The sequence below is a fragment of the Pseudalkalibacillus decolorationis genome, assembly GCF_024609785.1.
GTDB lineage: Bacteria > Bacillota > Bacilli > Bacillales > Fictibacillaceae > Pseudalkalibacillus > Pseudalkalibacillus decolorationis.
Genome location: NZ_JANHJQ010000006.1, coordinates 57,672 through 115,342 on the forward strand (window position 1 = coordinate 57,672; position 57,671 = coordinate 115,342).

Sequence of the window (57,671 nt, forward strand, 5' to 3'; positions counted from 1 at the left end):
GGTCGTTCACTTGGAAGGACGCCAATCGATTCAGCCCGAAGATTTGAAAGGATACGAGCTGGCAGGTATTGAACGCTTACTTATTAAAACAAGCTCATGGAAGGACCGCACTGTTTTTCCGGATCAGATTACGTATTTGTCACCAGAGCTTGCCCCATTTTTAAAAGAAAAAGGGGTTCGGTTAATTGGGGTGGATGTACCGTCTGTTGATCAGGTTGATTCAAAGGACTTGCCCGCACACCACAGTTTACTTGAAAATGACATACATATATTAGAGAGTGTCTTATTGGATGAAGTGGACGAGGGAGTTTACGAGTTAATCGCCTTGCCATTGCCCCTTGCTGAAGCGGATGCCAGCCCGGTTCGTGCGATTTTGAGAAAAAGAATGTAAAGCGAGTATTGAGTAAGTGTATAGGTTTTATTATAAAACTGTAAAATGACCCCATTTCTGTTTCCACCGCGTTATAGTAAGGGTAGCCGGGGATCAAAACGGCAAACCTGACAAACGAGGGGTGGATGAAAACATGAATAAAGGTTTTTTCCTCAAGCTCGGCACGTCACTTTTCACCATTGCACTATATTTTGCATGAACTCGGTACACTAGAAGTTTATTAGTTTTTTAAACACACACGTAACTGAACGATTTAGATAAATGAAAAGAAACATCGACTGAGTGAGAGTTGCTAACGCAGCTCTTTTTTCTTTGTTAAGGAAACTAAGAAATTCTTAAGCTGTGGATCACTTTTGATTCAAAATGGTCTTTAGCTTGGTGATTGTACATATTAGAGATCTGTCAGACGCCAATTTAGCGTTAAAAGGAGCAATAAATCTTCTTCAAGAGTACAAGAAGATTATATTTAATGAAAAACATTCAGAATTACCAGCTGTATTCAGAATAATTCATCCGTATCAAGAATAATTCAGCTGGAAAAACTGGAATTCATCCGTACTGAAAATAATTCATCCGGAAAATCTGGAAATCATCCGAACAGGGAATAATTCATCCGGAAAATCTGGAAATCATCCGAACAGAGAATAATCCATCCGGAAAACCTGGAACTCGTGTTTTGTACAGAATTTGAGGCATAGTTCTTTAAGAATTTTACGATTGTAAGAGTTGTTTGTAGGTTCTGTAAATTCGGCCTTTTTTTGGCTTGTTTGCAGTATAGTTATGTGTAGCCGGACTGACCGGTAAATTTCATCATACAAGGAGTGTAGTATCCATGAAAAAGAAATTGTTTGCAAAACTAGGAACATCCCTTTTGGCAGTAATGTTGATCACTGCATGTAACGCAAACGAAGAAGAACCTGCTAATGATGAATCAACTGAAGAAGAAACAACAACAGAGGAAGACACAAAAACTGAAGAAGAAACAACAACAGAAGAAGGAACTGAAGAAGAGGCAAACACTGAAGAAGGCGGAACTGAGGAAGAAACAACAACTGATGAGGAAAAGCCTGAATAATACATTGTTACATCGTTATAGCTGAAACAATTCGGGTCTAAATGAGCCGAATCCTACCACGACGAATCAACAATTTCAATTCACTACCTCCCCTCACTTTTTAAGAGCTGTACCATCCACAGCTCTTTTTTTCACGTTAAGAAAGTATAAAAATACTTTCTATAGTATAAGCGCAACTAAAGCTCAGCCGGCGCCAAAGGCTTGGCTTTGCCAAGTTTTCTTTATGAGTAAAGAAAGTATAAAAGTTTGCGGCATGGATGTAATGTCCAGCTTCAGCGCCCAACCACTTGGATCACTTCAGGCCTCCTGCGGCGGCAACAGCCTCCTCGTCGGTCTTCCAGTGACCTTCGTGGCTAAGCAGGGCGCTTGCGCTTTTCTTATATGCAATGATCGCTCTGGACCCATATGCATGATCTATTTTTTCCTAAAGATTTAAAGAGCCGTTCCGAAAAGGGAACGGCTCTTTCTTAGGATATTGGACTAGTTAAGCTTTATGATTTTGTTCAATTTTAGCCTCGATTTTTTCTAAAGCCTGCTGGTCCTTTGAAATTTCTAATCTATTTTTATTAACAAGTTCTTTTAAAGAAACTTTTTTCCTCATAATCACATTCCACCTTTCTTAATTACTATTATACAATACATTGGTCCTATTTTATTATAAAAGTGTGAAAATTCAATGAACATAATACTCAAAAGTGATGTACTCAAAAAAGTTATTTGTGGGTAAGCAATATAATTTTCGTAGTTTCTTCATCGACTAAGTCCGGTTCATAGAACGATAAGTAAAAAATTGTTTGATTATAGGTACGTATTTAGTGGTTTTTTGTCTATATCTAAGAACCTTTGTCGATGTTACAGGACTGTGGAAGAGTACTGTTGAATTATTGTTGTATTAAAAGCATGCAATAAAATAATAATTTATTGCGCGAAAACTTTGAAGGGAGTAGGTAGGATGAAGTTTAATTTTAAAAGGGGTCTCAAGAGAGCTGGAATGGTCACCCTAACCATGGGTTTACTTATGGGTATGTCAAACCACCCAGCTGATGCAACAACAGATGAGTATACAAAAGTGACCGTTCCGGAAAGTGATGGGAAAATTGCGCCTGATTTGGTTCCACGCGGAGCAAACATGGATGAGGTTGTCGAAGTAATTGTCCAGTTTGAAGGTGAGCCAGTGCTTAAAGAATATGTTGATGCTAAAGAGAATGGACAAAAGCTTGATAAACAGTCGCAAAAGGAACATGCGCAAAAACTAAAAAATGCTAAGAAACCGGCGAAAAACAAAATTTCTAAAAATGACGGAGAAGTAATTGCTAGTTTTGAAAAGATATATAACGGTATGTATGTTCAAGTAAAAAGAGGAACGCTGGGCGAATTGGCAAACCTTAGTGAAGTAAAAGATATTTATGCTGTAAATCCAGTTGAGTTGCACAATGACAGTAGTGTCGATTTTATTGGGGCACCAAAGGTATGGGAGAAAGTAGTGGATGGTGTTAATGTTACTGGTGAAGGCGTTACTGTAGCTGTCATTGATACCGGTATTGATTATACACATGCTTCCTTCGGTGGGAAAGGTACAGCTGAAGCTTATTCGTCAAACAACCCAAATGTGATCGAAGCTGGGACATTTCCTACAGCAAAGGTTGTTGGTGGGTATGATTTCGTAGGGACGAATTATGATGCTGGTTCGGAAAATCCTGATTTACGTGTTCCTCACCCAGATGCCGATCCATTAGACGAGCAAGGACATGGTTCTCACGTGGCAGCAACCGTTGCAGGTGAAGAGGTAGAAGGGAAGGTTGGACAAGGTGTCGCACCAGATGCCCTTCTTTATGCCTACAAAGTGTTCGGTAAGACTGGTTCAACCGGTGTTACCACCCAAGCATTGGAAATGGCAGCAGATCCAAATGGTGATGGAGATGTATCTGATCATGTGGATGTTATAAACATGTCACTAGGTTCACCATATGGTCATCCGAATGATCCTACTGCTGTAGCCTCAAATTTAGCTGTTGATGCAGGAATTGTTGTCGTTGCATCGGCAGGTAACTCCGGTGATATTCCATACATTACAGGGTCACCAGGCGTGGCAGACAAAGCAATTAGTGTTGCAGCCTCTGTTGATGACGGTATTGTCGTAGGTGGAATTGTCATTAATTCACCGGAAAACATTGCAGGTCAATATGAGGCAGTTGAGGGAGCGATTACAACACCACTCTCTGAATCTGGTGAAATTACAGATGAAGTCGTGTATGTCGGACAAGCATGTAATGGTGAAGCATTCCAAGGTGACCCGGCAGGACAAATTGCTCTAATTGACCGTGGTACATGTTCTTTTACAGAAAAATTGGCAAATGCTCTAGACGCTGGTGCAGTAGCTGCCGTTGTAGCAAATAATGTAGCAGGAGCTCCAATTACAATGGGCGGGGATGCTGTTGACATTCCTGGTGTCATGATTAGTCAAGCGAATGGTGATCTTATCAAACAAGAACTAAATGGCGGAGAATCGGTCAATATTACGCTCTCTGATTCTATCAAAATACCAAAACCTCATTTAGCTGACACGATTGCTTCCTTTAGTTCAAAAGGACCTGGCCGAGCGATCAGTGGTTTTAAACCAGAAATATCAGCCCCTGGATTTGATATAAATTCAGCAGATTTCGGTACAGGAGATGAAGGTACATTAAAGAGTGGTACGTCAATGGCAGCACCACATATTGCTGGAGTCGCTGCATTATTAAGACAGCTTCATCCTAACTGGAACTCAGAAGAGATCAAGTCTCTAATCATGAATACCTCAACACCAATTCAAGACTTGAATGATAAAGTTTACCCACTTTCTCGTCAAGGAGCTGGGCGTGTACAGGCAGACGTTGCAGCTGATACGACAAGTGTAGCTTACCCCCAAGCCATCTCTTTAGGGTATGTTGCTGTAAGTGATGACATCGAAATACAACGAAATAAAACGGTAACGGTTACAAATAAAGGTACGGAAACTAAAGAATATAGTATAACCTGGGAAAATCGACATGGAAATACGACCGGACCAGTTCATTTATCGGTACCGAAAAAAGGAATAAAAGTAAAGGCTGGTAAAAGTAAAAAGCTTAAAGTTGACTTTGAAATCGATTCATCTGCTCTAAGTGGGGATCCTGGTTTTCATGAATTTGACGGGTATGTTGTATTAACGGATAACAGTGGTACTGGCGAAATGCTAAGAATTCCTTATCAAGCCGTTATTGAAAAAGTAAGTGAAATAAAATCCAAAGCTTTAAAGGATTCAATCAAGCTGACGAACAAAGGGGCGACAGAGTCGGAAACAGACTTATTTGTATTAGGCGATCAAGATAAAGATGAGACAAACATTGCGGATCATCAAGACCTTAAAGCGGTTGGGGCACGAGTAGATGATGAAGTGGCCGAGTTTGTTATAGCGACAGAAGAAGCATGGGATACGCCAAACCTAATAGAGTTTAATATTTTCATTGATAATAACATGGATGGACAACCAGAATACATTGTTTATAATCAAGACTACTATACGTTCTTTGGATTAGAGCCGATTGGCCAACAGATTAGTGTCCTTTATGATGTAGCTACACAAGAATCGACTCCATTGTATTTAGTAAATGTAGGGGGTTCTTGGAATAATGGCTTTATGGGATTACCTGTTCCAAAAAGTCTTGCTGGAGAAAATGGCGAGCTTCAATACCAAGTGCTATCATGGGGGGCCGATTCGGAACAACCTGATATGAATGATGGTGGTTGGATTCCATTCAATGTAGAACAACCTTCTATGAGCTTTGAAATGAATAGCTTGAAAGTACCTGCAGATGAATCACTGAAAGTAGAAGTGACATTAAATGCAAAGAGGGAAGAAGTTATGGTAGTGAACAATTCGGATGCAACTGAAACTCCTTATTCTATTATTGAATTTAACACTCTGAAAAATGGTAAAGTAATAGGTAATAACGGTAAAGGGAAGTAGATAGTAGAACATAATAGGTAGAAATGAAAGAACCAGAACGATGCTTTCAAAATCGTTCTGGTTCATTTTTTTATTCTCTTAAAACTATTCTTTCGTGTAAACCTGATAGATTCCGATTTCTTCAAACCCGAGCTTCCGTAAGATCGGTTCTGATGTACCTTCCCGGGCTTGGGTTGCCAACCATTCACATCCATACTCTTTAGCGAGTTGGGTTCTTGCCGTTAACAATGCTCGATAAATTCCTTGGCCACGATATTCCTCCAACACCCCGGTCCCAGCAAGATACATCGCCTGGCCATCCGAGCTAAACCGGTAACCGGCATAACCGACGGGGCTTCCGCTATCTAGTACAATCAAAAGCCCACTCCGCCGCTCCTCGTGATTTAAATAGGCGAGCCTCTGTTGGATTAATGCTTCTTGGGTTGATTTGTCATAACCCCAGATGTTAGAGCTTACATTGATATAGGCTCTCACATCTTGTTCATTTACCACTTCACGCATCTCATAACGTAAATCGTTGGCTTCAGTCGAAGTAACGAGCTTTATAAGTCCAAAGTACGAATCATGGTGCTTAAACCCATAACCCTTTACCCTTTGGTGTAAATCTTCAGGTAAGGAGTCCGGCCCAATCCACCATGAGAACGGCTGCGATCCGAAAAAATCATAAATTTTAGCCACAGCGTCCTCTATTTTCCAATCCGGATTGACAGCAACTCTCGCTATTTTGTTGGAAAGGATGCTCGTCGTTCCTTTCGTTTTATACATTAATACGTTAGGTTGTTCGACTGCAGTTACGCTCGCCGGAATGGATTCATAGTCCCACATCACACCGTGTACATACTTCCATCTAAAGTCTTTCATTGTAAAAAAACACCGCCTAGCTCCGAAAAGTATTTAATCCCTCAATCATTTTGTTGCTTCCTGTTCTTTTTTATTCATTTATTCTATCAATTGTCCACAAATGTCGAAACTTTTCCCTCGATCAATCGTCTTTATAGTAGATAAATATTATTACGAAAATTGATATTACAAGAAATAAGAGTAATATTATGGTAAAATAATAGCAGAAGTAGCCTATTTGAGAGTAAGAAACTATTTCTACAACTTCTTGAAAACAAACACCGAAGAAACCTATTTAGAGCTCAAAAGAATAACACATTACCACATACATAATGACATAGAAGGAGGTCACCAACCGAATGGTGCTAAAAAAGTTACTCGCAGCGATCACGGTGCTGATGGTTTTCATGATAGCCGGATGTTCGGAGCAGCCAAAGCCCGAAACATCCTTCAAAAAATATATGGAAGCCTGGGAAAAGCAAGACTTTGATCAAATGTACAGCTTGTTGTCTGAGAAATCGCAAAAACAAATCGACAAAAAGAAGTTCGTTAAGCGCTATAAAGACATTTATAAGGGCATACAGATGAGCAATTTCAAAGTTTCCTACAAGCTGCCGAAAGAAGAAGAAGATTATGAAGAGAAGGATACACCTGCGTTTAAATTCAATGTAACCATGGACACACTTGCGGGTCCGCTCGAATTCAGCCATGACGCAAAGCTTGTTTTTGAGAAATCTGAGGATAGCGAACAGTGGGCAATGACTTGGAATCCATCAATGATTTTCCCTGGAATGAAGGAAGGGGATACGATCTGGGCAGACACGATCCCACCTGAACGTGGTGAAGTTTTTGACGTAAATGGGAATGGATTAGCGATTAACGGTGAAATCATCGAAGTCGGTCTCGTTCCTGGTTGGATGAAGGGCGATCGTGAACAAATGAAAAAGGATCTCTCCAAGCTGATCGGTCTTCCGATTGAAGAAATTAATGCCGTGCTTGATCAGGATTGGGTGAAGGACGATTCATACATTCCATTAAAAAGTATGTCAGCTACCGATACAGCAAAAGTTGAAGCTGTAAAAGCGCTCAATGGGACGAAACTCGTTCGAAAGCAGGGCCGCGTCTATCCAATGGGACCGGCTGCCGCTCATCTAACCGGTTATCTTGGGCCAATTACTGAAAAGCAGCTTGAAAACTGGAAGGATAAAGGCTATACGAAGAATTCAACCGTCGGGAGAGCAGGTCTCGAACTAGTATATGAAGAAAAGCTCAGAGGAAAAGCGGGCGGTGAAATTTTTATAGATGATCCTGAAGGAAACCACCGCGACATCCTTGCTGAAAATAAACCGGTTCCAGGTGAGGAACTGACACTAACAATTGACTCAACCTTGCAAGCATCACTATACAATCAGCTTCGGAAAGATGCCGGTACAGCCGCGGCAATCAATCCGACAACTGGGGAAGTGAAAGCACTTGTTAGCACCCCATCCTATGATCCGAACCAATTTATTTATGGGGTTTCGGGTACACAGTATAACAAGTGGGTGAATGATCCGTTGAAGCCGCTCACGAACCGGTTCAGCAAGACGTATGCACCAGGCTCGACCTTCAAGCCTATAACAGCTGCGATTGGACTGGAAACAGGAGCAATTGATCCAGCTGCAGAAAAGTCAATCAAGGGAAGCACTTGGAAAAAGGACTCCTCCTGGGGGGATTACGCAGTAAAACGTGTAAGTACGGCCGACTCTTCGGTGAATTTGCAGGACGCTTTGGTACGATCGGATAACATTTATTTTGCACAAGCGATTTTGGATATCGGTAAGGAAACGTTTTTGAAAGAGTCCAAGGATTACGGATTCTCTGAGGATATTCCGTTCGGTTATCCAATCACACCTTCACAAATCACTGGTAAAAAAGGATTCGAAAGCGAAATCCAGTTAGCAAATACCGGATACGGTCAAGGACAGGTTGAAATGAGTGCCTTGCATCTCGGCTTAACCTATACCCCTTTTATCACAAAAGGGACTATGTTAAAACCAGTATTGTTCAAGGAAGAGGAGAAGAGTAAGCCTTGGAAGGAAAACGTCATTAGCGAAGAAATTGCCTCAATGATCACAAAAGATCTTATTCAAGTCGTCGAAAGCCCTGTAGGAACTGCGAATAAGCCAAAGGTGAAAGGCTTAAAATTAGCGGGCAAAACTGGAACAGCTGAACTGAAGCTTAAGCAAGGTGAGAAAGGGAAGGAAAACGGCTGGTTCGTCGCATGGAACACCGATGACCCGAGGCTCCTGATCTCGATGATGGTACAAAACGTTCAAGATAAAGGCGGCAGCCACTACATCGTACCAAAAGTAAAAAATGTAATTAAAGAAAACTTGGCAAGTACCAAGCCATAGGCGCAGGTGATTGCCTTAGTTGCGCTTATACTTGGGCCCTAAACTTTTCAACTACGTCGAATGATCACCCGGTTGAAAAGTTATAATCCAATGTGTAAAGAAAACTTGGCAAGTACCAAGCCGTAGGCGCAGGTGATTGCCTTAGCTGCCCTTATACTTGGGCCTTAAACTTTTCGACCACGCCGAAGTTTCATCCGGTTGAAAAGTTAAATTGAAACCGCAAAAATAAACAAAAAGATTACCACGACCTGTGAAAAGAACCAGGGTGGTAATCTTTTTTAAAAGTAAGAGAATCTAAAAATTTACTGCATAGATACAACGTCTATCTTTAAGCAGTAGGTAAGGCTTGCTTTTTCAGCTCATTGACAAGCATTTCTGCCCCTTCCGGACTCAGAACAAGCTTTCCGTCGAACAAATTCAAGTTATGATCAGAAACCTCACCAGTAACTGCGCACGTCATACGAGATTCATACTTCTTAATAATAATCTTTTCTCCATCAACGAAAATTTCCATTGGATCTCTTTCGTTAATGTTCATCGTTCTCCGTAACTCTTTCGGGATAACAATTCTTCCAAGTTCATCAACTTTTCGAACCACACCGGTAGACTTCATAATAACCTCCAATATTGGAAAATATTTTAATAGTTTAATAGTACCTTCATTTCCAACAAACAACAAGTACTATTACCCTTAAAATGTGAATATTTTGAGAGTTTTGACAGTTTATGCACGTAACTCTTTTAAAAGAGAAAAGCTAAAGCTTGTTGTGATACTCTCGTATATAACATTCGTAGCATATAGGTGAAACATGTCGCCCTCGCTGAAAATTAACCTTATTTTTAAATAAAAAGAAAAAATGAGGCGGTTTCGGTGACACGTATGAAATTTCAGGGGGGTACATTGAAGTGATTTACAAAATTAACATAGATTCATAATTTATTAAAAACAATTTAATCTGAAATTAACAACCTTCTGATAGAGTGATAGATGAATTAATTACTTTATCAGGAGGTTTTTCTTTTGAGGCCCAAATTCAAGAAAATCGGAGCCGTTGCACTAGCAGGGGCTTTGACCACAACTGCACTTCTGTCATCAGGAATTACCAAGGCGGAAGAAGACATAAAAGCTTCATATAAGACTAATAACCGGACACCGGAAAATGTAATTCTTTTAATAGGTGATGGAATGGGATCCAATCAGGTTTCAGCGGCCTCCTATATAAAAGGAGAAGGTTACGGGTCAGGGCAACTGACAATGAACCAATTTGAGAACGTTGGACTTGCTAAAACATTTTCCCACGATAATACTGTAACTGATTCCGCTGCAGCTGCAACAGCTTTTTCCGCGGGACACAAAACAGACAATGGTGTATTGGGTCAAGCTCCTAAGCAAAAAGAACATACGGAGCATGAACAACATTTTGATGTAAAAACCGTTTTAGAATCTGCTGAAGATAAAGATAAATCAACTGGGCTTGTAACAACAGCTCGAATTACACACGCAACACCAGCAGCATTCGCATCTCATATTGACGATCGTAATAAAGAAAATGAAATTGCTGTACAGATGTTAAATCACGGTGTGGAAGTACTACTTGGCGGTGGGAAGCGTCAATTCATCTCGAAAGCAGAAGGTGGGAAACGTACCGATAGTAAAGACCTTTTACAAGTGGCTAAAGAAAAAGGATACACATATGTTGATGACAAAAGCTCCCTCGAAAAAACAAAAGGTGACAAGCTTTTAGGACTCTTTAATAACAGCCATATGACATGGGAACTGGATAGAGAGCTAACGGATGAACCTGCTCTTTCTAAAATGACCTCAAAGGCAATTGATACCTTAGAAGATGATAAAGATGGATTTTTCTTAATGGTAGAAGGAGGGCGAATTGATCACGCCGGTCATGCCAATCTTCCTGCTGCTAATATTCATGAAACTCTTGCATTCGATGCTGCGGTAAAAGAAGCGTTGGAATTTGCGAAGAAAGACAAAAATACATTAGTCATTGTAACAGCGGATCATGAAACGGGTGGAATGTCCATCGGTGCTAACGGAACGTACGGATTTAACAAAGATGTTATCCGTAACGTAACACGTTCTGCAGAATTCATCGGTGCTAAAATTAACGTAGAAAAGAGCAATATTCAAGAAGTAATGTCCCAGTTTACAGGGATCAAAGACCTTACTGAAAAGGAAATTCAAGCGATTAAAAATGCTGAAAATTCAGCCTCAGGTGTGGCAAAAGTGATTAGTGATCGCGCACTAATTGGATGGACAACAACTGGTCACACTGCTGTTGATGTTCCAGTGTATTCGTACGGACCACAATCTGAAAAGTTTACCGGAACAATCAATAACACACTCATTGCTGAGGTGATCCACGATACAATTGTTAAGGGCAATGACGAAGAAAATGAAGATAATAATGAACGTGATTAAATAGTAAGGTTGAAGAGAGGGGTTCAGACCAATGAGGCCGCCCCTCTCTTTTTCCGTTAAGCGGTTATAGATACACCTTAGCCAAGTTTTCTTTTTGTTGACGTCAATTATAATCCTTAAGGATGTGCTTCAATTTATCCTGCCATTTATTGTCGTCAAGGATGATCTGGAAACTAATGCGTCGGTTTTTTTGCAACGCTTCATCCGATGACCCTTTGGCGATCGGCTTGTATTCCGAGTAACCAGTAGCGGCAATATACTGTGCGTACTTAGGATTCTGGAACTTCGGATTCACCTTAGCCATATATTTGACAACGGATACAGCCCGTTCGGTTGAAAGCGTCCAGTTGTCGTACGGAACCGAATCGGTATGCCCCTCAACAAGAATAATATAGAGATATTGGCTCAGGTCTTGTTCATCAATAATTTGCACTAGTGCATCGGCAAGATGTTCCAGCACAACCTTCCCTTTGTCGCTAATCTCTGAACTGCCGGTATCAAAAAGGATGCTTCCTTCGACAGAAATCGTATTGTTCGGTCCGCGAATGATTTTATCCTTCCCAACGTTTTCCTCAAGCCTTTTTTCAATGAGGTCAGAAATGTGCTTTTTCACATTCGCAACCTTAGCAAGTTCATTCCGCACCTCTGTCTGCTCGTAGGCGTTGTAGATGCTTTGGATATAAGCAATGATCGCAATAAACAGCATCACGAGTACCATCATTGCCATCATATCGGTAAAAGAAGGCCAAAAGAAATTTTGCATGTCATCTTCTGAGTTGTTCCATCTACGTCTCCTCATAGCATCACCGCTGCTGGGAGTCGTGAATGGTAATCCGACGTGGTTCATATTGATCGCGCTCGTGCCTCACGTTCGCTGATTGGACCGTCGCATCAAGCAATCTCTGCAGCACATGATAGACATCACCAAAATATTGATGCGTCTGTTTAAATTCGCGAGAAAGGTTTTGATAGACGGCATCAAGTGCACGAATCAACTCCCGCGTCTCCTGTTCACGACCGCCGTTATCATATTTCGATTGTCGTTCGCGTTCAAACATATGGCCGAGTTGGTCGATAAAATCCCGCTTAAATGTCTCGATTGTGCCGTACCATGCTTTTTCAAGATGTTGCACCGAGCTGGCAAAGGATTCCGAAGCACGGCCATACTGCTCGTTTTTATCCTGATACCGGTAAAACCATTCATCATTCTGCTGAGCCATCCGCCGTTCGAAATCCTCGTTTTTCGTTTCATAGCGGGAGAGGACCGAATCGACGCCAGAGATGAGGCCACGGCCAAGTTCTTCGGTTTTCTTTTGGGCTTCCTCTAGCGTCCGGTCCGAACGTTGATGAACCTGTTCTACCCCAGTAATAAGAGATCGGGCAATCTCCTCGGTTTTTTTGTGTGCTTCTTCCATTGTTCGGTCTGAGCGCTGTAAAACCTGTTCCATTCGCTTTTGACCTTGATCAAGCTGTTCACTCGTACGCTTGTATTGTTTTTCAAAGCCTGATACGTGTTCACCGAGCTTGGCAAGACTTTTATCGACCGAATGCTGAACAGATTCCAGCTTGGTAATTGTATCTGAAAAGCGATCACCGAAAGCGACTAGGGTGTCGGTGCTGTGCTTGAATTGCTCTGTGTGTTCCCGTTGTGCGTGAAGAATTCCCTTCACATCGGTCATCGCTTCCTCTAACCCTGCGGTAAAACCAACCATCTTTTCGCTAAAATCACCGATACTAGCCTGAAAGCTTTCCTGGACCTTCGTAATCAGTCTGTCGAGAAGTCGCTCTAATGAATCCTTTGGCTTTTCGTTTTGGAGCTGTTCCTGAAGAACATGGTCGAGAAAGCTCTCTGCCTCGGTGATAAGCCGATCCTGTAGATAACTGAGTGACGTTCCTCCTGTTAAAAAGCCGGTTTGGACAACTACGAGACAAAGTGAGCTTCCGATCCCTGCGATACTTGTGACGAAAGCAATACTCATCCCTTTAAAAGGCTCGGAAATCGCAGTGACAATCGATGAAACGGATAAGGTCGATTCCCCCGGCTGATTACCGATTCCGACAAGCGTTTCCTGCATTGCCATAATTGCGAGGGTGAGGCCGATAAATGTTCCGAGTACACCAACGACGATTGAGAGTGAAGGCAGTCCGTGCAAAAGCCGGATTACATTTCCGGTCGGGACGCGAAAAATACCGAGTACCCGGATCGGCTGCTTCATTAAATGCTTTTCAATGAGTACAGGGCTATTGACGTTGGTAACCCCTGCGAGATGATAGGAGCGGTAATCCTCCATCGCGTCAACCATCCACTGAGGTCGTCTACTCTGGGACGTTGCGTCCATCTGTTTCAATTCTTTCAGCCAGTCGGCAAGCTTGATTCGAGCTTGAAAATTGCCGATTATGCCGAATATGGTAATAAATCCAATGATCCCAACTACGATGAGCGTAAGATTTTCCAAGCTACATTCCCCCTTGACTACTAACTAGTCTATGAACGGTCTAGGGGAACTTGCCCATTTTTTTGGACGTTAAGAAAGTATAAAATTCGGATGCATAGATGCAATGTCTAGCTCCAGCGCCCAACCCCTTGATCACTTCAGTCCTCCTGCGGCGGCGACAGCCTCCTCGTTGGCCTTCCAGTGACCTTCGGGGCTAACCAGGGCGCTTACGCTTTTCTTAGACGAGAATATTTTGAATCGGAGGGCTGGCCCATATAGGCAAGTTCCTATTCATCATATGCGGTCCATTGATTGCCCTACTCATCGTTATTGAATCATTATAAAGGGAACGAGTGTTTGTATTCTGTTTCTGAAGATGGTATAATGAGGACAGTAGAAACGAAGATGGAAAAAATGTTGGTGACAAAGAAAGAATTCGTATGGTTACAAGAGATCGATAACATGCTGTTCAATCCTCTTTGATACATCTTGCAGATTCTCCCGCGCTTTTCGCACCTATCAGGGCGCTTCCGCTTTTCTTGTAGGTTTGGAGTTGGTTAAGCTTTGTATCCAGTAGTTGGCTGATTCGTACAATGGTAGGATCGGAATAGGTATCGATCAATTTACTATATTCATACAATAATTGCTGCAGTAAATAAATTTCATCGGTTACATGTAAATTGGTACGTTTCGTATCGTTCATTTACGCCTCCGCCTAGAACTTAGTTGAAATCAATTCCATTTATATACATTAACTTACAATAAAATCAATCGGTTGTAAACTATAAACTAGTTTGATAGCCCTATTTACTCTTTTCTGTTAAAACATGCCATTTAGCTCGGTTGTCAGACCTATTTATAGTTACTAGGAACGATTTATCGGTAATTTTACAAAAAATTCATACAATGTCAATGAAAGTCTAGTAGAGTTAGAAAGAAAGGTTTTAATCCAAAACTAGGAGGTCTTTTTATGTATAAACCTACTATAAAAAGATGGACGAGTCTTCTGGCGATTTTTGCTATGCTCTTAACGCTTTTGCCAGCAGGATTAGTCCAGGCTGAAGAAACGGCTGTTACCCCGATTTCAGATGCAAAAACAATGAACGGTCAAACGGTTACGGTTGAAGGGATCGTTACCGCTGACTTTACCGGCAGCAATCTGTCCGCATACATACAAGATGATACAGCGGGAATTAACGTTTTTTCATTTAATGAGAATCTAGCGGTTTTAGAGGAAGGTCAAAAGATTGAAGTTACGGGAGAAATTACTTCCTATCGTGGCCTGACTGAAATCGAACCTACCAGTGTAACTGTTGTATCGGAAGGGAATGAACTTCCGGCAGCACAATCTATTGATCTAGCAACACTTTACAACAATGAAGCGGAGCCGCTCGAAGGTTCGCGCGTTACTGTTACTGGATTCATTCAGTCTATCCCGTCTAGTCCAGCTGGCGGAGGCTATAACATTTCGTTTATTGATGATTCGATGCAGGGCACTATTCTGCGTGTAGAAGAGTCTACTGGTATTGACGTTTCCACGCTTCAAGAAGGAAAGTGGTACAGCGTCACTGCAATCGTAGGTCAGTACAATGACTATCAGCTTTTACCGACAAAAGCATCTGACTTCAGTTTGCTAGAGGATCAGCCTCCAGCACCAGAACCGAAGGAAACCTACACAAGCACAATTGAAAGTGTTGTAGATGGTGACACTGTTCATCTTACAGATCCGGTCATTGGTACGACTAAGGTTCGTATGCTTTCTATTGATACACCTGAAACGAACTACAATGGACAATCTCAAGGAGAGCATGCGGTTGCAGCAAAAGAAGAGCTTCAACGTTTGCTACCACCAGGAACTGAAGTAACGATCGAGGTTGGCGAAGAACCATTAGATAATTATGGACGTTTGCTTGCCCACATCCACAAAGGCGATATGGACGTAAACGAAGAAATGGTACGCCTTGGACGTGCAGTTCCTTATTTTATCTATCCAAATCTAGAACACTTTGAATCTTATAGTGCAGCAGCGAAAGAAGCAGTTGATAACGGACGTGGAATGTGGAATCCAGAGAACCCGATTGAGGAACTTCCATATGAATTCCGCTTTAACCTGCGTGGCGGTCCTGACAAGTATGTCGGCGACTATTTTACAAAACAATACGTTGCTCCTGAAAAGTGGGAGGACATCCCTGTAGAAAACCGTGTCTTTTTCTTTGAAGAACAGGATGCAATTGATGCAGGCTATACGGCAGTAGGTGGCGGCACGAGTGATAACATCAAGGTGCAGCTGCTAGGTGTCAACGACCTCCACGGAAAAGTGGATGTAACCGGTACAGTTGATGGCGTGAAATACGGCCGCATGGACTATCTTGCAGCTTATTTGAATGAGCGCGAAGCAACAAACCCGAACACATTGACTGTACATTCAGGAGATATGGTCGGAGCAAGTTCACCGGTTTCTGCCCTTTTACAGGATGAGCCGACCGTTGAAATGATGGAGGCCATGGGCTTTGACGTAGGAACACTTGGAAACCATGAATTCGACGAAGGTGTCGATGAAATGCTTCGTCTCATTGAGGGCGGCGATCATCCAGAAGGTACTGAGAATTACGACGGTATTAATTTTCCAATGGTCGCAGCGAACGTAGAATATAAGGATACTAGTGAACTCGTCCTCGATCCTTACACCATTCTTGAAGTCGGTGGAACAAAAGTCGGGTTCATCGGTATCGTCACAACAGAAACACCATCAATGGTTATCCCAGACGGCATTCAGAACATTCGTTTTACAGATGAAGCAGAAGCTGTAAATAAATACGTGACAGAGCTTCGCGAACAAGGTGTCGAGGCGATTGTCGTTCTTGCGCATGAGCCAGGCACCCAATCAGGCGACACAGCAACAGGTGAAGTCGCTGACCTAGCTACAAACATTAACGACGCAGTCGATGTCATTTTTGCCGCACATAACCATGTAAAAGTAAACGCAGTAGTCGATAACAAGTTGATCGTACAAGCTTGGGAATATGGAAAAGCGTTCGCAGACGTTGACCTCGAAATCGACCCTGCAACGAATGACATTGTAAAAAAATCAGCAGAAGTCGTCGATGTCGTCCAAAGCGGGATCACACCAGATGCTGAAATTACAGCGATTTTAGACAAGTACCTTGAAATGGTCGGACCGAAGTTGAATGAAGTCGTTGGAGAAGCAGCGATCTCTCTTGAAGGTGGCTATGCGACGAAAGGGCTTTACGGAGACAATGCACTTGGAAACTTGATCGCAGAGGGCATGCGTTGGGAGATGGAAGCTGATTTTGCCTTGATGAATGGCGGCGGAATTCGAGATGATCTCGATGCAGGACCGATCACATGGGGCGAGCTGTACAATATCCAGCCATTCGGAAACATGTTGGTCAAGCTTGATGTGACTGGTGATGACCTTCGTAAGGTCTTAAATACCCAATTTAATCCAAAATATGGACCGGATGTAAGCATTTCAGGATTCCGTTATACGTGGAATGAAGCAACGAATGAAGTTGTCAGCCTTTACTTGCCAGATGGAAGTGAAGTCCAACCAGATGAAACATATACAGTAGTCGTGAACAACTACATGTACCCGCACGGAACGGATGACTATCGTTTAGATGAGTTAGCCGAAAACCCTGTTCAAGGACCGAATGATCTTGAAGCAACGATCAACTATATTGAAAGCTTTGACGAGCCGATTGAAGTTCATCCAGACGCCCGGATCAGTAGCGACTATATGGCTCCGACAACAACAGTAACGGTTGATGGGAATGTCGGTGAAGATCAAGTGAATGAAGCAGACGTAACGTTTACTGTTGAAGCTACGGACGGCGAAGGCATCGGCGTCATGAAGACCGAATACCGCGTCAATGACGGTGAGTGGACGACGTTTGATGGTAACACATTGACGTTGTCAGAAGAAGGAACACATACCATTGAAATCCGTTCTATCGACAACAACTTTAATAAAGAAGAAGTACAGTCTTTTACAATTGTCATTGATGGGCCAGCAATAATCGATGAACTCGATGAGATGGTTGATGAAGCTTATGAAAACGGCTTAATCACAAATCGAGGAACGTACCGATCTCTCCAAGTACGGATTCTTGTTGCTCAACACGCTCGAAATGAACACGTCCAGAACGCTATGTTATCGTCAATCAAGCGTTATACGGAAAGAAAGAGCGGTAAAACGATAGACGAAACGTTTGCAAACGAATTAATTAAAGCAATCAATCAAATTCTAGAACAAAAATCGGGGAAGCAATAGCAGAATAGACGAAAGCAGGTGGCCAAGCTTGAAGGTTTGAGCCCCTGCTTTTTATTTTGCACGTTAAGAAAGTATAAAAATACTAAGTTTTCTTTATCACACCTGAACAGGGCGCTTCCGCTTTTCTAACTCTAATGTGTAAGGACTACTTGTCTTTTCTACTATCGAACCCTACAATCAGATTAGAGAGATGGGGGAATGAACAAGTTGAAAAAGTCACATATTAAACGAAAGAAGACGATTATTTGGACAGTTGTCTCAGCACTACTTCTAATTTATATTGGTACGATGATTTACCATACATATAAACCAATTCCAAAAGATATTAATTACGAGAGTGAAGTTTACAGGGTTGATGACATCAAGTTTTACTATGATCTCACCTATCCAAAGGACGGGGAGGTTATGCATGAACATGTCATTTTTGATCGGATTAACGAAATGATTACCGATGCGGATGATTATATCGTGCTCGACCTGTTTCTCTTCAACGGGTACTATGAGCCAAATACATCCTTTCCTCCAATTAGCAAAAACCTCGCTGATACGATCATCAAAAAGAAAAAGGATAACCCTGATATCGAGGTTGTTTTTATCACTGACCGCGTCAATACTGGCTACGGTTCTTATCCTTCAAAGCTTTTAGATGAGCTTAAGGGCCACGGTGTAGAAGTAGTCTATACGAACTTGAATAAGCTTCGGGATCCGACACCGCTTTATTCAGGATTCTGGCGGATGTTCGTCCAGTGGTTTGGGACAGAAGGCGATGGCTGGATCCGGAATCCGTTCGCAAGCACCGCACCAGACTTTACAGCACGTTCTTATTTGAAGCTTTTAAACGTAAAAGCGAACCACCGTAAAGTCGTCGTCACAGACAATAGTGCGTTAATCACATCAGGAAATCCGCACGATGCTTCAGCTTACCACGGGAACATCGCATTCGAAGTGAAGGGTCCGATTATCAAAGAGATCCTGAAATCTGAACAGGCGGTTGCGAATATGGCAGGGGATGTTAAGCTTCCTGATTTTAAAAAGACAAACAGCAGTAAATCAACTGGACCATATGAAATTCAATTTTTAACCGAGGGTAAAATTCAGGAGCATGTCGTAGCGGCCATTGAGCAAACCGAACAAGGGGACGAGATTTGGCTTGGGATGTTTTATATCGCCGACCGATCTGTCATCACACCGCTTATAGATGCTGCCAATCGTGGAGTCGACGTCAAGCTTGTCCTTGACCCGAACGAAAACGCATTCGGGAATCAGAAAACCGGACTTCCAAACCGACCTGTCGCGATGGAGATGATTGAGGATTCGAAAGGGAAAATCGAAATACGTTGGTACAACACGACCCAAGAGCAATATCATACGAAAATGATGTTTGTAAAAGGGAAGGATAATGCGACAATCATTGGAGGGTCGGCAAACTTCACGAAGCGAAATCTTGAACCTTTTAACTTAGAGGCAGATTTAAGAATGAAAGCTCCGACTGATTCGAAGTTAGCTATAGAGGTGGATCAGTACTTCGATCGGATTTGGAACAATAAAGATGGAAAATACACCGTCGATTATGAAAAACACGAAAGCAAGCTCACCTATCTGCAACGAGGAGTCTATGCGATTCAAAAGTTCCTAAGACTGACGACGTATTGAGGACAAATGGGGAAACAAACATCCTATGAATTCAATTAGGTCCTCATTTGTTTTCAAGCTTAAAAGTAAAAATAGGAATTAAAAAGGTTAATCTAAAAGGAGATAAGAAACGTGAATGTTCTTACTCCTTTTTACTTTTACTATTAAGGAACATAAATATCCAGATGTCTTGGCAAGACTTCGATTTTCAGTGGTAGCTTTTCGCCTTTCTCGCCATCGATGTTTGAGATAAGTTCTTTTTCTGTAGAGGAGATCTCAAGCTTTGATGTACTAATGTACTCAACATCTGGATCATTCACAAGCTCACCACGCAACAATTCAGTTGTAAGCTTTATGAATTTTGGCAATGCGACATCCTTTACTACAATACACTTCAGCTTCCCATCATCGATTTCCGCATCAGGGGCAATTTTTTCAAAACCGCCAACCGAATTGGTTAATGCGGCAAGAACGAGCATTGCCTCGCCATTCCATATTCCTTGGTCATGTTTAAGTGTAACCTCTATTGCCTTTTTCGAACTAAGACTTTTAATGCCCTCGATCATATAAGCCAGTGGACCGAGTATTGTTTTTTGCTTAGGAGATACAGAAAAGGAAGCTTCGGCGATTGCGCCAACCGCGATAATGTTCATAAAATAGCGATCATTCACTTTGCCGATGTCTACTGGTCGAGTCTTATCATTTTGAATAACATCAATCGCAGCTTCACAATCGAGCGGAATATCAAGCGCCCTAGCAAAGTCGTTCACCGTGCCCATCGGAATGATCCCAAAGTTCGGACAATGCTTTTGATCGGCAAGGCCGTTTATCGTTTCGTTCAGCGTCCCGTCACCACCCATTGAAACGACAACATCGAATGCCTCTTCGCATGAAGACCGCGCAAATCCGAGAGCATCAAGTTCTTTCTTAGTAACCTTAATGATCACATCATAGCCTTTGTTTCGCAAAACGTCCTCAACCTTTGACTGATTATCTTGAGCTTCTTCTTTCCCAGAAGAAGGATTAAGTATGATCATCGCCTTTTTCATGATATCGCCTCCTAATAACAATTTATGTACACTTTTTTGAATTTTCCCTTCTAACCATATTTACCCTGTAAACAAACAACCTAACCCTCAAATATTTGTATGTTTTTATTACCGATGTTACTCATCACTCCACTCGAAAAAAATAAAACCTTCTAGGACTATTTCGCCCAGAAGATTCATTCCATAAGGTAAGAAGGTAAAAAATTGAATGCATAGAAGATGTACTGTCTAGGTCCACCGGTCCAACCCCTTGGAGCAATTTCGGTCTCACTAAGGCAGCGACAGTAGCGATAATTCTTCTATAAGGGTATAAAAATAACATATTATATGAAAAACCGATAGATTTATAGAACTTCTCAAAATAATTCATCCATAATTTCCGGAATTCATCCGTACCAAGGATAATTCATCCAGAAAACCTGGAATTCGTCCGTATTGAGGATAATTCATCCAGAAAACCTGGAATTCGTCCGTATCGAGGATAATTCATCCGGAAAACATGGAATTCATCCATATCAAGAATAATTCAACTTAAAGAGTCGGGACACGAGGATAATAATAAGGAAAGAGATGATTTTTTCCTATTGGAGTCCTTCCTGATTTAATAGGTACTGTTCCGCCTGCTTTAGGAAGTTGTGTAGCGATTAGCCCAAATTATACATATTCACTTTCTCACGGCCTTCCAGCGAAAATCGCCTCCGATTATGTTATTTTGTTGAGTTTGGTTGCTTACCTTATAACGAAAGAGGCGATTTTTTTGTGAAGTAAAGAAAGTATAAAATTTTGCTGCATAGATGCAATGTCTAGCTTCAGCGCCTAGGTGCTCGAGGTCGCTTCGATTCTTCCACAAACACAAAAAGCGTGTTATGTTACAGAATCTCCAGCGCTTGTCGCACCTGGTCAAGGCGCTTCCGCTTTTCTTAATACATAAAGAGAGCTGCCCCAAAAACAAAAAGTCTTTTTTGTAGACCTTTGGGACAGCTCCTTTGTTTCAAGTCGCCCAACTCCTTGATTCACTTCAGTCCCCATGCAACGGCAACATACTGATTTACATCATGTATATATTCCCATGCAGAGCCGAACTTGTTAGAACCGAGCCTCCTCGTTGGCTTTCCAGCGGACCCTCGCAGCTGAACAGGGTACTTAAGCTTTTCTTACTCACTAGTTTGTAGTTGTTTGGTCCGATCCAGTCTCCATCCCCAAATGCTCTTTCAACTTTTGAGTAATTTCATTGCGCTCCTCTTCAGGAACAAGGAAATAGAAGATGCCATCAATGTTGGTTGGCGTTGCATCAACTTCAAACGTCTTCAGTGTCTTCCTCGCACCTTTGTAATGCGCCTGGATATCCTTCATCTCATCAAACGTCATGTTCGTCTTTACATTTTCACTTATCACATCAAGCACATCATCGAATTTCGTAATGGACGAGAAGCTTGCCCCTTTATCAATAACCGCCTTAATGACCTGACGCTGACGCTCGTTTCGACCTAGATCACCGTCCGGATCCTTCTTCCGCATTCGTACATAAGCGAGCGCCTCTTCACTAGACAGATGAATCTCACCTTCTTCAAATGAGTAACCGCCATCACTAAAAGCAAATTCATTCGTGACCGTTACACCACCAACCGCATTGACAATGTCCTTAAAGCCTTGCATGTTCACTTTTATATAGTAATCAAGCGGAATATCAAGAAAATGTTCTACCGTTTCAACCGCCATCTTCGTACCGCCAAACGCGTAAGCATGATTGATTTTATCCTGCTCACCACGCCCAACAATCAACGTGCGCGTATCCCTCGGAATGTTGAACATGTACATCGATTCCTTTTTCGGATTTACCGTAATAACAATCATCGTATCCGACCGACCACGATCACCAGGACGCTCATCCACCCCCATTAACAAAATCGAAATCGGTTCAAGATCCTCCTTGTTCACTTTCGGCTTCGGCTTAGTCGCTTCCCGATCTGGGTCAATCGGCTCATGGATTTGCTGTGCTGTATCCTTCACAGAATCATACAAATAATAAGCATAGGCCCCAGCACCAATCACAACGACCCCTATAAGACTAGCAAATATAATTAGTAGTTTTTTTATCATAAAAAAGTTCCCTTTCCTCTGTACCGCAATTTTACCGCTAGAATTGATTATACAGGAACGTGCAACCCAATCCAATAGCAGAATAACACCCTGTTTTTTTATAAAATAGATCCAAGCAGGTGCTATTTTCAGAAAAGAAACATCTGACTTTGCGTAGGAAGGGAGACCTAGATAAAGAAAAATCATTCGTCTATACAAAACAGTCGTGATAAACTATAGACATAAATTTTGTGATTTGAGAAGTAGGAGGATCCGAACATGGGAAAAAAGAGCAAAATCCATGAAGACCGTCGCTTTCGAATATCCAACAGGGAAGCATTGATGGGTATCGGACTTGCAATGATCAACTTCATCTGGTGGTACGCCTTCGCCTACGGCCTTGGTGGAAAGCCAGTCAAGGATTACACGTTCATATTAGGATTTCCATCCTGGTTTTTCTATAGCTGTGTGCTCGGTTTTGTTGTGTTCTCGATTCTCGTCTATATAATGGTAAAGGTATTTTTTGTCGAGGTGCCTTTTGATGACAATGAGGAGGAGGAATCGCGATGAATTGGGATGTGGTTTTACCGCTAATCGGATTTCTTATCCTTGTTTTCATTGTCGGTACATACGCGTCAAAACATATAAGAAACGCACCCGATTTTCTACAGGAATACTTTTTAGGGAGCCGTCAGCTCGGTGGTTTTGTTTTAGCGTTGACGATGGTTGCGACATTCGGAAGTGCAAGCAGTTTTATCGGTGGGCCAGGTGTCGCCTATAACCTAGGCCTCGGTTGGGTTTTACTTGCGATGTCACAGTTAGTTACGGGCTATTTTACATTAGCAGTCTTAGGGAAAAAGTTTGCGATTGTCGCTCGGAAAATCAACGCAGTTACACTAATTGACTTTTTGAAAGAACGTTATCAAAGCAAGTGGGTCGTACTGATGTCAGCGTTCAGCATCGTCGTTTTCCTATTCAGTGCAATGGCTGCCCAGTGGGTCGGGGGAGGTCGCTTGATCCAGTCGTTCACAGGAATTTCTTATACAGCTTCGCTGTTTATTTTTGCCGTATCCGTGCTTGTTTATGTTGTGATTGGCGGGTTTCGTGCAGTTGCAATCACCGACAGTATCCAAGGGATAGTGATGCTGATCGGGACATTACTATTGCTGATTGGAACGATCGTAGCCGGTGGCGGAATCCCGAACATTATTTCTGAGCTCGCGGCTGAAAACCCGAAGCTTATCTCACCGTTCGGAGCGGATGGATCATTGACGCCAGCATTCGTGTCCTCGTTCTGGATTTTAGTCGGAATCGGGGTTGTTGGATTGCCGCAGGTTTCCGTACGTGCGATGTCATACCGAGATTCGAAGGCGATGCACCGAGCAATGATCATCGGAACCATCGTGGTAGGTTTTATCATGCTCGGTATGCATTTGATTGGCGTATTTGCACGTGTTGTCATTCCGGGAGTTGAGGTAGGGGATAAAGTGATGCCGCTCTTGGCGCTTGAAGTGTTACCGGGATGGCTTGCAGGAGTTGTACTCGCAGCCCCGATGGCCGCGGTAATGTCGACGGTCGATTCGTTACTCTTGCTCGTCAGCTCCGCGGTTATTAAGGATGTCTATATCAATTACGTCCGCCCGGATGCATCTGAACGCCGGGTGAAAACATTGAGTATCGGGGTGACAGCAGTCATCGGCGTCCTCGTATTTTTGATGGCGATCAATCCGCCTGACCTGCTAATTTGGTTGAATCTATTTGCCTTCGGCGGCTTGGAAGCGGCATTCATATGGCCAATTGTACTCGGACTTTACTGGAAGAAGGGGAATGCTCAAGGTGCACTCGCCTCTATGGCAGTTGGTGTTGGCTCGTACATCGTGCTACATACCTATTCACCGAATTTGTTCGGCATGCACACTGTAGTTGTTCCGGTCATCTTATCCCTGTTCGGATACGTCTTGTTCAGCCTGCTAACCCAACACCGCCACAACAGCGCCAATCAACTCATCTGAGAGGGGCACTTTTCGACGGTTTTCCACGGTGCCTAGACCTAGAAACTTCTACAATGGTGATTTGCTGACCGCAAATCTATTCAATAGTGACTTTTTCCGCTTTTTTCTAGTCAAGGAACCATAAATCTAATAAAATATGATCAGAACAAAGCGGAATTATCCGCTTTGTAACACGTATAGCGCTGCTGCGAAGATATATGAGCTGCAATGATATCCGATTATCCCCTATGTATTTAGGAGATTCCGCATTCTTTCAGCAGTAACATCCCTAAAAAATTAAATAAATGATCTGAACAAAGCGGAAACCCTTCCGCTTTGCGCCCTTTAAGGCAATTGATGCATTTTTGAGGTCCGTTGTGAAGGTTTGAAGGGCGGATCTCCAGATTTATTAGACGAATTTCAGGTATATCAGCTAAATTTCAATTTTTCCATCCGGGACTTCCTTATTTCATCCGCATTTCAATTTTATCATCCGCGATTTCTGCATTTCATCCACATTTCGATTTTTCCAGCTAGGAATTCCACAATTCAGCCTCATTCAACTTTTATCATCCAAACCCCAGTTTGATAGAATGACCACCAAGATACGCCCTCTGAATTTATGCCTTACTCGATGATAGTGAATCAAACGTTTGATCGAGTTAACTTACCGGCGCTTCTTCTTCTTTCGCCGCTTTTGTTCAAGTTTCCGCTTTCGTTGCCGTGCGATGCTAATGACTGGTGTATAGGTCCTTTCATCGGCCCGTAGCTCTTTTTGTCTTTTTCCCATAAAGATCTCAGCTATAGGGTAAAACGACATCGGATCATCCAGATTTGGTTCAAAGTCCAGGTTGAAGTAATCCCCAAATTCACTAGCCTCAGAATCGCTTAATTTTAGATCTTCTCTTGTTGGAAGGGCCTGGATCGTTCCTTCAGATTGAGCAGTAATGGAAAAGAGGTCGAGCAGTCCGTTCGCTAATAACTCCCTAAACTCTGTTGCATCCAAATTCTTATAATGGCGCGCTCCGACTAACATTTTCCGATAATGGAAAGCAGCTTTCTCCAATTCATCTGCCCGGTTCAAAATTTGCCCAAGTGAAAATTGTGATTCGCTGTGACCCGCACCCAACTCAATTGAGCGTTCAAATGCTGCTACTGCCAAGTCAGGCCGGTTCCCCTTCCAATACACATTCCCAAGTTTATTCCAAATCAATGCTCTGTCATCAGCATCGTCATCTGAAAGCATCTTTTTTAAAAGGTACTCCTCGCTATCTGTTGCAAATTGATGCGTAGTTCCATCGAATAATTGGTACTCTCCAACGGCAAAACGATCATCCTTGACCGGACCATCCGTCATTTGTAAAGCAGTGGTCACACGAATAAGATGGTCTCGAGTAATCTCCCAATTGCCAGCGCTATTACAGGATTCACATCGAAAGTAACCCGTAAATTGTAGAGCATCCTCCGTTTCACCTTCACCTTGAAGCTTCTCTTTGTTGACGAGTACTGTTCCCACGTCATATGTTCCTATCTCGCTACAATCCCCGCATTTCATTGACATTTCATTCTTACTCATCAGCATTGGGAAGTCATCCATCTTTTCAACAATCAGCTGAGTGTAATTTCCAGAAACCGCTGCCACAGACGGTTTATTCACTGCTTCCCCTGTCAAAAATTTAACGAGCAATGGACTTACACCTAGATCTTTCATCAAAACGCCCCCTCTGAATAATCGCATTTTTACCATTGTATCATTCATATGTATGAGTAGAAGGTGGTTTCGAATGTCTATTGAATAGCTGTACTTGGTCCGACTTAAAGGCCAACTTGGGAAAACCCACCCCAAAACACCTTGAATATTCACTCTAATTTGACTGAATTTTCCCAATATCCACAAATTACCACGTGTGCTATTATAATAGTAATACACCGTTGGAGGGTTATCATGGGACAAGCCGCATTAATTTCTCAAGATTTAAACACTCAACTAAATAGCTGGAACGCTTATATACTTGAAAATGATATCCAGAATGCAACGAAAATGAAAGAAAACATAACAAAGCAGTTAGATTATTTAACAGTTAAGGACTCGTCTTTATTCTTACAAGCAAAATTAATAGAATTGAATTTTTATCTATTAATAAAAGATAATGAGAAAGCTGAAGAAAGTATGAATATTATAGAGCCATATGAAGAGGTTCTTACAGAAGAGTTGAAATTTTACTATCATTTCTACATGGGGCATTATGCTTATTTACAAGGTAATTATGAGTTGTCAATAACTAAGTATGAGCATGCTGTTAAGTACATTGATCACATCGAAGATAATTTTTTACATGCAGAATATCATTATAAGATTATGGCAACTTACTATTTTAACAGTCAGATGATTTTTTCACTGACTCATTTAGAGCAGGCGAATGACCTGTTCAACCTTTCGGATAAAAAGAATATTATACGTAGTGCAGATTGTCAAATGGCGTATGGATTAATTTACATCGACATGAAGCAATACGACTTAGCCGAAGAAAAATTCCATACAGCTTATATGTACTCGAAAAAAATAAATGATGTACAACTAGTTAATCGGGTACTACATAATTTAGGTTTTTTTTATGCAGAACAAAGACTTTCAGAGGCTGCGATTCGATATTTGAAACCAGTCATCAATAGAGAAAATGAACGATCTTATGAGCATTATATTAGGGCACTTTTCTTAATGTATAGAGAATATTGCCGTAACAGAATGAAGGAAGAAGCATTAGAATGCTTAAATAATGCCTTATCTTACCTTGAAAAAAATGTAAACAAAGAGTACATGTACAAGTTTCAATTGGTTAAGGTTTTATACCTTAATGATATAAATATTGATAATGAGCTTTTTGAGGAAAGTATTACCTATTTTAGGCAGAAAAAACTATGGGATTCAGTGGAGTCATATTCTAAATTAATTGCTCAAGCATATAGCAAGGCTAGTTACCTTGAGCAAGCAGTTTATTATTATGAATTAGCCCAAACGGCTAGTCATACAATTTTTGAAATGGAGGCGTTAAAATGAGAAAAAAAACTTTACTTACAACCTTTACTGCAACCGCTTTATTATTTGGAGCGGGTACATTAGGAGTAGATACAAATCCGGTGGCTGTAGATGATGAAAAAGGTGCATTAGGGAACAAAAAAACATATGTGGTAGATGATGAAAAGGGTGCGTTAGGGAGTAAAAAAACATATGTGGTAGATGATGAAAAAGGTGCATTAGGGAACAAAAAAACATATGTGGTAGATGATGAAAAAGGTGCGTTAGGGAATAAAAAAACATATGTGGTAGATGATGAAAAAGGTGCATTAGGGAACAAAAAAACATATGTGGTAGATGATGAAAAAGGCGCATTAGGGAATAAAAGAACATATGCGATGGATGATGAAAAGGGAGCTTTTGGAGTTAAAAAGTCATTGGTATAATCAAGCCGTGTAATTAAATATTAGTTGTAAACCAAAAAGACCCTATTGTATAGGGTTTTTTTGAATCCTTTCAATAGTGTTATCCTTATATTCCCCCCATTACCACCATTCTTACTAAAAGTAGTAAACAAATCTAGTGCAAAAATCACATGTAAAAATACTCATTTTTCGAATTTATTAATAAGATGATAGAACTCCTTCCTTAGTATAGGTAATATAAGGTTAGGTTAAATTTGGAAAGCGATGGTTTGTGAGGAGCAAAACACTATTCACATGAATCATAATGAGGTGAAATCATGGGTTTCTTTGATGAACTGAATGACCTTAAGAACGTAATTTCTTCAAGGTCCAGTGATGTACAAGAAAAAATTGACCGCTTACGGCAAGCAAAGTCAGACATTAGAAACGAACAAAGTTATCTTCTCGGCGAAATTAATCAAATTCAACGACCAGAACTAGCGAGAAGCTGGATGGGTACTAGATCTGGTGATTTTGAAAATGATCGAGGAGAAGCTTTTAAAACAATGATGCGAATTGGAAATGACCGCTATGAAGATTATGAAAGAATAATAGAGATGCAGATTAATTCCTTAGAAATGCAAAAAGGCTTTATAGACGGGGCTTTCGCTCTTGCTAATGAAGCTGACCAATTGTTGTCTAAGGGAGAAGAGGCTTTTGATGATATTCAAGCGAAAATCGATAGCATAAATTGGAGGTTATTCTAATGCACGTCAGATCAATAGGTGGAGGAACCTCCAGTCAACAGATCAAATTAAACCATGCTGTGGTAATGGCGAAGCTTGGGGAGGTTAAGAGCGCACTTGAAAGCTTGCAGCTTGCCCCGCCTCCCTCAGAACAGCTTGGACAGAACAAATTAAGCTATACGGATTTTTGGCAAGAAAGAGAACAAGGTATTCATAAAATGATAAAGGAATATATTTCCGTTGTTGAAAAGAATATAGATGACACCAAAGCGAATGTAGATTCATTGAAAGAGCAGGACGAGGCCATTACAAGAACATAATGAAGGGTAGACGGGGACTGTGAAAGTATATGAAGCTCCAACCTTATTAGATACAATGTCATCCCGAAAAAAGGATTATGAAACCTTAAGAGAACAGTTGCACACTTTAAAAAAATCGTTTCAAAGCATCGTCGAACTTGATGACGAATTTCAAGGAAAAGGTGCAGACGCAATCAAAGGATTCTATCGAGCACAGACCGATGTGGCGGAATCATGGCTTCGACTTGTGGATCAGCAAATCGCATTTTTTAACGGAATGGAGGGGGATGCGGGGGACAAAGAACTTTCCGGTGATACCACTGTTGAAGTTCCTTTTCTTGAATCAGACCTCTCCCAAAGTGCTATGCGAGCGGATGAAATGGTTACAGACCAACAATCAGAACTCCGGACAATTTTTGGCCGTATCAATGATATTGTTTCCCTTGATGTTTTCCCACGGGACCATTTTGACGAGCAAATGGCTAAGGCAGAAAAGAAACGTCGAAATACGATTGATGCCGTTGAGCAGCTTGATACTCATTGGAAATCAGAATATGAAACAACTGTAGATGACCAGCAACTTGTCTTTGGTTTATTTCAGGAAATGATGAATGCCACTCGTCAAGGAAATCAAATTTCCCCAATCCACTTCAATGCGACTGCTTACCACACGAGTGAGATCTATCAATTAAAAAGGCAAGCGGAACAACAGTCAAAGGACTATCTTAAGTTCAAGGAAGAGCAGGCAATAGCACGGGAACGAATCAAGGAACTCGAGGAACTAGAAAACCGACCTTGGTATGAAAAATTGTGGGACGGAACGAAAACCTTTGTTGGGGAATTCAGCGGGTATTATGACTACCTGAGAGCAACAGAAGGTGTCGATCCAATTACTGGCGAAAAACTAACTACTGCCCAACGAACAGCAGCTGGAGCTATGGCCGCAGCTGGATTTATTCCCGTGGTAGGTTGGGCTGGACGGGCTTTTAAAGGCGGAAACGCTATTTATAAGACCACCAAAGGTATCAATGCCGCTGATAATGCACTAGATGCGTACCAAAACGCGAAAGCATTCAAGAACTTAGAGAAAGCAGAGTTCGGGATTTACGGACTAGTTTCTGCAAATGGCTTTGGTGAATACTTTACCGGGAAAGATATGTTTGGAAATGAATTAACGGATGAACAACGCCAAGCGAGCCTTTTTCAGTCATTGGGTATCGTAGGCGTTGCTGGAGCCGCTCGTTGCGTTGATCATTTACAAGCTAAAACCCCTAAGTTTAAAGCTCCAAAAAGTACGGTAAAAAGCTTTGATGGTCAATTAGATGGTGTACTAAAAAATCATGGTCTATCAAGAGCAGAGTTTAATAATTTAAAATTAAAACCAATGAATTCGTTAACAGATACTGAGCTAGAAAAACTAAAAGCTATTAGAGGTGCTGTACCACCTATAACAAAAGATACACTTATTCAGAAAACAATCCCAGTGAGTGATATTAGTAAGTATTTAGATGGTTCTTATACCAAACTCGGGGGTTATGTTGCTAAAGCAGTTGATGTAGAAGAAATAAAGTCATACGATGATTTTATTGAGAGTCTAAGATTGGACTATGTTGATAAGAACGGTAATAGACCATATCCAGAAGGAGGAGGGCCATATGGGGTTGTGAAGTTTAAAACCGAATTCACTGATAATGTGGAAATTCCATATGGAGGTAGATTTGGAGGCTCCAACACCGATGACCCACCTTGTACTCTAAACGGTTTTACGGGTTCTAGAAATGGTAAAACTATACCAGAGTTTAGATTTGATAGATACTATGCTCCTACACACGGATCCGAATTGTACAAAGTGGTTGATGGAGAAGAATTTCTTGAAGGTATTTATAATGAAGATTTAGGGAAATTTGTAAATGCAAGGACAAAGTAGTTCTGGAGGTAATGATGATTAGAACAGGAACTTACGCATTGTATAACGGAAATGAATATAGATTTAGGCGTATTGACGATCAAACGATAAGACTAATTAGCAACAATAAAAGCGATACATCAAAGGGATTTGTACATCTTGCTGAGAACGTTTATACAATGGATGTTCGTGTAAGTAAAATTGATGATCTATATTATATATATTCCGATGGAATATATAAAGGTAATAAGTTTGGAGCCACAGAGGGAAGCAAAGGAAAAGTGTTACTGTCTACACCGGATGCCCAACTTGCTGAACAATACGACTTTGACCGTACAGATAAGTACTTATACTCAAAGTACGTTGATTATAGTGAGGTAGAGATTGTAGAGGAAACAAAGCCATATTCGTTAGACTAGTAGCGTTGTTAACCCTTCCAGAAAGGTGCTGTGAAGTTCGAATAGGGCTTGATTTGAAGTCGAATCTAGCATTTTCTAATAATGGGACCGATGGTTCTATTCAATTTGAACTGGTAATTCCAGGTATAAGAAGGATAGATTTATGTTTAAAAAAGGGATGTATGCAATTTATGGGGGAAAAGAATATCGTTGTAGTAAAACTAGCGACGGCAAAATAGAATTAATTAGTAGAGACCATGCAGATTTAAACTTAGGATTCGAACACTCTAAAACAAACAATAGTGTATATATAAAGGTAGTTTCAGTTCAAGAAACTGATGATGTGTTTCGTATAAATCCATTGGCAAAGTATAAAGGTGAACTATTCCCAGTTTCAGACGGGGGTAAGGACAATGTGTTATTAGACACAACAAATACGAGCCTTGCAAATAAATATGGATTTGAACGCACTGATAAGTATATGTACTCTAAGTACGTCGATATAAGTGAAGTAGAAATTATAGAGGAAAAGAAACCTTATCCAAAAGAATTATTAACATAAAGTGTCACTTCCGTTTTTTTTTCTTATGTTTTTGTTAATAATAATTTGAGCTGTAAATTGCAATAATAACTGCACCACTCTTACCCCGGTCTTTTAGGATATCTCCCTAAATATATTAATTCACGAAAAGTTAATCAAAAACGATAATTGTAAAATGAAATACAACGGGTAAGAATTATAAAAGAACCATCCGTGAGACCTTCGTGTAAATTGTTTTCGTCGACATTTTTATCGGTCTCACGATGGTTTTTTTGATGCCGTTAAGCTCCTTGATGTGTCTACTGGAAAGAAGAGTACCAGAACTCAGTAGATGCTGAACGAATGACACAGGGGTTATTCCAAGAGATGAGAAATGCCTCTCGACAGGGTAATCAAATCTCACCTATCCATTTTGATGCGTCTGCGTACCAAACAAGTGAGATCTACCGCTGAAGGGAAAAGCAGAGCAACAATCAATGGACTATCTGAAGTTTAAAGAAGAGCAGGCGATAGCACGTGCCCGAATAAAAGAACTTGAAGAATTAGAAAAAAAGGAAGAAGAGAATCCGTTCTTAGAGACACTAAATAGCTTTAAAGAATTTGGAGACGGTTTCATGAACGGATTAGAGGAACGGATCGATAAAGCAACAAATTCCTGGTATGACTTTGGCAATTATATGACGCTTGGTGCATTTGATGGAGTAAATTCTTTTGCGGATGGATTAGATGAGCGAGCAGATGTTGCTACAAACTCTACATATGATTTTATCTTTACCCGAGAGAAGACTCCCTCTTCAATCGCGTAAATGCTGAAACCCAGCGATAAGAGGGAGATGAATTTTGGTTGGTGATAGCCAAAACTTTCCTCCTTATGATATAATAAGAACAAATGTTCCTGTTAAATTGTAGGGGTGAAATCATGTTGATTCATAAAGCCTATCAATTTCGGATATATCCCAATCACACACAGATCGAACTTATTAATAAAACCATTGGCTGTTCAAGATTTGTATTCAACTTCTTTCTTAGTAAACAAAAAGAAAAGGACGCTTATTGGTATATCGTCGAAGAAATGGTTCAAAATGGTCAGCTTCCAGCGAATAACTGGAAAGGAAAATGGTTTAACAAATACGATACAGTAAAAGTGCTCCCCGAACTAAAGAAGCATTATCCTTTTTTGAAGGAAGTCGATCGTATTGCTTTGCAAAAATCAGTAGAAAATTTAGCTGATTCCTATAACCGCCATTACAAAAAGCAAACGAAACAGCCACGTTTGAAGTCTAAAAAGAATCCTGTTCAATCCTATACCACGAAATTTACTAACGGAAATATTGCTGTCCTAAACAACTCTATTAAAATGCCCAAACTTGGCCTTGTCCGCTTTGCAAAAAGCCGTGAAGTCCAAGGACGAATTTTGAGTGTTACCGTCAGACGAAAGCCCTCTGGTAAATATTTTGTTTCTCTAATGACAGAAACGGAAATCATTCCATTACCGAAAACCAACACGTCGATTGGAGTGGACGTTGGTCTAAAAAATGTTGCTATTCTTTCGGATGGAACCGTCTACCCCAATCCAAGGTTTTTCCGTTCACTAGAGGAAAAGTTAGCGAAAGCACAAAAAGTGATGAACAGACGAACGATAGGCGGTGAAAACTGGTACAAAGCGAAAAGGAAAGTGACACGTATCCACGAAAAGATTGCAAATGCAAGAAAAGACTATCTGGACAAAATCTCCACTGACATTGTCAAAAACCACGACATAATCGGGATGGAAGATTTGACCGTTTCCAATATGATGAAAAACCATCATCTTGCAAAAGCAATCAGTGAGGTATCCTGGTCACACTTCAAAAAAATGATTGAATACAAGTCCAAATGGTACGGTAAACAAGTCGTGACCGTTTCAAAAAACTTTGCCAGCAGTCAACTGTGTTCTTGTTGCAGCTACCAAAACAAAGACGTTAAAAATCTAGGATTACGTGAATGGAACTGTCCGCAGTGCCATACTCATCATGATCGAGATCTTAACGCAAGTATAAATCTCAAAAATGAAGCTATAAGGCTTCTAACCGCAGGGACTGCGGGGATCGCCTAATCCATAACTAGTGGGTACACTAGTGTTCTTAGGAATCTCCCACTTCAAACAGACCGTAAGGTTGTTAAGTGGTGAGTAGTTCAAGAACTATATCACAATGGGTGGAGCAGACCTTGTGAACGGAGCGGTAAATCAAGAAGACAATTTCTCGTCAGACCATTGGTTAAATAGCTTTGGGCTTGCTGCACTTGTAGCTGGAAGACCGTCAACAGCAGTAAGGTCTACACCAGGTAAATTAAGCTCCAATCCCAGTACACCAACATGGACAAAACGTCCTGCACTGACCCTGCCAGAAAAGTGGAACGAAATAAGACTAGGACTTAATTTGAATGAACCAAAGTTAGCATTTGCAGGTGATGGGAATGTGTCCTATAAAGGGGAGATTGATCAGAATCCAGTAAAAGAGGAGACTTTGGCGAAGTACTCAGTATCTTCAGAAGCGAAGGTAAATAAACCGGATCAAAATATTAAATCTGTTAAGTCTATTACTCATGGTATCGATGCTGAATTTGTTAGTAATAAGCTACCAAAAGGAAAAGGGTTTGCAGCTGAAATCGATCATGTGTTAGATGAAGTAGGGCTAACCAAGGATGAATTCTATGACATGCAAGCAAAACTACATACACAACTTACACCAAGTGAGCTTGAGAAAATGAGACAAGTTCGTGAGACTGTGCCACCGCTAGATGAAACTAGTATAATGCAAAAGGTACTGCCTCTTAATAGAGTAGACAAGTATCTTTCTGGGGATTATGTAACAGTGGGGGGTTGCTTGGCTAGGATAGAAGATGTATCTGATGTTATTAGTTCTAAGGATGTTATTGATTCATTACGTTTAGACTACGACAAGACTCCATTTTCACCATCTGAAGGATATGCAGTTATTCGGTTTAAAACAAACCAATATGAAAAATTCGGTATTCCATATGCTGAGGAGCTTAACAGTTCTAAGGCTATAAAGGAGAATGAATATATTGTAGACCCTCAAACTGGACATGGATTTACAGCCGCAGAAAATGGTCGTATTATTCCTGAATTCGAAACGAAGTATCTGGATGGTGCACTTCCAACAGATGGTGAAATATATATTGTTAAAGGCGGTACCGAGGAACTTGTAGGACATTATGATGTATTTGATGGAAGATTTAAACCTCTAAAGGAGCATTAAGATTATGATTAGAAAAGGTGAATACGGAGTATTTTCTGGAAAAAAATTTGAATTATTTTACTATAACCAAAGTTATTATTTACGTTCCAGGGATCAACAAGATACAGAAATAGGTTTCTCTTCTGTAGAAGGTAGGGATTCACTATATATAAAAAAAGTTGATAAAAGTGACCTTGAAGATGCCTATGAAATAGTGCCATATGCTTTTTATAAGGGTTATAAATTCGGTATAGCAGGTTTTAGTAATGAAAGAAAAACAGTTTCAATTGTAACAAATGACCCAAAGGTAAGAGATTTATTAAAGTTGGAAGCTCCAGGAGTAGCAGAATTTACAAAAGACGTCCCTATTCACGAGTTGGATGTCAAAGAAGAAAAAAGACCAATTATGGGATTTAGCGATAAATAAGTAGCAAGATATGAAGGAGTGGTCCTGTTCTCTTCTTTTTTTTATAAATTAATGTGGTGCTTTTGTTGAATTTGTTTAGTTTGTTGATTATATAGTGATTTGTTGGATATAATAGGGGTAGGAGGTGGGTTACATTGACACACATCTTAGACCAGGAACAAGATAAAATGTGGGAAAGTGTTCAAACGTTAGCCGAAATTGATGTAGATCAAGCCAAAGCGGTCTTCAAAGCCGTTATTGAAAGGTCACTACAACAGTTGGACTTATTAACTCCTATGGTGTCTAGCATGCGTTTGTCGCTGCCTAGTGCAGATGATCTTCTCCAACTTCAAAGCATTGAAAAAAGCATGCGGGATGCCCTAGCTCATCAAGACGAAGAGAAAACCTATGAGATCTTGGTGGATTACATTGAGTATGTGAGTAAGATGGTAGAAGATGATCCGCATAAAATTCAAAAAAAACTGTTAGCTTCTTTTTTGTCAGAAGGCCATAAACGAAAAATGAAATTAAAACAAGTAGATGGTATATATGCTATAACAACACCGGTCGCTCCACTATCTAAGGAAATAGATGTTGCTTACTACACTCCAAAAGAAGTGGCTAAAAAATTAGGATTAAGTGACCAAACCATTCGTAGAATGTGTGAAAAAGGGAAGTTTGAAGGTGCATATAAAACAGATGGAGGACATTGGAAGATTCCACAAGGTGCCTTCATTACAACAACAAAACAAGATAAACGTGCTGAAGACGTTTTAAGAAGGATTGACGCAAATAATAAGGAAGCAGGGGATGTTGATGAATTTGATCTATGATTTCCCATCCCCACCAAAGATTTTCATTGACACAACGGTACTATGTGGAGCGTTGCGGGTCGATGGTGTAAACCGGAACATCCTTAAAGCGGCCCGCCTTCCTAAATTGTTTCAGCCTGTTGTTTCAAGGGTTTGTTTGTTTGAATTTGTTCGAAATGCCTCACAAGGACTCGGAAAGGGTAATAATAGTGTAATTTATAAATCAGAAGAAATTGAAGCGTTTCTACAGGAATTCCTAAGACCTATTTTCGATCATTATTCACATCTGCCGGTTAATAGTTTAATAGGACGTTATAGTGTAAAAACCATCATGCAAGAGCATCGTCCAATTGGTGATGTATTGGTGGAATTAAGCGGTTGCAATCATCAAATGGTACAAGAAATCGCATCGACACAAGAAATGTCTGAGCCACTACATCGTTTTGATCAAGATGACTTTCATGTTTGGATCACTGCGATTCAAGAAGCATGTAATTACATACTAACCACTAATCATCGTCGTTTTCCATCTGAAATTGGCAAAATTAAACGAATTCATCCGAGTAACTTTTACGAGCACCTAGTAAATCCTTAACTCGTTTCCTACACTTTGAACACCTCAACAAATTAAACATTAGAAGGATAATCCCTCGGTTAAATTATTGTTTAACACAATACATGCATGTTACACAGATGAAGAATACAGAAAAGTAAAAGCTTCACACATTATAGGTGCGGTTTGATTTTTGTATATTTTTGGTTATAAAAAAGGTAGTGATCACAAAGCACAAAGCTATATAATCGGAAACAAGCCTCTTAGGATTTCCATAAAACTACTCTAGTAGAATAATAAAAAGTATGGAGTACAAGGAGTCTAAAAGCGGTGGGGGAGGTAAAATACAAAAGGGATCTTCCATAATAGGGAGGCCCCAATTCTTATTTGTATCAATTGTGATCTTTTATACAATCAAAACGTAACCGGTAAATTTTTCAATCCTCGAATAAGAAAGCTTGAGCGCCATTCCAATGAATCTGGATTGCCTTTTATCTTCAGGTTCGGCATTTTTTGCAATAATGAACGAACGGCAATTACTCCTTCAAGTCTTGCAAGCGGAGCACCGACACAGTGGTGGATCCCTGTTCCAAATGCAATATGGCGGTTCTTTTCACGTGTAATATCAAACAGGTCAGGTTCAGCAAATTGCTCCTCATCCCGATTAGCGGAGGCAAGCGAAACAATCACCCAATCGCCTTTAGACATTGAGTGTCCTTTCCATTCGAAACTTTCACCCGCCCACCTGTCTGTCGAAACCTCAACAGGACTGTAATAGCGCAGCATTTCTTCAACCGCTGAATGGATGAGGGCCGGGTCCTCTTTTAGCTTCTCGAATTGATGCGGGTTTTCGAGTAATGCAAGCACACCATTCCCGATCATATTTACGGTCGTTTCGTGACCAGCAATAATCAGTAGGACAATCATCCCATATAGCTCTTGTTCGTTCAGTTTATCGCCTTCTTCTTCGGCCAAAAGCAAGCCGCTGATCAGGTCGTCTTCAGGATTGTTCCGACGTTTCTCGAGCAGTTCATGTAAGTATTGAATAAACGCCTGTGTGGCTGGTAATACGACTTCCTGGTACTCCTCAGCATCACTCGCTCCGTCAATGAGAATATCCGACCATTCCCGAAATTTGTTCCGATCTTCGGTTGGAATACCGAGCATTTCAGAAATGACGATAATCGGCAGCGGGAAGGCAAAGTCATCGATTAAATCCATCTCCCCATTCCCTTGTACCTCATCCAACAGCTCGTCCGCAATTTGCTGCACCCGTCCTTGTAACTGGTTGATCATTTTCGGTGTAAAAGCCTTCTGGACAAGCTTTCGCAAACGTGTGTGGTCAGGCGGATCAGCAAACAACATCATTTCCAATCCATTATCCAATTCCGGTGGCGGGGATATAGGGTTTTCCTCGCCACCCATTAGCTTTCGGGCATCCTTTATAAACCGTTGATCCTTCAATACCTCACTTGCATCCTGATAACGTGTTATGAGCCACATCACCTGGCCCTCTGGGGAAACCATCCGGTGAACGGGATCCTCTTTTCGTAATTTTTCATAAAGGGAATGAGCATTATCTTTAAATTCTGATGTAAACAAATCTGCTGGTTTAACGGTAAAATCAAGCTGATTAGTCATCTAAATCCTCCTTTTCCACAATGGTTTGAAAAACTTCGTCGTAACAAGATGATCAGAGCCTTTTTCGTTGGGTCTTTACAAAGTAGCTTCATGAAAAACGAACTGCACCTCTTCTATAGATTTCCAGAACTGGAGGCGATATTCCTTCTGCCAATAGAACTGTTCATTAATTAGTCATAAGGACATTAAGGATGGTAGTGCCAAGTATGTTCAAATGGGCTTATTTTCGCTAAACATATTCATTTAGTCAATAATGAATATGTTTAGTACATTTAAGTACAATTGTAAGAATTTTCTCTAAAAAAACCCTTGATTCGTGAAAGCACTTACACTATAATGTCATAAAAGGTAGTAATGTTTATTTAAAGGTAATCATGAAAGTGTGATTTTAATTTTTGGAGGTTTGATATGATAGACATTTTGAAAAGGCTTAATCCTTCCCTTGATCTTGCTGATGTAAGGGATCATTCATTTTTACGGTATGGGAAAGTACTGGAGGATTTTCCTATAGCTAAAATGGAAGAACTAATGAAAGAAACTAAAGTTCCCAAGACGGGAAATGACTATGTCCATTCTGTCTCTTCATGGGAAGAGGGTGACTTCAAGCTCTTAGTCGAATCCGAACATTATGGGGGAATGGATATTCAAATAGGGTATTGTAATGGGAAAAACTCTAGCTTAAACGCATTGGAATACCACAAAGGAAGCGAGATCAATGTTTCCATTACAGATTTTGTTCTACTTGTAGGACATGTTAATGACCTAGTAAACGGAACATTTGCAGTGGAGAATATTGTGGGTTTCTTTGTCCCGAAAGGAACCGCTATTGAGATGTATCAAACCACCCTCCACCTCGCCCCTTGTAAGGTATCAGCTGAGGGATTTAAATGCGCTGTTATATTACCGCGTGGAACAAACACACCACTATTGGAGGGAGAGCAGGGTTTGGACTCTTTATTATTTATGAGGAACAAGTGGTTGATTACCCACCCTGATGCAGAACGTTTTGTTTCAAATGGAGCCCATGTAGGCATTGATGGCCCTAATATTTCGGTGATCTATCCAGATTAATTATAAACACTAAATTTAAAAAAGGAGGAATTGCAACTATGTGGTTTACGTTACTATCGTGTGTGTTTTTTATGGGAATAGTAGGTTGGTATTCGTATCAAAAGTCGAAGGGGTCCGTAAATGATTCAGATGGTTACTTTCTTGCTGGGCGTGGTTTATCAGGCGGATTTATCGCTGGGTCACTTTTATTAACAAATCTTTCAGCTGAACAGTTAATAGGGTTAAATGGACAAGCGTATCGTACGAACTTGTCAAATATGGCATGGGAAGTCACTGCTGCATTTGCGATCGTGATCATGGCCTTAATCCTTTTGCCAAGGTATCTTGGTGGTGCTTTCACAACGCTTCCACATTTTTTAAGTACACGTTACGATGAAGGGGTACGCCGCTATACGGTGATGTTATTTATGCTAGGATATGTATTTGTAACTATTCCCTCCGTATTGTATTCAGGAGCTCTTGCGGTATTAAAATTGTTTGATGTTCCTGGGCTGCTAGGTATTTCATTTAATCAATCTGTATGGGTTACCATTTGGGTGATTGGAATTATCGGAGCCGTATATGCAGTATTCGGAGGTTTGAAAGCGGTTGCGATTTCGGATACGTTAAATGGAATTGGGTTAATGGTAATCGGCCTCATTGTTCCAATACTAGGCTTTATCGCACTTGGTAATGGTAGTGTGATGGAAGGGATGAAAACGATTACTACCGAGCATGCAGAAAAATTAAATGCTGTGGGATCAAGCACAGACTCAGTACCCTTTGGCGCAATCTTTACTGGAATGATCTTTATGAACATGTTCTATTGGGGTACAAATCAGTATGTGATCCAGCGTACATTAGGAGCAAAAAGCCTTGCTGAAGGTCAAAAAGGTGTTCTTTACTCAGGATTCTATAAACTGGCTGTTCCATTTTTAATGATGATTCCAGGTGTCATTGCGTTTCATTTATACGGAAGTACTTTGGATCCTGTTGATCTAGCATATCCGGCTATCGTATCAAATCTATTACCAACTTTTATGTCCGGATTATTCCTTGCTGTCTTATTGGGTGCCGTTTTCTCTAGTTTCAATTCTCTCTTAAATAGTGCCGCCACGATGTTTGCCCTTGATATTTATAAAGCAGGAATCAATAAAGACGCGACTGATAAACAGGTTATCACTATTAGTAAGTATTTTGGAAGCATTCTCGCGCTAGTGTCCTTCTTTATTGCACCAATGCTAATGAATGCGCCTGATGGACTTTGGGATTTAATTCGTCGTTTTACCGGATTCTTTAATATCCCGATTATTGCCATTGTGTTAGTCGGTATCGTTTCCAAGCGTATCCCGGCAATTGGTGCAAAAATTGCCATTATTTTTCATGTCATTACGTATTATATGCTGGTTTGGGGAGTAAATCAGCTGTTTGGTATTGACATAACAATGAACTTTATCCATATTTCAGCCATTCTATTCGTTATTGAAGTAGCGATAATGATGGCTGTCGGTAAAATTCGTCCACTACAACAACCGTATACGTTTAAAGCGAATCCAAAAGTGGACATGGTCCCATGGAAATATACGATGCCAGTTACGGTCATTCTTTTAAGTTTAGTTGTCGGCATGTATCTATTATTCTCACCAATTGGTGTTGCTTATACAGAAGGAATCGTATCGAAATGGTTCTGGCCTTCAGTTGTAGCTCTTACAATCGTTACCGCGATTTGTTTTTGGTTCGCTTTAAAGAGCTGGAACAAGAAATATACTGGGTATCTTGAAAAGAAACACGAAGAAGCTGTTCGAATCACGAAAAATAAAACTGCATAACTATTATAAGGGAGAGGACGCTTATGTCAGCAACTACATCCGTTACCGCTTTTAACGTAATTGAAAAGAAAGAAGGCTTTGAGGTACGACTTGATGGTCGCCTTGTTTTCGAACATTCCATGAACCGACCGTTTATATTTGTTGGAAGTGGAGAAGAAACGATTGATATGTATCGTGGTAACTTTAAATTTGAGGATTATTTGATTGAACGTGTTCCCCTACGATATGCCGCGATTACAAATCTAGGAGATTCATATGAAATTTCTTTCCGTCGCTTTTCTGATGACAAAGATGTATTATCAATTCATTTAGGCCAAGATGGTGATGCTCTTAAAACTGCATTTCATTTGAAGGACAAGTCTCTTAATCGTTTTTGGATACGAGTAACTTCAGATAAAGAGGAAAAAGTTTACGGATGCGGAGAGCAATTATCTTATTTTAATATGCGTGGGAAGAATTTTCCCCTCTGGACATCTGAGCCAGGTGTTGGAAGAAATAAGAATACTTACACAACCTGGCAGGCTGATGTGAAAGATCAAGCCGGAGGGGACTATTATAATACCAATTTCCCTCAGCCAACATTTATCTCTACAAACAAATATTTCTGCCACGTAGAAACAACAGCTTATGCAGATTTTGATTTCAGACATGAGGATTTTCATGAATTACAAATATGGGGAATTCCTTCCTATATCCTTTTTGAAGGAGCACCAACGTATAAAAAACTTGTGAATCGTTTAACAGCACGATTAGGCCGACAGCCAGAATTGCCTGATTGGACGTATAACGGCATATGGCTTGGAATTCAGGGCGGAACAGATCTCGTAGAAGAAAAGCTTGAACGTTCACTTAAGAAAGGTTTAAAAGTAGGTGCTGTTTGGTGTCAAGATTGGCAGGGGAAGCGGGTTACTTCTTTTGGTAAGAGGTTGATGTGGAACTGGCAATGGAATCCGGAAGAATATCCGAATCTAGATAAAAAGATCCATGAATGGAAAGAACAAGGGATTCGCTTTTTGGGTTACATTAACCCGTATGTCGTAAAAGAGGGACATTTATATAAAGAAGCCAAACAAAATGGTTTTCTAGCAATGGCTGAAGATGGGGGAGATTACCTCGTAGACTTTGGGGAGTTTTATTGTGGAGTCGTAGACTTTACGAATGAAGAAGCCTATAGATGGTATAAATCTGTGATAAAAGATAACTTAATTGATTTTGGTCTTGACGGCTGGATGGCCGATTTCGGTGAATATTTACCAACCGATTTAAAACTCTCCAATGGAAAACCAGCAACAATCATGCACAATGCATGGCCAGCGTTGTGGGCCAAAGTCAATCATGATGCTGTAAAGGAAGCGGGAAGATGGGGAGATATTGTTTATTTTATGCGTGCAGGATATACCGGAATTCAGGCAACGTGTCCGTTACTCTGGGCAGGCGATCAAAGTGTGAACTGGAGTTTGGATGATGGGTTAGCTTCCGTTATACCAGCTGCATTATCTGCGGGTATGACAGGTTGTGGAATCCATCATAGTGACATTGGTGGTTACACCAGTCTTCATGGCAACAAACGCACCAAGGAACTGTTGCTTCGTTGGGTGGATATGGCTGCGTTCACACCAGTCATGAGAACTCATGAAGGCAACCGTCCAGATGACTGTTTTCAATACGATGGAGATGATGAAACATTAGACCATTTTGTAAAAATGACAAATGTTTATGTAACACTTGCGCCATATATGAAAATGCTCGTTAAACAAAATGCTGAAGAAGGTATTCCTGTTCAAAGACCATTATTCATGGAATATGAGAAAGACGTTAGGTCGTATGACATTCAATATCAATATTTGTTAGGGACAGATATTCTCGTGGCTCCAGTGCACGAGGAAGGGAAAACCACGTGGAAAGTGTATCTTCCAGAGGATGATTGGGTTCATTTCTGGAGTGGGGAAGCGTATAAAGGCGGAGATATAGAGGTGGATGCTCCGATCGGACAACCACCGGTCTTTTACAGGAAAACCTCTTCTTATAGGGAGTTGTTTGTAAAAGCCGCTCAAGAAAGTGTCGGAAAATAAAACATACCTACCTATTTTAAAAGGTAATTATCTATGTTATAGTAGAGTTGGAAATAAGGAAAGGTGTAGAAGGGTTGTGACCAACGATGTTAAATAAGGTACTTTATATACCGATTGGAAGAAAGACTTTCGATTTGGAAGCTGCTGAAGAACAGCGTAATAAGAGCTCGGAATTCTTGAGGCAAATAGCTGAAGATTTAATAGAGCCAGGGGAAATTATTACTTCACCCGAAGAATTAGAACTGTTTTTAGCAAAAATAGATGAAAAAAACGAGATTGTTAATACAATCTATCAAAGTGTTACATTTGCAGATGGCGAATTTGTTCAATCACTCATTGAAAAGGTGAAAGCACCAGTTATTGTCTGGTCTGTACGTGAACCCAGTGTGGGGGGGAGACTCCGGTTAAATTCCCTAACAGGGGGTAACAGTACGAGTCACGTTCTCCGTTGTGCGAATCATCCGTTTTCGTTTGTATTTGGAAATGCAGATGAAGCTCAGGTTCAACAGAAAATAAAAAAGCAACTTCGGGTACAACAAGTAATTGAGGAACTTAAACAATTAAAAATCGGAGTCGTTGGGGAACACCCGCCAGGTTTTTTCTTCTCTGCAACCGATGAAGATAAATTGCATCAACAGATGGGGGTTACGGTTACCCATTTTGATCTTAATCAGGCATTTGAGGAGTGTGTTAAGCTTCCTCGAGAAAAATGGGAAGGGGCCATTGAGCGCGCCGAACAACAAGTGATTGGCTTGAACCGAAATGATGATACGGTAGAGCGTTTTGCGCAGTTTTCAACTTATGTGAAAGAAAAGATTGAAAAGGAAAATGTTTCGGCACTTGCGGTTCGGTGTTGGCCAGACTTTTTTAATGAGTTGGGAGCGGCTGCATGTTCAACCCTTTCACAATTTACAGAAGACGGAGTCGTTTCGTCATGTGAGTCCGATATTCATGGCTCTATCTCAATGTTTATATTACAACAACTGTCCGGTGGGAGTGCCCCTTACCTAGGAGATATGGTTCATATGAATGAAGCTAGTAACTCCGTTGTATTCTGGCACTGTGGGGCTGGTGCCTATTCTTTAGCCCATCCGTCACAGGGGGCAAAGTCTGGCGTCCATCCGAACCGTAAATTGGGCTTTACAATGGAATTCGGCCTAAAACCAGGCCGTGTTACCCTATTCCGTGTCGGCTACACTCCAGAGGGATACCGGTTGCTTGTGATGCGTGGCAATGCACTTGATACCCCGCAACGATTTAACGGTACTTCCGTAGAAGTTAAACTGGAAACGGATGTAAATGACACGCTTTATCAAATTATGGAAGAAGGCTTTGAACCTCATTATGCGCTCGTTTATGACGATGTTGCAGAGGAGTTGGTTGAGCTTGGCCGGCAGCTAGGATTAGAGACTACTGTGTTTACGACGGACTGAAGGGAGTCGGATTAATGAAGAAGATTGCCATAGGGCAGGCCGGCGGACCTACAACTGTTATAAATGCGACACTTGCCGGTTTTGTAAAAGAAATGACACCTGATTTTTCCTTATTCTTTATTCAAAATGGGTATCAGGGACTTGTTCGTGGTGATTTACTGGAAGGAAATGAGGAGAATATAAACTGGGTCTTAGAACATCAAAATGTTCCTGGAGCCTGTCTTGGTTCAGGGAGGTATCCTTTCACCGATGAAAAATTAGAAAAAGCTGTTCAGAATCTTCGTCAAAATTCGATTGAGGTTCTTGTATTCATCGGTGGTAATGGAACAATGGAGGCATTAAACAAGGTTGAGAAAGCAGCTAAGGATCAGGGATATGACCTTCAGGTTATTGGACTTCCAAAGACAGTGGATAATGACCTCGGTTGTACGGATCATGCCCCAGGGTTTGGCAGCTCAGCAAGGTATGTGGCCCAAGCAACAAGAGACATAAGTCGTGACCTTCATGCGATGCGGAATTTTGAACAAGTGCGTATTCTGGAAACGATGGGAAGAAATGCAGGGTGGCTTGCCGCAGCATCCGGCTTATTAAAAACTTTTGAAGAAGAGGGTCCTCAGTTTATTGGACTTCCAGAGCGTCCAATGAAGCAACTTGATTTGTTAAGTACAGTAGAAGATGCAATTCGCAAATATGGATGTGCCACAGTTGTAATAAGTGAAGGAGTTAAATGGAGTGAGGGAGTCCAAATTCAGCGGGAAGAAGTGAATGGTCGGGCTGTCCTAGGAGGCATTTCAGGAGAAGTAGAACTGTTCTTGAAGAAAGAATTGAATATAATGGCCCGTTCAGAACTTTTAGGTATTAATCAACGGAGTAGTTCACAATCTGTATCAAATTTAGACCGTTATGAGTCTTTTCTAACAGGAATCACAGGAGGTAAATGGATTAAAGAAGGCTGGTCCGGAATCATGGTTTCCATGCAAAGAGATGACGATATTCGTTATAATGTAGATATGAAACCAGTCCAATTGGAGGATGTGGTAAAAGCAGGAGAAAGATTGATGCCTGCGCACTTTATTGATAACCGTGATCGTTACTACGAATGGTTACTCCCTCTAGTGGGCGATGAATTGCCAACTTATCCTCCAATGATCCAAAGGAGAGACTTATATGTCAACCAACAAAATTAACCCAAAAAAAGGTGAGGCGCTCTATCTACAAATAAAGGATGTTCTGATTAATCGTATTCAAAATGGGGCCTGGAAACCAAACACCCTTATTCCTACTGAGCAAGAACTGATTAAAGAGTTTAACGTGAGCCGTACAACAATTCGGCAGGCCATTTCAATTCTTGTACAAAATGGACTGCTTGAAAAAAAGCAGGGTCGCGGAACAATTGTGAAATCACAGCGTCTAGTTGGAAATTTAGGTAAACTTAGGGGGTTTGCTGAGGAAGTGGTCGAAAGAGGCCAAACCCCTCATTCCAAACTTTTAAGAGCTGAATTTAAAGAGGACCTTTATCATGAAATGGATATGCTCGGAGTGAAAGAGGGGGAAGCTATTCTTTTAGTGGAACGAATTCGTTTTGCTGACGAGATTCCAATTGCTCTGGAGCGTACATGCTGGCCCAAGGAAGTAGGAGAACTGTTAATTGAGTGTGATTTAAACCAGGCAAGATATTATGAAGTACTTGAACAATACAATTACTATCTGAAAAGCGCGAACGAAAGGATTACAGCCATCAATGCAACGATCAATGAAGCTGATTCTTTAGGTATTCGCCCAGGTGAAGCTTTGTTAGAAATGACACGTTTAAGCTTTGGGGTAAATGATCATCCCATTGAATATACAAAAACCAAATACCGAAGTGACAAGTATCACTATAATATTGAACTGGAAAGGTAGAAAGGGGAAAGATATGCCATTTGTAAATGGGAGTCAAATGTTGGAGCATGCGCGTCAAAACGGGTATGGAGTAGGAGCATTCAGTGCCCATAACGCCGAATCCATTCAGGCGATTTTGGAGGCTGCTGAACAAGAACAATCACCAATCATGATTCAGGTGGGGCAAAAAGTAATTCAAAGTATCGGTCTTGAGCCAATGAAAGTTCTCATTGATAGTTTTGCAAAAGATTATTCTATTCCTGTCGCCATTCACCTCGATCATAGCCGCCAATTCGATCAAACCATGCAAGCCATTCAATTAGGTTTTCAATCGGTTATGTTTGATGGCTCAGCACTTTCATTTGAGGAGAACGTTTCAACAACAAAAAAAGTTGTTGATGTGGCAAGATCGCTTGGTATTGGAAGTGAAGGGGAAATTGGGAAAATTGGTGGTACCGAGGACGACATTACCGTAGATGAAAAAGATGCTTTAATTACAACAACCGAGGAAGCTGTAGCATTTGCTGAAGCAACAGGGGTCGATTACCTTGCTGTTTCAATTGGTACTGCCCATGGTATTTATAAAGAAACGCCAAAACTGCGATTTGAGAGACTTCAGAAAATCTCAGAAGCCGTTCAGCGTCCCATTGTCCTTCATGGAGGTTCGGATGTGCCGGATGTGCAGGTTCAGCAGGCAATATCTTTAGGCGTTGCAAAAATTAATGTGGATACCGAACTTCGCCAGGCATTTACGAGAGGTGTTCAGGAAATCTTTGATGAAAATAGAGAAGAATTTGTACTTGCCAATTCGTTAGGAAATGGAAGACAACGGATGAAGGAAAAAGTTCAGGAGAAAATCCGTGTGTTCGGTAGTTCAGGAATGGCCAAAGATCTTTTAACAGATAAAAAGGATGTAACGTTATAACCTTTAGGGAGTGATGTTTTGTATGAGTACAGCAGTATCAATTGAAAATTTCGGTTTATTTATCAAGGGGCAATGGCGAGAAAAACGTACAACTACGGATGTATTAAACAAATACACACAGAAAGTAATAGCTAAGACAGCTGTTTCAGAAGAGCAAGATGTTCAAGATGCAGTAAAAGCAGCAAAAGAAGCACTTACTAAACCATTTCATCCATATGAACGGTACGCCGTATTAAAAAAGGCGGCTGAAGGACTAAGAGAACGTCAGGAAGAGTTAGCTACCATTCTCGCAGAAGAAGTGGGAAAGCCTATTGCCGATTCCAGAGGTGAGGTGGAACGTGCAGCCTTAACATTAGAAATCTCAGCTGAAGAGGCAAAGCGCATCCATGGAGAAGGGATCCCTGTTGAAGCTGCACCTGGATCGGAGAATCGCCAGGCATATACAAAACGAGTACCAGTTGGCGTAGTTGCAGCCATTACTCCTTTTAACGTCCCATTAAATCTAGTGTGCCATAAAGTTGGTCCTGCGTTAGCCGCTGGAAATAGCGTTGTATTAAAGCCTGCAGAAGTTACTCCTGTTTCAGCTATTGTGTTAACGGAGGTATTCGAAAAATCAGGATTGCCAGTAGGTCGTTTAAATGTGGTAACCGGGGCAGGTTCAAAAATTGGGGAATGGTTGCTTCAGAATAACGATGTTGATATGTTTACCTTTACTGGAAGTCCAAAAGTAGGCCAACTGATTAGAGAAAAAGCGGGACTTCGAAAGGTAGTTTTAGAATTAGGGAATAACTCGGCAACCATTGTTCACAAGGATGCTGATATTGAACAATCGGCAACACTGGTAGCACAGAAAAGTTTTAACAACGCCGGCCAGGTATGTATTTCTGTTCAACGTGTATATGTCCATGAGGATATTTACGAATCTTTCCTGAATAAAATGAAAGATGTGACAAATGCACTTGTAGTTGGTGATCCTAAAGATCCGGCTACAAATATTGGGCCGATGATTGCTGAAAAAGAAGCAATGAGAGTAGAAAAATGGGTCAACGAAGCTATTCAAGAAGGAGCAAGTGTTGAAACAGGCGGAAAACGCGATGGAGTATTCTATGAACCTACTATTCTTACACATATTAACGATAATATGAGGGTCTGCAGAGAAGAAGTATTTGGACCGGTCGTTGCCGTTACTACTTATAATGATGTGGATGATGTAATTTCACGGGTTAATGATTCAGAATATGGACTTCAAGCTGGATTGTTTACGAATGACCTCGCATTTGCAATGAAAGCTGCAGATCAAATTGAAGTCGGCGGTCTCATTATTAATGATACTTCTGGTTATCGTGTCGACCATATGCCATATGGTGGTGTGAAGAAAAGCGGGAGTGGTAAAGAGGGACCTAAGTATGTCATTGAAGAAATGACAGAAGAACGGATCGTGGTCTTTAATTTGTAAAACATGGGGGCCTTAATAGGTCCCCATGTTTCAATTGGTGTTAATAGATCAAAAGTAAGAGTGTTACCTTTTAGTTCGTTTATAATATAAGGAGAATGAACCATGTCCATAACAAGTATTTTGCTGCCCATATTTTTCGTATTCGGAGTCGGATATTTTGCTCAACGTTTGTTGAATTTAGAAACAAAAGAGCTATCTAAACTTGCAATCTATGTAATGGTTCCTTTTCTAGTTTTCCGCACCTTTTACGAGCAGCCAATAAATACTTCTTATGGATATTTGGTACTTTATTTGCTTGGATTGTGTACTGTTATCATTGTGATTGTAAGTGTGTTATCGAAGGTGTACGGCTATAATGAACCGGAACGGTGTGGTTTGATTCTTGCTTCAGCATTCATGAATAATGGAAATTACGGAACTCCCCTTACTTTCTTTTTGTTCGGAGCAGCGGGAATGGAAACAGCTATTATTTTAATGGTTATCCAACAATTATTGATGAGTACCCTTGGGGTATATTATGCTGCAAAAGGAAGTTCAGTGGATAGCGGTGTAAAAGCTGCTCTAAACGCTGTAAAAAGAATGCCAATGGTCTATGGAGCCATAATCGGACTTGCTTTTCAATGGCTTCATATCCCACTAGAAAAAGGGTTACTGGATGGAGTTAATTTTATCGCTGATGCTGCTATTCCCGTCATCATGATTACGTTAGGTATGCAGCTGGCTAATATTAGTGTGAAAGCGGTGGACTGGAGAAAGCTGTCTACGGCCTTAACCTTAAAACTTATTGCTGCCCCAGTTATTGCAGCTCTAATTGTATGGCAGATGCCTTTAGATGAGATGACAAAGCAAATCATGATTATTATGGCGGCCACACCTACCGCAGCAAATACAACAATGATCGCGATCCAGTTCCAGACCGAACCACAAAATGTTTCTAGTGCAACCCTTGTAACAACAGTCATGAGCGTCATTACGATTCCAATTGTTATACTGTTAACGTTGTAAGATTTTATGACAAAACCAATTTATGTCTAAGCAGACACTTTGCAGGTGCCTGCTATTTTAATATAGGAACATTTTTGAAACATGAAATAAAATCAAATTATTTGAAATGCTCATTCATAGATTGACAGATGTATTATCAATTATTATGAGCATAAATTTGTGGATTGCTGGAACCATATCGAGACGGGGAGTTTGTCCGATCGTGATCAAACTTATTGGCCGCATGTTCTTTCGCTCTCTTTCTCATAAACAGCATGACCGTTAATATAAGTAGCTATCACATTTGCCTGTGTATCAAATGGACCGTGTGACCAAATAACAAAGTCTGCGTCTTTTTCTGTTTCGATAGATCCAACCCTATTGTGAATACCGGCTAACTTGGCAGCTTCGCTCGTAATACTTCTTAATGCTACGGTTTCATCCAGACCGTATTTAACGGCTTCTACCGCGCAAATAATTAAGTAGTGGATTGGAATAAACGGGTGGTCTGTCATAATCGCAAATGGGATTCCCGCTTCATAAAAAAGCTTGGGAGCCTCGGGTGTTGAATGGCGTGTTTCATATTTGGATGACGGTAGCATATATGGTCCAAGAGTCACACTTGCACCGCTTTCTTTGATGGCTTCCAACATCATGTGTCCTTCCGTACAGTGTTCCAAACATAGTTTTACTTGGAACTCCTTTGCAATTCGAATCGCTGTGGCAATATCATCAGCCCTGTGGCAATGCAGGTGCAGGGGCATTTTCCCCTCGAGGACATCAATAAACGGGGCGAGATCCGTTCGATTCGCAATCTCAGCCTCCCGCTCTAAATCGGATAAAGCCAGTGCATCCTGAAAGCCTTTCCGAATCAGACGGGCAACGCCCATTCTCGTAACCGGTGTTTTTTTGTATTGCTGCCCGAATACATTTTTCGGATTTTCACCAAGCGCTCCTTTTAAACCGCTCTTTTCCGTTAAGATCATTTCTTTTAATGAACTTCCGCCCGTTTTTAAAATGCTCCAAATTCCGCCAATCGGATTGGCGCTGCCTGCCCCCGTCTGAATCGTCGTAACTCCTCCCCGGCGCGCCATCTCAAACGAAAAGTGGTGAATATCAATCCCATCGATAGCGGCCATTTGAGGAGTAAAAGGGTCTGCGTATTCATTAGCATCATTAATCTGTTCATGAACTTCTCGCCAAATGCCAACGTGGGTATGAATATCTATAAGGCCCGGCGTGATGACACACCCATCTACATTTTCGACATCTGCATCAGATGGAACATTGGTTTCACAGCCAACCTTGACGATTTTTCTGTCCTTAACCCAAATGTCAGCATTTCTAATGATGGTATTGGTTTCATCCATTGTATAGACTGTTGCTCCTCGAAATACTTTTAGCATTATTCTTACTCCCATCTATAAACTTCTTTTCCTTTTATAAAGGTCCTGACTGCACGTGCCGTTAATTGAAGTGGATGCTTATTCCAAAGGACTAAATCAGCAAACAGCCCTGGTTGTATGGTTCCAGTAAGATGATCGATCCGCAGCAGCTTGGCTCCATACTGTGTTAACCCATTCAATACAACCTGCTCCGAAACGCCTGCCTTTATAGCTAAGCAACCTTCCAACTGCAAATGTTTAACCGAACTGACAGGGTGGTCTGTGGTAAAAGCGAACTGGCCATGTTGTTCTTTAAGTACGCGATATAAGGATGACCGTAAATTTATTTGCTCTTCCCTTTCGATGGGCTGGAAGCAAGGGCCAGCAATAATTGAAAAATCAAATTTTGTTTCATGACTGGATATTTTTGAATAATCGGTAGCGTGAACCAAGATCATTTGGAGACCAAACTCTTTTGCAATTCTTAATGCAGTGGCAATATCATCTGCCCTGTGACAGCGAATAAAAATAGGAGTTTCCTGCAGTTGTTCTTGTTTCTGCAATTCCTTTATTGATGACCGAATCTTATGGGCAACCCCCATGCGGGTAAGGGGGGTATGGGTTTTCTCCCAAAAGGCCTTTTTAGGTACATCCCCCATCGAAAAAGAATAACCAAGTTTATGACGTATTATCATTTCATCTGCCGTTTTTCCATGGGTATGGATAACAGCTGTTTCCGCTCCCGTGACAGAATTGGCAGAGGATACGATATGTGCTGCGGTCACCCCGAAAGCAACGGCATCTTGAAAAGCCTGGTCAAAAGGGTAGATTCCATCGATAACTTGAAGACCATTCATATTTTCTTCGTGGGGTTCGTACCCATCATTTCCTTCCCAGCGCACACCGATTTCCTTTAACCCAATCTGTGAGCAAGCATCGATAAAGCCTGGTGTTAAATAGCAGCCTGTGGCATCAATGATGGTCCAATCGTGAGGAGGTTCATCAGGCGGTACTACTGCTTGAATTTTTGCTTCCTTTACCAGTACGGTTTTCGGAGAGAATTCGCCAGTTTCGTGGTTATAGACGTTCGCGTTTGTAATTGCGATTGTAGACACTTTTTAAATCCCTTCTTTTCCTTTAAGTATGAAAGAAAAGTAGAGATGGATGTCTCTACTTTTCGAAAATCTTTATCGTGATATATACCATGCTGAGGATATTCGTAGGTTATTGCTTTATCCAGACGTTTGTTCCGTTAGGGTGAACAATCTGAATCGAGAAGTCGGCAGAAACATCGTAGCCTTGTACCTTTTTGTTAATGCCTGCTGTAGATTCAAGATTATCTATCTCAATACGTGGAACTTCTTTCATAATAATTTTAAGTGCTTTTTGATATAATTTTGCCCGTTCTTTCTGGTCAACTGTTTCGGAAACGGCTTTTTCTAAGAGTGAATCCACTTCAGGGTTTGAATAGCCTTTTCCATTTCCGAGTGCGCCGATTTGGTCGCTATGGAACAATTGATATAGGAAGAAGTATGGGTCCGGATACCAAGTCCAGCCGCCGATCGACATAGGAGCATTCCCTTTGGCAACTGTATCGCTGTAAGTACCCCATTCGACGACTTTAATTTCGACATCAATGTTAAGATTTTTTTTCATTTGATTTTGGAAAATGGTTGCGTATGGAACCCGAGCTTCAGATAGGTAAATCTCTGTTTTAAATCCATCAGGGTAACCGGCTTCAGCTAAAAGCTTTTTCGCTGCCTCTGGATCATAGGTTGGTTTAAGCTTTTCGAGTTCTTCGCTGTATCCCCATGATTCCTTAGGCAGAGGCATATATGAGACTTCAGCTCCACCCCACTGGTTGACTCCCTTTACAATTTTCTCGACGTTTGTCGCTTTATATATCGCTTCACGGACTTTAGGGTCTGCCGTAGGACCTTTTTGGTTGTTCAGATCAAGGTAAGTTAAAGAAAGAGCTGGTTTTGAGATCAACTCCAGCTGATCATCCTGTTTAATAAGTTCACGATTTTGTCCTTTAACATCAGTGGCGATATCAATGTCTCCGGAACGTAGAGCGTTTGTCATCATATTTGGATCGGAAATAATTTTAAAAGTAACGCCATCTAGATGAGGTTTTTCGCCCCAATATTTATTATGGCGGACGAGTTCGACCTGCTGATCCTTTTGCCAATTTTTAATTTGGAAAGGGCCTGTACCTACAAGGTGGCTTCCGAATTTGTCACCCCAGCCTTCAACTTCTTCTTTGGGTACAATCATATTACCTGCATCCGTGAGCATTGCTAATAATGCGGCGTTCGGTGCGTCTAGATGAACGGCAACTTCGAACTCTCCTGTTACCTCAACCTTTTTCACACCCCGCAAACGGTTCATTGCAGATTCTTTTGCAGAGCGTTCTAGGCTGAACTTCACATCTTCGGCAGTCATTTGTCTGCCATCCTGATATTTGCCCGGCTGGAAAAAAACATCATCTCGTAGCTTAAAGGTATATACTTTCATGTCTTCGGAAACTTCCCATTCGGTTGCAAGGGAAGGTACAAATTCACTTAAATCCTTGTTGTATACAACGAGAGTGTCTGCAACTGAACGCATCACCTGAGATTCATAGACACCCGTATATTGAATCGGATCCAACGTTTTTGGGTTTGCGGATAGACCGACATTTAAATTACCGCCGTCCTGGGGTTCGCCGACATTAGCCCCGGATTCCTTTTTAGCAGTACTAGATTCGCCTCCTTGAGAACAGGCGCTTAAAACTAAAATGATAGAGACAACTAACAAAAACCAGTGTTTAAATAACTTACTTCTCATAAAATCCCCCTCTTTGATTCACATTGTGAAACAGTATTTCAAATACTGAATTTAATATTTAAACTACCATAACAAAAGAGAAGAGTAAATATATTTTTTGAATATTACTAAAACATAAATTTTTTGCACTATTTTATATTTACAAGTTATAAAGAGGGTGCTACACTTGTTTTTAATTCACATAATGAATCACTGGTTCAAATAATGGATAAATGTAAAAGGAGGTATTTTTATGGGAACGTACATTATTAGAAGAACTTTTGATCTCTTGCCAACGATATTTGTCGTCGCAGTCATTGTCTTTATCATTACACGATTGATACCGGGCGATCCCGCAGCCGTTATGCTTGGACCTCAGGCTAGCGTTGAGGATATTGAAGCTTTGAGGGAAAACCTTGGTTTGAACGATCCTTTGTATATTCAGTTCCTTCAATATATGGGCAATCTGGCAACAGGGGATTTTGGAACATCGCTTACTTATAATCAACCAATCGTTAATTTAATTATGGACCGGTTTCCAAATACGCTTATTTTGGCAGTAAGTGCTTTGATTATCGCCTTTATGGTCGGCGTACCGGCTGGCATTATTTCTGCTTCAAAACAAAATTCACTGCTGGACTATTCAGTCATGCTCGTATCACTGATTGGGGTCTCTATGCCGATCTTTTGGCTCGGAGTGATGCTAGTCCTTTACTTTAGTGTTAATCTCGGCTGGTTTCCTGCAACAGGGATGGGAACACTTGATGACGGGCTTATTCCTTTTATAAAGCATCTAATTCTCCCAAGTATTACACTGGCAACGATTCCAATGGCGACTTTTGCACGGATCACCCGCTCGAGTATGCTCGAGGTTATTTCACAGGACTACATAAAAACAGCGCGTTCTAAAGGGCTAAATGAGTTTTGGGTTATTTGCAAACATGCCTTTAAAAATGCACTCACACCATTATTGACGGTCCTTGGTATGCAGATCTCGATGATGCTCGGAGGGGCAGTCCTTACAGAAACTATTTTTAGTTGGCCGGGAATGGGCCGCTTAATAGTGGATGCCATTGATAAGAGGGATTTTGTTGTCGTTCAAGGTACAGTTCTATTTATTGCAGTTATTTTTGTTGTCGTTAATCTGCTTGTCGATATTATGTACAAAGTCGTAAATCCAAGAGTAAATTACACTACCAGCAAGGGAGGGACGAAATAATGTCTTTACAAAGTACCGTTGCTGCTGCAGAAAAGAAGATGGCTAAGCCAAAAAAGGAAACAAGCTTATTCAAGAAATTGATTCGAAACCGGCTTGCCGCCATCGGTTTGGCAGTAACCTTGTTTATGTCAATCATCGCTGTGTTTGCACCGTGGATTGCAACTCATCCGCCTAACGAGATGGATGTTGTAAGTTCTCTGAAAATACCCGGAACGGACGGTCATCTATTGGGAACCGATAACTATGGAAGAGATTTGTTCAGTCGTCTTGTTTATGGAGCGAGAATTTCTTTAATCGTCGGGGTTTCAGCTGTTGTTTTTGGAGCATTCTTTGGCACCTTCCTTGGTTTAGTTTCCGGCTATTTTGGCGGAAAGCTTGATTCCATCATCATGCGCACAATGGATGGCTTATTCGCATTCCCTTTTATCCTTCTGGCTATAACACTTATGACGGTTCTTGGACAGGGTCTTGTAAATGTGATTATTGCAATAGGGGTAGCGAATATCCCTGGCTTTGCGAGAATTGTCCGCGGACAAGTACTCAGTGTAAAAGAAGAAGAATTTATCGAAGTAACGAGGTCGTTGGGCGCAACGGACGGACGTATCCTTTTTCAACATGTATTGCCTAACTGCTTGGCCCCATTAATTGTATATGGAACGATGAGTATTGCCGGCGCGATTATTTCTGAAGCCGCATTAAGTTTCTTAGGATTAGGTGTTCAGCCTCCAACTGCTTCGTGGGGGAGTATTTTGAAGGATGGGAAAGACTTTTTGGTGTTAAGCCCTCACATGGCTACTTTCTCTGGGTTAGCCATTTTAATTACCGTACTTGGCATTAATTTGTTCGGAGATGGCCTTCGAGATGCTTTGGATCCAAAAATGAAAATTTAATTGATAGAGGTGATACGTATGTCGGATCTTCTTTTGAAGGTTGAGGATTTGGAAGTGCATTTTCGCTCTTCCTCTTCGATTGTCAAGGCAGTAAACGGTGTTAGTTTTACATTAAATAAAAAGGAGACCCTTGGCATTGTAGGAGAATCGGGCTCCGGGAAAAGTGTTACGGCAACCGCATTGCTTCGGCTTATCCCGAATCCACCTGGAAATATAACTGGTGGAATGATGCTGTTTGAAGGAACGGATCTACTTTCTTTATCGGATAAAGATATGCGGTCTGTAAGGGGAAATGAAATTTCGATGATTTTTCAAGACCCGATGACCAGTCTGAATCCTGTATTCAAAGTCGGCGACCAGATCATGGAATCTATACGTGCCCACCGAAAGGTTTCGAAAAAGGAAGCGAAGGCAGCAGCTGTCGATATGCTTAAGCTGGTAGGAATACCAGAAGCGGAAAAACGGATTAATATGTATCCGCACGAGTTTTCAGGCGGAATGAGACAGCGGGTTATGGTTGCTATTGCGTTAGCCTGCAAACCGAAATTATTAATCGCGGACGAACCAACAACTGCGCTGGATGTGACGGTACAGGCTCAAATCCTTGATTTAATGAGGCATCTACAGGACACCATTGATACGTCCATTATTATGATTACCCACGATTTGGGGGTTGTCTGGGAGATTTGCGATAAGGTGATTGTCATGTATGCCGGAAACACCGTCGAATCCGGAAGTGTAAAAACGATTTATGAAAATCCTCTTCATCCTTATACATGGGGGTTGCTGGATTCCCAGATTACAAGTGAAATATCAAATGAAGAAGGGCTATCTGCTATTCCCGGGAGCCCGCCTGATCTGCGTGAGGAAATGCCAGGCTGCCACTTTGCAGACCGCTGCCCATACGCACAGGAGATATGTTTTTCAGCAAAACCCGAAATGGTTGAAGTGGAGGAAGGTCATTCTGTCTCCTGCCATTTTCAAACAAAGAATACGCGGCTACAGCGAAAGGAGCGGGTCTATCATGGCTGAAGTCATTATCAAAGTAGATAACTTAAAGAAGCACTTTCCTATCGATGATCCACTGCCTTTTAAAAAATCGACCCAAAGTGTTAAAGCAGTTGACGGTGTCAGCTTTGACGTTTTTCGCGGTGAAACGCTTGGG

48 protein-coding genes (2 of these 48 cut by a window edge) are annotated in these 57,671 nt (G+C 41.1%); 35 read left to right on the plus strand and 13 right to left on the minus strand.

Translation table 11 applies throughout. The annotated features are described in order from the left end of the window. Together kynB and NON16_RS07285 are read left to right on the plus strand one after the other, a co-directional pair. Window positions 1-391, plus strand: the 3' portion of a protein-coding gene (gene kynB / locus NON16_RS07280) for an arylformamidase (protein ID WP_257348137.1). It extends 233 nt beyond the left edge of the window; only the last 391 of its 624 coding nucleotides appear in the window; its start codon lies beyond the left edge, outside the window; the stop codon is at window positions 389-391. Window positions 392-1,223: 832 nt separating this feature from the next. Continuing rightward, entirely contained in the window at window positions 1,224-1,466 is a 243-nt protein-coding gene (locus NON16_RS07285; protein WP_257348138.1) for a hypothetical protein, read from the plus strand. Window positions 1,467-1,950: 484 nt separating this feature from the next. On the opposite strand, the gene NON16_RS07290 is transcribed toward NON16_RS07285, so the two are convergent. Further along, window positions 1,951-2,067, minus strand: coding sequence for an FbpB family small basic protein (locus NON16_RS07290; protein WP_257348139.1), 117 nt, complete (start codon window positions 2,065-2,067; stop codon window positions 1,951-1,953). 351 nt (window positions 2,068-2,418) lie between these two features. Here NON16_RS07290 and NON16_RS07295 point away from each other — a divergent pair, with 351 nt between their 5' ends. Next, on the plus strand, window positions 2,419-5,454 hold the full coding sequence (locus tag NON16_RS07295) for a S8 family peptidase (RefSeq protein WP_257348140.1): 3,036 nt from the start codon (window positions 2,419-2,421) through the stop codon (window positions 5,452-5,454). Window positions 5,455-5,538: 84 nt separating this feature from the next. On the opposite strand, the gene NON16_RS07300 is transcribed toward NON16_RS07295, so the two are convergent. Continuing rightward, window positions 5,539-6,315 (minus strand): GNAT family N-acetyltransferase, encoded by a 777-nt coding sequence (locus tag NON16_RS07300; protein WP_257348141.1) that lies wholly within the window; start codon window positions 6,313-6,315, stop codon window positions 5,539-5,541. A gap of 338 nt (window positions 6,316-6,653) precedes the next feature. On the opposite strand from NON16_RS07300, the gene NON16_RS07305 reads away from it, so the two are divergent. Then, window positions 6,654-8,690 carry a penicillin-binding transpeptidase domain-containing protein gene (locus NON16_RS07305; protein WP_257348142.1) on the plus strand — a complete coding sequence of 679 codons (2,037 nt, stop codon included), beginning with the start codon at window positions 6,654-6,656 and terminating at the stop codon, window positions 8,688-8,690. 328 nt (window positions 8,691-9,018) lie between these two features. Here NON16_RS07305 and NON16_RS07310 read toward each other — a convergent pair whose 3' ends face one another. After that, entirely contained in the window at window positions 9,019-9,303 is a 285-nt protein-coding gene (locus NON16_RS07310) for an AbrB/MazE/SpoVT family DNA-binding domain-containing protein (protein ID WP_257348147.1), read from the minus strand. Window positions 9,304-9,711: 408 nt separating this feature from the next. Between NON16_RS07310 and NON16_RS07315 the strand changes: the two genes are divergently transcribed. After that, window positions 9,712-11,130 carry an alkaline phosphatase gene (locus NON16_RS07315; protein WP_257348149.1) on the plus strand — a complete coding sequence of 473 codons (1,419 nt, stop codon included), beginning with the start codon at window positions 9,712-9,714 and terminating at the stop codon, window positions 11,128-11,130. A 103-nt stretch (window positions 11,131-11,233) separates the two neighbouring features. Here NON16_RS07315 and NON16_RS07320 read toward each other — a convergent pair whose 3' ends face one another. The 3 genes from NON16_RS07320 to NON16_RS07330 form a co-directional block, all read right to left on the minus strand. Then, the gene (locus tag NON16_RS07320) at window positions 11,234-11,929 is read right to left on the minus strand and encodes an OmpA/MotB family protein (RefSeq protein WP_257348150.1); all 696 of its coding nucleotides are present in this window, start codon (window positions 11,927-11,929) and stop codon (window positions 11,234-11,236) included. Between the two features lie 4 nt (window positions 11,930-11,933). Further along, window positions 11,934-13,586, minus strand: a complete 1,653-nt coding sequence (locus NON16_RS07325) for a hypothetical protein (protein WP_257348151.1) — start codon at window positions 13,584-13,586, stop codon at window positions 11,934-11,936. A 448-nt stretch (window positions 13,587-14,034) separates the two neighbouring features. Continuing rightward, a complete protein-coding gene (locus tag NON16_RS07330) occupies window positions 14,035-14,268 on the minus strand; it encodes a Spo0E family sporulation regulatory protein-aspartic acid phosphatase (RefSeq protein WP_257348152.1) in 234 nt (77 codons plus the stop codon). Between the two features lie 267 nt (window positions 14,269-14,535). On the opposite strand from NON16_RS07330, the gene NON16_RS07335 reads away from it, so the two are divergent. Further along, the gene (locus tag NON16_RS07335; protein ID WP_257348156.1) at window positions 14,536-17,859 is read left to right on the plus strand and encodes a 5'-nucleotidase C-terminal domain-containing protein; all 3,324 of its coding nucleotides are present in this window, start codon (window positions 14,536-14,538) and stop codon (window positions 17,857-17,859) included. Between the two features lie 198 nt (window positions 17,860-18,057). After that, window positions 18,058-19,512 carry a phospholipase D family protein gene (locus tag NON16_RS07340; protein WP_257348157.1) on the plus strand — a complete coding sequence of 485 codons (1,455 nt, stop codon included), beginning with the start codon at window positions 18,058-18,060 and terminating at the stop codon, window positions 19,510-19,512. A gap of 143 nt (window positions 19,513-19,655) precedes the next feature. Here the strand turns inward: NON16_RS07340 and NON16_RS07345 are convergent, their stop codons facing one another. After that, entirely contained in the window at window positions 19,656-20,540 is an 885-nt protein-coding gene (locus tag NON16_RS07345; RefSeq protein WP_257348158.1) for a YegS/Rv2252/BmrU family lipid kinase, read from the minus strand. Window positions 20,541-21,701: 1,161 nt separating this feature from the next. After that, on the minus strand, window positions 21,702-22,640 hold the full coding sequence (tagU, locus tag NON16_RS07350; RefSeq protein WP_257348159.1) for a polyisoprenyl-teichoic acid--peptidoglycan teichoic acid transferase TagU: 939 nt from the start codon (window positions 22,638-22,640) through the stop codon (window positions 21,702-21,704). A gap of 258 nt (window positions 22,641-22,898) precedes the next feature. On the opposite strand from tagU, the gene NON16_RS07355 reads away from it, so the two are divergent. Together NON16_RS07355 and panF are read left to right on the plus strand one after the other, a co-directional pair. After that, window positions 22,899-23,189: a YhdT family protein gene (locus tag NON16_RS07355; RefSeq protein ID WP_257348160.1), complete on the plus strand. Its 291-nt coding sequence runs from the start codon at window positions 22,899-22,901 to the stop codon at window positions 23,187-23,189. Then, the gene (gene panF / locus NON16_RS07360) at window positions 23,186-24,631 is read left to right on the plus strand and encodes a sodium/pantothenate symporter (RefSeq protein WP_257348161.1); all 1,446 of its coding nucleotides are present in this window, start codon (window positions 23,186-23,188) and stop codon (window positions 24,629-24,631) included. The genes NON16_RS07355 and panF overlap by 4 nt, the downstream gene beginning before the upstream one ends. 646 nt (window positions 24,632-25,277) lie before the next feature. Here panF and NON16_RS07365 read toward each other — a convergent pair. Further along, on the minus strand, window positions 25,278-26,321 hold the full coding sequence (locus NON16_RS07365) for a tetratricopeptide repeat protein (RefSeq protein ID WP_257348163.1): 1,044 nt from the start codon (window positions 26,319-26,321) through the stop codon (window positions 25,278-25,280). A gap of 234 nt (window positions 26,322-26,555) precedes the next feature. Between NON16_RS07365 and NON16_RS07370 the strand changes: the two genes are divergently transcribed. The 13 genes from NON16_RS07370 (at window position 26,556) to NON16_RS07430 (ending at window position 36,975) form a co-directional block, all read left to right on the plus strand. Beyond that, window positions 26,556-27,668, plus strand: a complete 1,113-nt coding sequence (locus NON16_RS07370; protein WP_257348164.1) for a hypothetical protein — start codon at window positions 26,556-26,558, stop codon at window positions 27,666-27,668. Beyond that, window positions 27,665-28,072, plus strand: coding sequence for a hypothetical protein (locus NON16_RS07375; protein ID WP_257348166.1), 408 nt, complete (start codon window positions 27,665-27,667; stop codon window positions 28,070-28,072). The genes NON16_RS07370 and NON16_RS07375 overlap by 4 nt, the downstream gene beginning before the upstream one ends. Before the next feature lie 296 nt (window positions 28,073-28,368). Then, window positions 28,369-28,797: a DUF5082 domain-containing protein gene (locus NON16_RS07380; RefSeq protein ID WP_257348168.1), complete on the plus strand. Its 429-nt coding sequence runs from the start codon at window positions 28,369-28,371 to the stop codon at window positions 28,795-28,797. Beyond that, window positions 28,797-29,096, plus strand: coding sequence for a YwqI/YxiC family protein (locus tag NON16_RS07385; protein ID WP_257348169.1), 300 nt, complete (start codon window positions 28,797-28,799; stop codon window positions 29,094-29,096). Before NON16_RS07380 ends, NON16_RS07385 begins: the two co-directional genes overlap by 1 nt. Before the next feature lie 19 nt (window positions 29,097-29,115). Further along, the gene (locus NON16_RS07390; protein WP_257348170.1) at window positions 29,116-31,002 is read left to right on the plus strand and encodes a ribonuclease YeeF family protein; all 1,887 of its coding nucleotides are present in this window, start codon (window positions 29,116-29,118) and stop codon (window positions 31,000-31,002) included. Window positions 31,003-31,016: 14 nt separating this feature from the next. Beyond that, the gene (locus tag NON16_RS07395; protein WP_257348171.1) at window positions 31,017-31,400 is read left to right on the plus strand and encodes a hypothetical protein; all 384 of its coding nucleotides are present in this window, start codon (window positions 31,017-31,019) and stop codon (window positions 31,398-31,400) included. Window positions 31,401-31,542: 142 nt separating this feature from the next. Next, complete coding sequence (locus NON16_RS07400; protein ID WP_257348172.1) at window positions 31,543-31,941, plus strand: hypothetical protein; 399 nt, start codon at window positions 31,543-31,545, stop codon at window positions 31,939-31,941. Window positions 31,942-32,396: 455 nt separating this feature from the next. Then, the gene (locus NON16_RS07405) at window positions 32,397-32,726 is read left to right on the plus strand and encodes a hypothetical protein (protein WP_257348173.1); all 330 of its coding nucleotides are present in this window, start codon (window positions 32,397-32,399) and stop codon (window positions 32,724-32,726) included. Window positions 32,727-32,839: 113 nt separating this feature from the next. Continuing rightward, window positions 32,840-34,015 carry an IS200/IS605 family element RNA-guided endonuclease TnpB gene (gene tnpB / locus NON16_RS07410; protein ID WP_257348174.1) on the plus strand — a complete coding sequence of 392 codons (1,176 nt, stop codon included), beginning with the start codon at window positions 32,840-32,842 and terminating at the stop codon, window positions 34,013-34,015. A gap of 115 nt (window positions 34,016-34,130) precedes the next feature. Continuing rightward, window positions 34,131-35,183 carry a hypothetical protein gene (locus NON16_RS07415; RefSeq protein ID WP_257348175.1) on the plus strand — a complete coding sequence of 351 codons (1,053 nt, stop codon included), beginning with the start codon at window positions 34,131-34,133 and terminating at the stop codon, window positions 35,181-35,183. A gap of 4 nt (window positions 35,184-35,187) precedes the next feature. Continuing rightward, window positions 35,188-35,589 (plus strand): hypothetical protein, encoded by a 402-nt coding sequence (locus tag NON16_RS07420; RefSeq protein WP_257348177.1) that lies wholly within the window; start codon window positions 35,188-35,190, stop codon window positions 35,587-35,589. 134 nt (window positions 35,590-35,723) lie between these two features. Then, window positions 35,724-36,401, plus strand: coding sequence for a helix-turn-helix domain-containing protein (locus tag NON16_RS07425; protein WP_257348178.1), 678 nt, complete (start codon window positions 35,724-35,726; stop codon window positions 36,399-36,401). Further along, entirely contained in the window at window positions 36,385-36,975 is a 591-nt protein-coding gene (locus NON16_RS07430) for a PIN domain-containing protein (RefSeq protein WP_257348179.1), read from the plus strand. The genes NON16_RS07425 and NON16_RS07430 overlap by 17 nt, the downstream gene beginning before the upstream one ends. Before the next feature lie 372 nt (window positions 36,976-37,347). On the opposite strand, the gene NON16_RS07435 is transcribed toward NON16_RS07430, so the two are convergent. Then, window positions 37,348-38,574, minus strand: a complete 1,227-nt coding sequence (locus tag NON16_RS07435; protein WP_257348181.1) for a cytochrome P450 family protein — start codon at window positions 38,572-38,574, stop codon at window positions 37,348-37,350. Window positions 38,575-38,982: 408 nt separating this feature from the next. On the opposite strand from NON16_RS07435, the gene NON16_RS07440 reads away from it, so the two are divergent. The 9 genes from NON16_RS07440 to NON16_RS07480 all read left to right on the plus strand — a co-directional run bounded on the left by NON16_RS07440 (window position 38,983) and on the right by NON16_RS07480 (window position 50,225). Next, the gene (locus NON16_RS07440; RefSeq protein ID WP_257348182.1) at window positions 38,983-39,645 is read left to right on the plus strand and encodes a DUF4867 family protein; all 663 of its coding nucleotides are present in this window, start codon (window positions 38,983-38,985) and stop codon (window positions 39,643-39,645) included. 38 nt (window positions 39,646-39,683) lie between these two features. After that, entirely contained in the window at window positions 39,684-41,453 is a 1,770-nt protein-coding gene (locus NON16_RS07445; RefSeq protein ID WP_257348183.1) for a solute:sodium symporter family transporter, read from the plus strand. A 23-nt stretch (window positions 41,454-41,476) separates the two neighbouring features. Further along, window positions 41,477-43,525 carry an alpha-glucosidase gene (locus NON16_RS07450; RefSeq protein WP_257348184.1) on the plus strand — a complete coding sequence of 683 codons (2,049 nt, stop codon included), beginning with the start codon at window positions 41,477-41,479 and terminating at the stop codon, window positions 43,523-43,525. A gap of 86 nt (window positions 43,526-43,611) precedes the next feature. After that, window positions 43,612-44,958, plus strand: a complete 1,347-nt coding sequence (gene sftI, locus NON16_RS07455; RefSeq protein ID WP_257348185.1) for a sulfoquinovose isomerase — start codon at window positions 43,612-43,614, stop codon at window positions 44,956-44,958. 14 nt (window positions 44,959-44,972) lie between these two features. After that, window positions 44,973-46,145, plus strand: a complete 1,173-nt coding sequence (locus NON16_RS07460; protein ID WP_257348186.1) for a diphosphate--fructose-6-phosphate 1-phosphotransferase — start codon at window positions 44,973-44,975, stop codon at window positions 46,143-46,145. Further along, window positions 46,126-46,860 carry a GntR family transcriptional regulator gene (locus tag NON16_RS07465; protein WP_257348187.1) on the plus strand — a complete coding sequence of 245 codons (735 nt, stop codon included), beginning with the start codon at window positions 46,126-46,128 and terminating at the stop codon, window positions 46,858-46,860. The genes NON16_RS07460 and NON16_RS07465 overlap by 20 nt, the downstream gene beginning before the upstream one ends. Window positions 46,861-46,873: 13 nt before the next feature. After that, the gene (locus tag NON16_RS07470; RefSeq protein ID WP_257348188.1) at window positions 46,874-47,764 is read left to right on the plus strand and encodes a class II fructose-bisphosphate aldolase; all 891 of its coding nucleotides are present in this window, start codon (window positions 46,874-46,876) and stop codon (window positions 47,762-47,764) included. 22 nt (window positions 47,765-47,786) lie between these two features. Next, a complete protein-coding gene (locus tag NON16_RS07475) occupies window positions 47,787-49,220 on the plus strand; it encodes an aldehyde dehydrogenase family protein (protein WP_257348189.1) in 1,434 nt (477 codons plus the stop codon). A gap of 102 nt (window positions 49,221-49,322) precedes the next feature. Further along, window positions 49,323-50,225: an AEC family transporter gene (locus NON16_RS07480; protein ID WP_257348190.1), complete on the plus strand. Its 903-nt coding sequence runs from the start codon at window positions 49,323-49,325 to the stop codon at window positions 50,223-50,225. A gap of 212 nt (window positions 50,226-50,437) precedes the next feature. Here NON16_RS07480 and NON16_RS07485 read toward each other — a convergent pair whose 3' ends face one another. From NON16_RS07485 to NON16_RS07495, 3 genes are all read right to left on the minus strand, one after another. After that, window positions 50,438-51,610, minus strand: a complete 1,173-nt coding sequence (locus NON16_RS07485; protein WP_257348191.1) for an amidohydrolase family protein — start codon at window positions 51,608-51,610, stop codon at window positions 50,438-50,440. 5 nt (window positions 51,611-51,615) lie between these two features. Continuing rightward, window positions 51,616-52,704, minus strand: a complete 1,089-nt coding sequence (locus tag NON16_RS07490) for an amidohydrolase family protein (protein ID WP_257348192.1) — start codon at window positions 52,702-52,704, stop codon at window positions 51,616-51,618. A gap of 109 nt (window positions 52,705-52,813) precedes the next feature. Continuing rightward, window positions 52,814-54,418 (minus strand): ABC transporter substrate-binding protein, encoded by a 1,605-nt coding sequence (locus tag NON16_RS07495; RefSeq protein WP_257348193.1) that lies wholly within the window; start codon window positions 54,416-54,418, stop codon window positions 52,814-52,816. A 232-nt stretch (window positions 54,419-54,650) separates the two neighbouring features. On the opposite strand from NON16_RS07495, the gene NON16_RS07500 reads away from it, so the two are divergent. The 4 genes in view from NON16_RS07500 to NON16_RS07515 are tightly spaced (at most 38 nt apart) and all read left to right on the plus strand, a layout consistent with a single transcriptional unit that may run on beyond the window. Beyond that, on the plus strand, window positions 54,651-55,616 hold the full coding sequence (locus NON16_RS07500) for an ABC transporter permease (RefSeq protein ID WP_257348194.1): 966 nt from the start codon (window positions 54,651-54,653) through the stop codon (window positions 55,614-55,616). A gap of 38 nt (window positions 55,617-55,654) precedes the next feature. Beyond that, window positions 55,655-56,506 (plus strand): ABC transporter permease, encoded by an 852-nt coding sequence (locus tag NON16_RS07505; RefSeq protein ID WP_372508765.1) that lies wholly within the window; start codon window positions 55,655-55,657, stop codon window positions 56,504-56,506. Between the two features lie 18 nt (window positions 56,507-56,524). Continuing rightward, window positions 56,525-57,538, plus strand: a complete 1,014-nt coding sequence (locus tag NON16_RS07510) for an ABC transporter ATP-binding protein (RefSeq protein ID WP_257348196.1) — start codon at window positions 56,525-56,527, stop codon at window positions 57,536-57,538. Continuing rightward, on the plus strand, window positions 57,531-57,671 hold the start of the coding sequence (locus tag NON16_RS07515; protein WP_257348197.1) for an ABC transporter ATP-binding protein. The gene runs 831 nt beyond the window's last position; only the first 141 of its 972 coding nucleotides appear in the window; the start codon lies at window positions 57,531-57,533; its stop codon lies off the right edge, out of view. Before NON16_RS07510 ends, NON16_RS07515 begins: the two co-directional genes overlap by 8 nt.

Excerpts from the sequence above, each read along its gene's own strand:
- NON16_RS07285 (WP_257348138.1), top strand. The coding sequence starts at position 1,224 with ATGAAAAAGAAATTGTTTGCAAAACTAGGAACATCCCTTTTGGCAGTA.
- NON16_RS07370 (WP_257348164.1), top strand. The coding sequence starts at position 26,556 with ATGGGACAAGCCGCATTAATTTCTCAAGATTTAAACACTCAACTAAAT.
- NON16_RS07495 (WP_257348193.1), bottom strand. The coding sequence starts at position 54,418 with ATGAGAAGTAAGTTATTTAAACACTGGTTTTTGTTAGTTGTCTCTATC.
- NON16_RS07400 (WP_257348172.1), top strand. The coding sequence starts at position 31,543 with ATGTTTAAAAAAGGGATGTATGCAATTTATGGGGGAAAAGAATATCGT.
- NON16_RS07335 (WP_257348156.1), top strand. The coding sequence starts at position 14,536 with ATGTATAAACCTACTATAAAAAGATGGACGAGTCTTCTGGCGATTTTT.
- NON16_RS07450 (WP_257348184.1), top strand. The coding sequence starts at position 41,477 with ATGTCAGCAACTACATCCGTTACCGCTTTTAACGTAATTGAAAAGAAA.
- NON16_RS07510 (WP_257348196.1), top strand. The coding sequence starts at position 56,525 with ATGTCGGATCTTCTTTTGAAGGTTGAGGATTTGGAAGTGCATTTTCGC.
- NON16_RS07305 (WP_257348142.1), top strand. The coding sequence starts at position 6,654 with ATGGTGCTAAAAAAGTTACTCGCAGCGATCACGGTGCTGATGGTTTTC.
- NON16_RS07405 (WP_257348173.1), top strand. The coding sequence starts at position 32,397 with ATGGACTATCTGAAGTTTAAAGAAGAGCAGGCGATAGCACGTGCCCGA.
- NON16_RS07470 (WP_257348188.1), top strand. The coding sequence starts at position 46,874 with ATGCCATTTGTAAATGGGAGTCAAATGTTGGAGCATGCGCGTCAAAAC.
- NON16_RS07380 (WP_257348168.1), top strand. The coding sequence starts at position 28,369 with ATGGGTTTCTTTGATGAACTGAATGACCTTAAGAACGTAATTTCTTCA.
- NON16_RS07505 (WP_372508765.1), top strand. The coding sequence starts at position 55,655 with ATGGCTAAGCCAAAAAAGGAAACAAGCTTATTCAAGAAATTGATTCGA.
- NON16_RS07395 (WP_257348171.1), top strand. The coding sequence starts at position 31,017 with ATGATTAGAACAGGAACTTACGCATTGTATAACGGAAATGAATATAGA.
- NON16_RS07485 (WP_257348191.1), bottom strand. The coding sequence starts at position 51,610 with ATGCTAAAAGTATTTCGAGGAGCAACAGTCTATACAATGGATGAAACC.
- NON16_RS07460 (WP_257348186.1), top strand. The coding sequence starts at position 44,973 with ATGAAGAAGATTGCCATAGGGCAGGCCGGCGGACCTACAACTGTTATA.
- NON16_RS07420 (WP_257348177.1), top strand. The coding sequence starts at position 35,188 with ATGATTAGAAAAGGTGAATACGGAGTATTTTCTGGAAAAAAATTTGAA.
- NON16_RS07430 (WP_257348179.1), top strand. The coding sequence starts at position 36,385 with ATGAATTTGATCTATGATTTCCCATCCCCACCAAAGATTTTCATTGAC.
- NON16_RS07295 (WP_257348140.1), top strand. The coding sequence starts at position 2,419 with ATGAAGTTTAATTTTAAAAGGGGTCTCAAGAGAGCTGGAATGGTCACC.
- NON16_RS07445 (WP_257348183.1), top strand. The coding sequence starts at position 39,684 with ATGTGGTTTACGTTACTATCGTGTGTGTTTTTTATGGGAATAGTAGGT.
- NON16_RS07480 (WP_257348190.1), top strand. The coding sequence starts at position 49,323 with ATGTCCATAACAAGTATTTTGCTGCCCATATTTTTCGTATTCGGAGTC.
- NON16_RS07465 (WP_257348187.1), top strand. The coding sequence starts at position 46,126 with ATGTCAACCAACAAAATTAACCCAAAAAAAGGTGAGGCGCTCTATCTA.
- NON16_RS07385 (WP_257348169.1), top strand. The coding sequence starts at position 28,797 with ATGCACGTCAGATCAATAGGTGGAGGAACCTCCAGTCAACAGATCAAA.
- NON16_RS07310 (WP_257348147.1), bottom strand. The coding sequence starts at position 9,303 with ATGAAGTCTACCGGTGTGGTTCGAAAAGTTGATGAACTTGGAAGAATT.
- NON16_RS07375 (WP_257348166.1), top strand. The coding sequence starts at position 27,665 with ATGAGAAAAAAAACTTTACTTACAACCTTTACTGCAACCGCTTTATTA.
- NON16_RS07355 (WP_257348160.1), top strand. The coding sequence starts at position 22,899 with ATGGGAAAAAAGAGCAAAATCCATGAAGACCGTCGCTTTCGAATATCC.
- NON16_RS07500 (WP_257348194.1), top strand. The coding sequence starts at position 54,651 with ATGGGAACGTACATTATTAGAAGAACTTTTGATCTCTTGCCAACGATA.
- sftI (WP_257348185.1), top strand. The coding sequence starts at position 43,612 with ATGTTAAATAAGGTACTTTATATACCGATTGGAAGAAAGACTTTCGAT.
- NON16_RS07290 (WP_257348139.1), bottom strand. The coding sequence starts at position 2,067 with ATGAGGAAAAAAGTTTCTTTAAAAGAACTTGTTAATAAAAATAGATTA.
- NON16_RS07320 (WP_257348150.1), bottom strand. The coding sequence starts at position 11,929 with ATGAGGAGACGTAGATGGAACAACTCAGAAGATGACATGCAAAATTTC.
- NON16_RS07330 (WP_257348152.1), bottom strand. The coding sequence starts at position 14,268 with ATGAACGATACGAAACGTACCAATTTACATGTAACCGATGAAATTTAT.
- NON16_RS07340 (WP_257348157.1), top strand. The coding sequence starts at position 18,058 with ATGAACAAGTTGAAAAAGTCACATATTAAACGAAAGAAGACGATTATT.
- NON16_RS07365 (WP_257348163.1), bottom strand. The coding sequence starts at position 26,321 with ATGAAAGATCTAGGTGTAAGTCCATTGCTCGTTAAATTTTTGACAGGG.
- NON16_RS07435 (WP_257348181.1), bottom strand. The coding sequence starts at position 38,574 with ATGACTAATCAGCTTGATTTTACCGTTAAACCAGCAGATTTGTTTACA.
- NON16_RS07475 (WP_257348189.1), top strand. The coding sequence starts at position 47,787 with ATGAGTACAGCAGTATCAATTGAAAATTTCGGTTTATTTATCAAGGGG.
- NON16_RS07300 (WP_257348141.1), bottom strand. The coding sequence starts at position 6,315 with ATGAAAGACTTTAGATGGAAGTATGTACACGGTGTGATGTGGGACTAT.
- NON16_RS07345 (WP_257348158.1), bottom strand. The coding sequence starts at position 20,540 with ATGAAAAAGGCGATGATCATACTTAATCCTTCTTCTGGGAAAGAAGAA.
- tagU (WP_257348159.1), bottom strand. The coding sequence starts at position 22,640 with ATGATAAAAAAACTACTAATTATATTTGCTAGTCTTATAGGGGTCGTT.
- NON16_RS07440 (WP_257348182.1), top strand. The coding sequence starts at position 38,983 with ATGATAGACATTTTGAAAAGGCTTAATCCTTCCCTTGATCTTGCTGAT.
- tnpB (WP_257348174.1), top strand. The coding sequence starts at position 32,840 with ATGTTGATTCATAAAGCCTATCAATTTCGGATATATCCCAATCACACA.
- panF (WP_257348161.1), top strand. The coding sequence starts at position 23,186 with ATGAATTGGGATGTGGTTTTACCGCTAATCGGATTTCTTATCCTTGTT.